Consider the following 51054-nt stretch of genomic DNA (forward strand, 5'->3'; position numbering starts at 1 on the left):
CGCAGCACCCGCGACGCCAACCTCGGCGCGCTGATCCTTGGATCCGGCAGCCCCCTCACGCCCGCGCAGAACAGCGTGGTGTCCTCTGTCGTCGGACTCCTGGAACTGCTGGTGCGGCAGCGGACCAGCGGTTCACTCGCGCCGAGCCAGCTGGCGACGGCGCTGCTGCTGCACCCGGACAGCATGGCGTCCGGCGGGACCAGGCATGTCAACGGGCTCAAGGACCTCCTGGCGCAGAGCATTTCGTCCACGCGTTCGGCACCGCTGCGGGTCGTCCAGGGACTCAAAGCCGACGCCGACTGGCCGGCTGGCGACAGCCCCGTCCGGGAACTGCTGCAGTGGCGCCGGATGTTCGACACCAAGCTGGTGGAGATCACTGACTACGGCTTCGCTGCCATCACACGCCTCAAGGTGGACGACGCACTGCTGGCCGAGACGGAGAAGCTCGGCTGGCGGCTGGTGATCGGGGATGCCACGGAGTTCCAGGGGCTGGCTTCCGCATACCAGAGGGCCACTTCGCTGCGCGCACGGGTGCAGGCAACCGGGAGGAGTGCCCGGGTGGACGAGGTGACGTGGTCGGTCGCCGGGCTGCTCGGCCGCGAGGCAGGGACCATGCTGGCCGCCCGGCTGCTGGAGCCCGTGCTCAGTCAGGAAGACCCTGAGCGACGGTCCGCCCAGCTGGCGGTGCTGCGGACTTGGCTCGGCGAAAACGGGAGCTGGGACGCCACAGCGAAGGCCCTTGGCCTCCACCGCAACAGCGTCCGCCGGCAGATCAATGCCCTCGCTGAGCTGCTGGACACCGACTTCAACCAGGCCCAGGTGCGCGCGGAGCTCTGGTTCGCCCTTCAGTACGTGGACGAATCCCAGTCACGGTAGAGGTCCGGCCGGCGCTCCCGGAGGTACGGCACGGCGTCCCGCGCTTCCCGGGAGGCAGCTGCGGAGACTTCGGCGAACAGCAGATCCGGCGACGCTCCGGCCGCGGCCAGTAGCGTTCCGTCGGGACCGGCGATCACACTGCCGCCCAGGAACTCGCAGCCGTCCTCCGTGCCCGAGTGATTGGCGTAGGCCACGGTCAGCTGACTCTCCAGTGCCCGTGCGCGCAGCAGGACCTGCGGGACGGAATCGAAGCCCTGCGACAGGGCCGTGGGAACCAGGAGCAGCTCGGCGCCGCGGACGGCGGCAGCACGCACGGCCTCCGGAAATTCGACGTCATAGCAGATCACCATGGAGGTCCTGATCCCGTGGAAGTCCACGACGGCGGGAGGTTCGGCTGCTGGGCTGAAGGCCTTGCGCTCCTCCGCGCCGAACAGGTGCACCTTGGCGTAGTTCAGCAGCTCTGCACCCTCCTGGTCCACGAGGGTGGAGGTGATCTGCCACCGCCCGTCCGCGGTCACGGCCGGCAGGCTGTAGACCAGGGCGATGCCGTTCCGCCGGGCGATGCCGGCCAGCTGCCGGCGGATGGACGGCAGCCTGGCAGGGTCCAGATCCGCCCGGATCCGAAGGGGCGCGTAACCCACGGGGAACAATTCCGGCGTGACCAGCACCCGGGCCCCGGCCGCGGCGGCTCTTTGGGCGGCGTCATTGACTGCGCCGCAGTTGGCTTCCACATCGAGCACGGCGGAGTTCGCCTGCATCAGCGCCAGCAGCACCATTACCACCTCTAGAAGTCTCCGGGATGCCCGCGGGAACCCGCGGACTCTCTGTATCTACCAGCCTAGCCACGGGTGCCTGCGGTGGCCCAGGTGCATTTCCACCCGGAATCCGCGGCCGGCGGTGCGGAACGTCCGTGGGCACCGGTCCGGCAACGTGATTGCATGTTGCGTTAACTTCTTGACTGCAACGGTGGAGATGGTGCACGCTTCATTGCATGCCCTCAACACCGCGCTCAACGAGGAGCCGAACCAAGAATCCTGGTTCACAGTCCGCATTGAGGCACCTGAACCAGCAACGGATCATCGAGTGCCTTCTGAACGGTCCGTCAACCCAGGCTGAACTCGCCCGGCAGACCGGCCTGTCCACGGCCACGGTCTCCAACATCGTCAAGATCATGCAGGACGCCGGGCTGGCGTCCACGGAACCGATCACCAGTTCCGGCCGGCGCGCACTTAACGTCCGGCTCAACAGCAACGGGGCCGTCGCCGTGGGCATCGACTTCGGCCGCCGCCACCTCCGGGTGGTTCTCGCCACGCTGAGCTACCACATCATCGCCGAAGAGTCGGTGCTGCTGCCGCTGGGCCACCACTCCGACGAAGGCATCCGGGCCGCCGTCGACCTCCTGGCCAAACTGCTGGACGAAAGCGGCGTGGAACGCAGCGCCGTGGTGGGTGCCGGCGTCGGAATTCCCGGTCCCATCGACCGCCGCACGGGCACCGTTGCCCAAGGCGCCATCCTCCCTGAGTGGGTGGGAATCAACATCCTCCAGCACCTTGAGGACACCCTGAATTTCCCCGTCTTTGTTGACAACGACGCCAATCTTGGTGCACTCTCCGAGGTCACCTGGGGACCCCACAGTGGCATCAGTAACCTGATGTTCCTGAAGATAGGTTCGGGCATCGGCGCAGGCCTGATCCTCAACAGTGCCCCGTACTACGGCAACGTGGGCATCACCGGCGAAATCGGCCACGCCACCATCCATGAGCACGGCCTCATCTGCCGCTGCGGAAACAGGGGATGCCTTGAAACCATTGCCTCCACAACCACCATGATCGAGCTACTCAGCCGCGGCGAGGAGAAGCCGCTCAGCGCCGAAGACATCGTCCGCAAGGCGCTGGAGCGGGACTCCGCAACCCTGCGGGTAGTGGACGACGCAGGCCTGGCCGTGGGCCGGGCCCTGGGCAACGTGGCCAACCTCATCAACCCGGAAGTCATTGTGGTGGGCGGTCCGCTGGCCGGGTTGGGAGACCTGCTCCTGGACCCCATCCGACGGGGGCTTGTCCGCCATGCGGTGCCCGTGATCGGCGAGACCACCACTCTGACGATGTCGTCGCTGGGCGACCGGGCGGAGGCGCTCGGGGCTGCCGCACTCGTCTTCCAGCATGCGGGAATACGCCGCTCCTGATCGTTTCGTTATCTGGCTGTTGCGTTAAAGACTTGACGACAAGGGCTGTGATCCAGTTTACTTTTTCATCAGACGGCCCTGCGGTTTGCGGGGCGGACAACGAAGTCATGCATTGGAGGCGTAAGGGCATATGACGTCCCAGACCACGCACAGCGATCCGATACTTCTCGAGATGCGCTCCATCACCAAGGAATTCCCCGGCGTTAAAGCTTTGTCCGAGGTAAGCCTGCGGGTGAAGGCCGGCGAGATCCACGCAATCTGTGGTGAGAACGGCGCCGGCAAGTCCACCCTCATGAAAGTCCTGTCCGGCGTGTACCCGTACGGCAGCTACGACGGCGACATCGTCTACCAAAACGAGGTTCAGCAGTTCAAGGACATCCGCGCCAGCGAGCATGCCGGCATCGTGATCATCCACCAGGAACTGGCGCTCATTCCCGAGCTGTCCATCATGGAGAACATCTTCCTGGGCAACGAACCCACCAAGCGCGGCGTGATCGACTGGGCCGAGGCCAGGACCCGGTCCACGGAGCTACTGGCCAGGGTGGGGCTGCGCGAAGATCCCGATACCGCCATCAAGGAAATCGGCGTCGGCAAGCAGCAGCTGGTGGAAATCGCCAAGGCCCTGAGCAAGTCGGTAAAACTGCTGATTCTGGACGAGCCGACGGCAGCGCTGAACGAATCCGATTCCCAGCACCTGCTGGATCTCATGCTGGGGCTCAAGGGCCGCGGCATCACGTCCATCATCATTTCCCACAAGCTCAACGAGATCGAACAGATCGCCGACTCCATCACCATCATCCGTGACGGCAAGTCCATCGAGACCCTCGATGTGAAGGCCGACGGCGTTGACGAGGACCGCATCATCAAGGGCATGGTGGGCCGGACGCTGGAATCCCGATTCCCGGACCACGAACCCAAGATCGGCGAGGTGTTCTTTGAGGTCAAGGACTGGAATGTGGGCCACCCGCAGATCCAGGACCGGATGGTCTGCAAGAACTCCAACTTCTTCGTCCGCCGCGGCGAGATCGTCGGTTTCGCCGGGCTGATGGGCGCCGGCCGCACCGAGCTGGCACGCTCGGTGTTCGGCCGCTCATACGGGCGGTTCATCTCGGGCCAGATCTACAAGGACGGCAAGGAGGTCACGCTCCGCACCGTACGCCAGGCGATCGACAGCGGACTTGGCTACGTCACGGAGGACCGCAAGTCCCTCGGCCTGAACCTCCTCGATGACATCAAAACCACCACCGTCGCGGCCAACCTCAAGAAGATCAGCAAGCACAACGTGGTGGATCCCAACAAGGAGTTCACCGTTGCGGAGCAGTACCGCAAGTCGCTGCGGACCAAGACGCCCTCGGTGGAAGAAGGCGTCGCCAAGCTCTCGGGCGGCAACCAGCAGAAAGTGGTGCTCGCGAAATGGATGTTCACCGACCCGGACCTGCTGATTCTTGACGAGCCCACCCGCGGCATCGACGTCGGCGCCAAGTACGAGATCTACGGCATCATCCAGCAGCTGGCCAACCAGGGCAAGGGAGTGATCGTGATTTCCTCCGAGCTGCCGGAGCTGCTTGGCCTCTCCGACCGCATCTACACCATCTTCGAAGGCGCCATCACAGGTGTCCTGGACAAGGATGACGCCAGCCAGGAAAGCCTGATGAAGCTCATGACATCCGCCCGCAAGACCGCCGCCTGACCCTGTGGATACCTCCAGAACCTTCCAGACACAAGGACCGAAACAATGAACGCGCTCAAGAAGCTCTTTGGCGGAAACACCCGCCAATTCGGCATGATCTTCGCCCTGGTTGCACTGATCGTCTTTTTCCAGATTTTCACTGAGGGCCGCACGCTCACCCCGGGCAACGTCATCAACCTCTTCAACGGCAACTCCTACATCCTGATCCTGGCCATCGGCATGGTCCTGGTGATCATTGCCGGCCACATCGACCTCTCTGTCGGCTCCGTGGCCGCCTTCGTCGGCGTCGCCGTGGCCCTGGCGATCCGTGACTGGGGCATCCCCTGGTACGCCGGTGTCCTGCTGGGCCTGGCACTCGGGGCGCTGATCGGGGCCTGGCAAGGGTTCTGGACCGCCTATGTGGGCATCCCGGCCTTCATCGTCACCCTTGCCGGCATGCTGCTGTTCCGCGGCTTCAACCAGTTCGTCGGCAAGTCCAACACCATCCCGGTCCCCAACGACTTCCAGTACCTCGGATCGGGCTACCTCCCCGAGGTGGGACCCAGCACCGGGTACAACAACCTCACCCTGCTCCTGGGCCTGCTGGCCGTGGCCTGGGTGGTCTTCAGCGAAGTCCGTTCACGCCGCCGGGCCATCGCGCTGGGTGCCGAAGTCCCCGAATCCTGGGTGATGATCCTCAAGCTGGTCCTGATCTGCGGCGCCATCCTGTACGCCACGTACCTGTTCGCCACCGGCCGCCCGGGCACGTCCTTCCCCATCCCCGGCCTGATCCTCGCCGTCCTGGTCATCATCTACGGCTTCATCTCGTCCAAGACCATCGTCGGCCGCCACATCTACGCTGTGGGCGGCAACCGGCACGCCGCCGAACTCTCAGGCGTCCAGTCCAAGAAGGTCAACTTCCTGGTGATGATGAACATGTCCATCCTGGCCGGCCTGGCCGGCATGATCTTCGTTGGCCGCTCCACCGCCTCCGGCCCGTTCGACGGCGTCGGCTGGGAACTGGACGCCATCGCTGCCGTGTTCATCGGCGGCGCCGCCGTGACCGGCGGCGTGGGCACCGTGATCGGCTCGATCGTCGGCGGCCTGGTCATGGCTGTACTGAACAACGGCCTGCAGCTCCTGGGCGTCGGCGCCGACCTCACCCAGATCATCAAGGGCCTGGTGCTCCTGATCGCCGTCGCCTTCGACGTCTACAACAAGACACAGGGCAAGAAGTCCATCATCGGCATGATGATGAAGAACTTCGGCCGCACCAGCACCGAGCTGCAGCCGGACGAGACCACGGCCACCAAGGACGTCATCCGCAAGGAAGCCTGAGCGCTTCCCCACGATTCTCCGCACACCATCTAAAGAAAGTGAACCAAGCAATGCAAATGATTGGTAAAGCAGGAAAGGCAGCAGCGATCGCTGCTATTGCGGCACTGGCGCTGACAGCCTGCGGCCGCGCCGAAACCGGCACCACAGGTGGTACCAGCGGCGGCGAGGCATTCCCCCAGAACTCCTCGATCGGCGTCGCGCTCCCCCAGAAGACCAGTGAAAACTGGGTGCTGGCCGAAAAGCTGTTCAACGACGGCCTGAACGGAGCCGGCTTCAAGGCTGACGTCCAGTTCGCCAACGGCGGCGTCTCCGAGCAGCAGAACCAGATCAGCGCCATGGTCACCAAGGGTGCAAAGGTCATCATCGTGGGTGCCATCGACGGGGCCCAACTGGGTACCCAGCTCAAGCAGGCCAAGGACTCCGGCGCCACCATCATCGCCTACGACCGTCTGCTCCTGAACACCGAGAACGTGGACTACTACGTGGCCTACGACAACTTCAAGGTGGGTGAGCTCCAGGGCCAGGCGCTGCTGGACGGCATGAAGGCCAAGAAGCCTTCCGGCCCGTACAACATCGAGCTGTTCGCCGGTTCCCCGGATGACGCCAACGCGAAGGTCTTCTTCGACGGCGCCATGAGCATCCTCCAGCCGAAGATCGACGACGGAACGCTGAAGGTGCTGTCCGGCCAGAAGTCCTTCGAGCAGGCCGTTACCCAGGGCTGGAAGGCTGAGAACGCCCAGCGTCGGGCCGACACCCTGCTGACCGGCAGCTACGGCACCGCTTCCCTTGACGGCGTCCTGTCCCCGAACGACACCCTGGCGCGTGCAGTCCTGACGTCCGTCAAGGCTGCCGGCAAGCCGCTTCCGATCATCACCGGCCAGGACTCAGAGGTTGAGTCCGTCAAGTCCATCATGGCCGGCGAGCAGTACTCCACCATCAACAAGGACACCCGCAAGCTCGTTGAGCACGCGATCACCATGGTCAAGGACATCCAGGCCGGCAAGACGCCTGAGATCAACGATGACAAGTCCTACAACAACACGGTCAAGACGGTTCCGGCATACCTGCTGGATCCGGTCATCGTGACCAAGGAGAACGTCAAGACGGCCTACGTCGACGATCCGGTACTCGGCCCGATCACCAAGTAGTCCGCGCTTCGGCGCCTGCAAGTCAAAGGCCCCGGCCCGCCCGACAGGGTGGGACCGGGGCTCTTGCGTTCCCCGGACCGCACAGCCGCCCGGTCTTCACAGCGCAAACACAGCTTCGGCCCGACCTCCGCACAGCCGCGCGCAGCACTGTGGGATCAGCACGCCGGCCATCCCGTCCGGCCAGAGATCTAGGAGTACCGTGAGCGTCCTCGCCCGAAGTGTAGGCAATGCCTTCAGAAACAAGGTCCGAACCGGGGCCGTGGTGGCGGTGCTGGCAGTGGCAATCGGCCTGGCCCTGTCCATGCTGGTGGCCAACCAGGCAGTTGCCGCCAAAGTCACCGAACTGAACGCATCGGTGGGCACCGTGCTGACCGTCAACCCGGCGGGCGGCCAGGGCTTCGAAGGCGGCGGCGAACCGCTCACGGCTGAACAGGCCGCCACTGCGGCAGCGGTGCCCAACGTGACCGGCGTGGTCGGCACCAAGGCGCTGCGCCTGCGCAACGCAACCGAAGCCGCAGCACAGTCCGCCGCCGGAACCCAAGGAGCCGGAACACAGGCGGCCGGCCCCGGCGGAGGCCAGGGCGGACCCGGCGGGCAGACCACCACCACGCTGACCACCAGCCTCACCGCCGCCGTCGACGCCGGAACGCTCGGCAACCGCAACCAGGCCGGCGAGGGAACCACCGGATCAACCGGAACCACCCAGCCGGCGCGGACCATGTCGCTGCCCATCACCGCCACCGGAACCGGCGCCGAGGTGGACAGCACGGGCAGGGCCCTCGAGATCACCGAAGGTTCCGGCCTGGGCGACTACACCGCCGAGTCAACCAACGCGCTCCTGGGCACCACCCTCGCCGAAAAGAACGGCCTCAAGGTGGGCTCCACGTTCACCATCAATGACCAGACCTACACCGTTGCCGGCCTATTCGATGCAGGCACCTCGTTCGGCAACAACGCCCTCTACGTCACCCTCCCGTCCGCCCAGACACTGGCTGAACTTCCCGGCGAGCTGTCCACCATGATCGTCACGGTGAACAGCATGGAGAACGTGGACGCCGCCAAGACCGCGCTCCAGGACGCCCTCGGTACCGGCAAGGCCGATGTCACCCAGGGCCAGCGCAACCTGGAAACCGCCGTCAGCTCCCTGGGCAGCGTCAAGAACATCTCCTTCATCGCGTTCGTCGCCGCACTGGGCACGGCCGGCCTGATCATCCTCCTGATCATGGTGATGCTGGTCCGCGAGCGCCGTCGTGAAATCGGTGTGCTCAAGGCGATCGGCGCCCCCAACCGCACCATCGGACTCCAGTTCGTCCTTGAGGCGCTGGTCCTGGTGGCGCTCGGCAGCGTGGTGGGTGCCGCCGTCGCGTCCTTCGCCAGCGGAGGCATTGCCTCCGCCCTGATCAGCTCCAATTCGACGACGGCGGCGGCCACCACCACCGGCCGCGGCATGCCCGGCGGGGCGGCTGGCTTCCCCGGCGGCGGCGCTGGTCTTCCCTCTGGGGGGCCGTTCGGCGGCGCGTCCCAGCTCCTGACGACAGTCACCGCTAGCGCCTCCCCCGGCGTGATCGCGGCGGGCATAGCCGCAGTGTTCGGCGTCGCCATCATCGGCGCCCTGGTTCCCGCACTCCTGACCGCCCGCATCCGCCCCATCGAAGTCCTCCGAGGAGAGTAGCCATGATCGAAGTCAAGAATCTCGTCCGCACCTTCAAGTCCGGCGACCGCACCATCAAACCCGTCAACGACGTCAGCTTCGAACTCGAACAGGGCACGCTCGCCTCCATCGTGGGCAAGAGCGGCAGCGGCAAGAGCACGCTGCTGTCCCTGCTGGGTGCGCTGGACAAGCCCACCAGCGGAGACGTCGTCGTCAACGGCGTCAGCCTGGCCAGCATGCCGGACGGCAAGCTGACCGAATACCGGCGCCGCGACATCGGCTTCGTCTTCCAGCAGTTCAACCTGATCCCCAACCTGTCCGCCGTGGACAACGTGATGCTGCCCATGGAGTTCGCGGGGGTCCGCAAGGCCGCGCGGCTTGCGCGGGCAAAGGACCTGCTGGAGCAGGTGCAGCTGGATCCGGAGAAGCACGTGCGCCGCATCAACCGCCTGTCGGGCGGCGAGCAGCAGCGTGTGGCGATTGCCCGCGCGCTTGCCAACGAGCCCAAGCTCATCCTGGCCGACGAGCCGACCGGAAACCTGGACGAGCAGACCGGTGACCACATCATCGAGCTCCTCAGCTCGCTCAGCCGCGACCACAACACCACCATCCTGGTGGTCACGCACGACAGGGCACTGGCCAACAAGACGGACCGCCGATTCCGGCTCCAGCAGGGGCGCCTCTCCGAAGAGCCCGCACGCACCCGGGTGGGAGCGGCCGCCCCGGCGTAGGCGGGGGCGCCCGGGAGCGTCGGTGGGAGCGCCCGGGAGCGTCGGTGGGAGCTGAGGGCGGGCCGATTTGGACCCTCTCTCAGCTCCTGCAGTCTTTAAGGCAACCCTCTCTCACTTTTCGCACGAAATATTCGGACGCTCTCTCAGTACTTGCGCGTATTTCCTGAACGCTCTCTCAGCTGAGTGAGAGGATGGCACAATGAGTGCCCCTATCGCGCAGCCGTGGCTGTTCAGCCAGTCCGACCAGGATCCCCGTTCCGCCACAGGACGCACTCTGAGGTGGGGCGTAGTGGCAACAGGCGGCATTGCCCAGTCGGTGGTGCAGGACCTCGTCCAACTCGCCGATGCGGACCTCTACGCAGTTAGCTCCCGCACGCAGGCTACGGCTGATGCGTTCGCGGCCAAGTACGGTTTTGCCAAAACGTACGGTGACGATGCCAGCGGCACAGGCTACCAGCGGCTGTTGGCGGACAGCGCCGTGGATGTGGTCTATGTGGCCACTCCGCACGCCCAGCACTACGAAGTGGCCCTGGCCGCACTCAATGCAGGCAAGCACGTGCTGTGCGAAAAGGCCCTGACCATCAACGCGCGGGAAGCTGCCGAACTCGTGGCCCTTGCACGGTCCAGGAAGCTCTTCCTGATGGAAGCCATGTGGAGCCGGTTCCTGCCCAGCATGCAGCGAGCGTTCGACATCGCGGCGTCCGGAGAACTCGGAGCCGTCCAGTGGGTCACCGCGGATCTCGGATTCCCGGCGGTCTACTCCCCCACCGCACGTATCTGGGCCCTCGAGGACGGCGGCGGCGCGCTCCTCGACCTGACTGTTTACCCCCTGTTGTGGGCATTGGGAACCTTGGGCCTGCCCCAGTCCGTCAGTGCCACAGGCACAGTAAACGACGACGGCGTGGATGCACAGAACGCGTTGACGCTCGGATACCACCACGGAGCGCAGGCCCAACTGACATCGTCCCTCACGGCCTACGGTCCGCGAACAGCCACCGTCGCTGGAAGCCTGGGGTATTTGCAGTCCATCGGTTCAATCAATAACCCCAGGGAACTGCTGGTAAGAATCGGCATGGAGGAACCGCGGATTGAACGCTTCGACGTCGTCGGCCGGGGCTACACCTACGAGCTCCGCGAGGTCACCCGATGCATCCAGCAGGAACTCACGGAGAGCCCGGTCATGCCGCTTGAGGATTCGCTGAATGTCATGCGGCTGTTCGACGGCGTCCGTGCGCAGCTCGGCGTGGCCTACCCGAATGATGCGCGCTAACCCGGCCCGACGGGCATCGGAAAATAATCAATTCGCCGGACTACTAACCGAAAACTCTGGACTCCTGCTCTTTGTCGTGCCTAGGCTGTAGGCAATCGTCGATTTTTCGAGGAGCATCGGGGGGGTGTCGCGGATGGAATCAGCACGTTCGCCATGGCGCACGCTCCGTACCTTGATCCTTGCAGGCGCGGCAGCGACGGCGTGGCTGGCACTTTCAGCCCCTGCTGCCAACGCCGAGTCGACACCCGATTCCGGTTCGCTGTTGGGCACCATCAGCTCGTCTGTTTCGTCGGTGGCTGGCACAGCCGCTACCCCGGTCAACGACACCCTGGCCTCCGTCAGGCAAACTGTCGCCGAACCTCCAGCCCAACTGGCAGCTCCCGAACCGGCCGGCAGGCTTCAGCCTCTTACCGGCGCGGCAACCGGAACCGTGGACTACTTCATCGACGCGGTTCCGGTGGTGAACCAGATAGTGCCCAGCGGGACCAGCGGCACAGTCACGTCACCCGTAATCGCGGCAGCTGACACGTTTGCGGCCGATGCCGCTCACGCCGTTTTGCCCGCCGCGGGCGATGCCCTGCCCGTTCTTGAACCGGTCCTTGAGCCGGTGGACGAGCTGCTGACGGGCACGGATACGCTGCCACTCCCTCTTCCGGGTAGTGAAGCCCTGGCCCCGGGACTTGCGGCTGTTACGGATTCTTCCGCTTTCGACGGCGGTTTCGGCACCGAAGTCGGGCCAGCCCCGGGCGTGCAGTTGGGCGCCATCCCCCTCAGTTACCGGTTGTCGCTGACGCCGGAGTCCACGTTATCGTTGCCGGTCGCCAACCTTGGCTCGGCGCGTTCTTCCGCTGCGCCTGCCTGGAGCCCTGAATCCCCCGGCAACGGCGACGGCACTGCAGGCCCTTATGAGCTTCCGGCTGTTCCGGGCTCCGGTTCGGGGACCAGCCAGTCGTCCGGCGCTGGCCCCGGCGGCCCTGCTTGGCTTTCAACTTTCCACCTGGACGTTCCACTGACCGGTGTATTCCCCGTCAGCGGCCCCCTGCAGAATTCCCCCGCGCCGGTGTCTTTCGACCCCGGTTCATCTCCTGACTAGTTGGGCCTCCCCTGCGCCTATGCGCGGAAAACGGCCACTTGGGCTGCCTTGGGCGCCCAACAACAACTTTCAGGAGAAATCACAATGCACGCACATATTCGCAGAGGGCTGCTCAGCACCCTCTTTGCCGGAGGGTTACTAGCCCTCGGCACCACCGCTGCCAGCGCAGCGGATACAACGAGCGGGTCGGATGGTCTCACATCCGGCACTACCGCCACGGTCTCAGCGGCGGTTGCCGCAAACTCGTCGTTGGGCCTACTGGGTGACTCAACGCCGGAAAACACCACCGCTGATCTGGGCGCAGTCGTGGACGTCAACCTTGGTACCGGCAACGGCACCACGGGTACCGACGCCACGACGGCTGACGTCGCGGCAGTTGCCGACATCAACCTCGGCACCGGCAACGTCGGGACAGCAGGAACCGACAACACCACCGCCGACCTCGCCGCCGCTGTGGACATCAACCTCGGCACCGGCAGCGGCACCACGGGTACCGACGCCACGACGGCTGACGTCGCGGCAGTTGTAGATCTCGGCCTCGGCACCACGGGTACCGACACGACGCCAGCCGACCTCGCCGCCGCTGTGGACGTCAACCTCGGCGCTGGCACCACGGGTACCGACACGACCACGGCTGACGTCGCGGCAGTTGTAGATCTCGGCCTCGGCACCGGTACCACGGGTACCACGGGTACCGACACCACCGCCGACATCGCCGCCGTCGTAGACCTTGGCCTCGGCACCGGCACCGGCAGCGCCGGAACGGCAGGATCTGACACGACTACAGCTGACCTCGGCGCAGTTGTCGACGTCAACCTTGGCGCCGGCAACGGCAACGGCAACACCGGTACCGACACGACCACGGCTGACCTCGGCGCAGTTGTCGACGTCAACCTCGGTACCGGTGACGTCGGGACAGCAGAAACCGACAACACCACCGCCGACCTCGGCGCAGTTGTGGACCTCGGGCTCGGCGCAGGCACCACCGGAAGTGATACTGCTGTGGATCTGGGTGTCGACCTCGGTGTGGGCGGCTCAACCGATACGGGCACCGGCACCACAGGCGACCTTGGGGTCGACCTCGGCATTGATCTGGGCATCGGCGGACCCGCCACCGGCGGCACCGTCCCCGGCGGCACTGCCCCCGGCGGTACCGTCCCGGGTGCAACCAACCCCGGCGCTCCTGCTACGGGCGTCGAGCCGGGCGGCAACGTCCCAGGCACCAACGCCCCGGGCATCAACCCCGGCGGTGCAGCTACCGGAACCGGCATGAATCCCTCGGCTGCAACGGTGACCGGCACGAGAGCCAATGCAACCGCAGGCACTGGTGCACCGATGCTCGCCAACACGGGGGCCAACGTTGAACTGTTGACTGCGGCGCTGCTTCTCCTCGCGGCCGGCATGATCATCATGCTCGTGCTGTACCGGCGGAAGAAGGCCTAGTCCGGCTGCTGACAGGATGACGGGCGCCGCCCGTATCCTGTCCGGCCAGGCTCTAGGAATATTCAAGGGAATGGCCCGGGAAGCCCGCAAGGCCTCCCGGGCCAGGCCGCTGCCCGCTGTGATTCCGGCACACGCACGAGAACTACCAAGCACCCTTATGAAAATGATGGCAGTCCCCGTATCATTCTTGGAGTGCGTTCCGCCGGAACGCTGAAAAGGATGGCACATCGTGGAGAGTTCGCCCAGTGATACGGCAGAGGTCCTAGGCGGCCGCTATCGTCTCGGCGAGGTCATCGGACGCGGTGGCATGGCATCGGTCTACGCGGCCAGGGACGAGAACCTCGGCCGGGACGTTGCACTGAAGCTCTTTGCCCCGCAATCCACCGACGCCGACGAACTCAAGCGGCAAGAAGCGGAGATCGAGCTCCTCGCCACGCTGAACCACCCGAGCCTCGTGACTCTGTTCGATGCGGGCATCGATTCCCGTGTGCCGGAGGAACCCCGCCCGTTCCTCACCATGGAGCTGATTGAGGGGCAGGACCTCCGGACCCGGATCCGGCACAGCCCCGTGCCTCTGGATGAACTGGCGGTGATCGGAGCCGGCGTGGCCGATGCCCTGGCCTACATCCATAACCTGGGCATCATTCATCGCGACATCAAGCCGGCCAATATCCTGCTGATACAGGTCCGGCCGGGTGAACCCCTGCGTCCCAAGCTGACGGATTTCGGCATCGCCAGGATCATCGACGGCACACGGCTGACCGCGACCGGGACCATGGTGGGGACAGCCGCCTACCTGAGCCCGGAACAGGCACGGGGCGCGGACCTGGGTCCCGCCAGCGACATCTATTCGCTTGGCCTGGTATTGCTCGAATGCATCAAGGGCGCGGTGGAGTATCCGGGAGGCGCCATTGAATCCGCCGTGGCGCGCCTGCACCGGTCCCCGGAGATCCCCGGCAATGTTCCCGCCGAGTGGTCCAGGCTCATCAGCTCCATGACGGCCCTGAACCCGCTGGACCGTCCGTCGGCCGCCGATCTTGAGACCGCCCTCCGGCAGGCCCTTGTCTCGCCGGACTCCGCGCCCGGCGCCATGGCTGAGGAGCCCACGCGGGTACTTCCCGCACCCCCGTCGCGTCCGCCGCTCGCCGTCCCGGAAAGCATTAGGACAGCGGATTGGGAGACCGGCCCGCGCACCACCGCTCCCAGAAAGACCACGGGACGCAGCCCGGTGCGCGCCAGCATCACCCAGCGCCTTCGAACGCTGGGCAGACGAGGCAAGCTGGCTGCCGCATTGGCCGTGCTGGGAGCACTGGCAGTGGCCGCCGTGATCGTCCTCTCCGTCAATACACCCGAAACACCGGCTCCTGTTCAATACCCGGCGGTCACCGGCACCCTGGGTGAACACCTCGACCAGCTACAGAAAAGCGTGGAACCGTGAGTTCATCGTCGATGCGCCGCCCCCGGCAGTTGTCACACAAGCCTTGGCGGACAGTCCTGGCTGCGGGTCTGATGTCGGCTGTTCTCGCTGGCTGCGGCACAGCAGCCCCCGACCTTCAAAAGGATGCCGCCCAGCAATTGCAGGCCAAGGTCCTGACTGTTTCCGAAGCCGCCGCCGGCAGCGATCGGGCTGCAGCCCTGAAATCCCTGGACGAGCTCGTTGCGCAGCTCGACGCCTCGGCGGCCGACGGAAGCGTATCCTTCAAACGCCACCAGGCCATCATGAAGGCCATCGAAGCAGTCCGCGCCGACTTGGTAGCAGCGCAGGCTCAAGCCGAAGCGGCCGCGGCGGAAGCTGCAGCGGCAGCAGAAGCCGCAGCCACCGCGGCCGCCCAGGCCTCGCAGGCCGCCGCGCAGCCGCCGGCGCAGGTCCAGGCTCCCGCGCCCGCCCAAGGAAATTCCGGGCCGGGCAAAGGCGAAAAAGGCAAAGACAAGGACGACTGAAAACCGGCTCTCACGCCACCGGACTTCAACCGTCCCTGCCTTGATCTGCCAGCGCGGAACCGCGCCCACATTCTGTTGGGAATCAGGACCCGGACGCCGGGAACCGCTCCCATGCCCGGTGCGCCGCCAGCAGCTCCTGAAGCAGCGGAACAACGTCAGCCGGGCCGTCACCAAAGGCCAAACCGGGAGCATCCTGCGGAATGCTCGCGGCGTCCACGGCGGCGGCACCTGCGCCCCAGCCGCCGATCGCCTTCGCGTGGCGGAAGGCCTCAGAAAGCAAGAGGATCACCCTCGGATCAAGGGTTGCCCCGGGTTCGCCGGCCTTGGCATCCAACCCCTGGTCGGCGTCCGGGGCCGGGTCAGCGGACCCGGCGACCAGCACGGCGTCAAACTCCGTGGAGCGAGCGGTGAGGTACGTGCGCTGGACGGGGATCCCGCCGTCGGACTCCGCTCCCAGGAACCCTCCGGACGGTGCGACCACCAACGGCACGATGCCCGCGGCGTCCAAAGCCGTGCGCGCGGCACGCACAGCGGCCAGGTCGCTGGATGCGTCGGCCACAATACCCACCACGCGGCCCTTCACTGGCCAGGTTCCGCCGATCTGGGATAGCGCGGGGCTCGGGTCAGCGTCGGCCACATCGACCGAAGCTGCGGGCGCCGGCATGCCCAGGCCAGCGGCGACGGCAGCGCAAAGTCCGGCGTCGACATTGGCCAGGTTCCGCAGCTGGCGTTCCCGAATGGCTTCCTCCCGGCATTTGCCGAGTTCGAAGGTGTAGGCCTGGATCACATGGTCCTGCTCCACCGGTCTCAGGCTCCTGAAGAAGAGCCGCACCTGGCTGAAGTGATCGTCGAACGACGCCGGCGACTTCCGTTCCTTGACGGCCGCCGCCAGCTGCTCGGGAACGTCGATGAACGCGCTGAGGTCCGCCCCGGCGAGGAAGGGGCAGCCGCCGTCGAGCGAATTCGGGTGGTACGGCGCCGCTCCGCCATGGACCGCCTGCTGGTGCATTCCGTCCCGGAGCATGTCGTTGACGGGCGCCTGCGGCCGGTTGATCGGGATCTGTCCGAAGTTCGGGCCGCCCAGCCTTGAGATCTGCGTGTCGATGTAGGAGAAGAGCCGTACCTGCAGCAGCGGATCATTAGTGACGTCGATGCCCGGCACCAGGTGGCCGGGGTGGAAGGCAACCTGCTCGGTTTCGGCGAAGTAGTTCACCGGGTTGGCGTTGAGCGTCATCAGTCCGATCGGCTGCACCGGGGCGAGCTCTTCAGGCACGAACTTGGTGGGGTCCAGCAGGTCGATTCCCTCGAAGAATTCCTCTTCGAGGTCCGGGAACACCTGCACTCCCAACTCCCATTCCGGGTAGGCTCCGGACTCGATCGCGTCGGCAAGGTCGCGCCGGTGGAAGTCCGGGTCCATGCCGTTGATGAGCTGGGCTTCTTCCCAGACCAGCGAGTGCACGCCCTGCTTGGGCTTCCAGTGGAATTTGACGAGCACCGTTTCACCGGCGGCATTCACGAAGCGGAAAGTATGGACGCCGAAGCCTTCCATGGTGCGGTAGGAGCGGGGCAGGGCGCGGTCGGACATGTTCCACATGGTGTGGGCCTGCGCCTCGGTGTGGAGCGAAACGAAATCCCAGAACGTGTCGTGGGCGCTCTGGGCCTGCGGGATCTCGCGGTCCGGGTGCGGCTTGGCGGCATGAATGATGTCCGGGAACTTGATGCCGTCCTGGATGAAGAACACCGGGATGTTGTTGCCCACCAGGTCGAACGTCCCCTCGTCCGTGTAGAACTTGGTCGCGAACCCGCGGGTGTCCCGGACGGTGTCGGCGGAACCGCGGGAGCCCAAGACGGTGGAGAACCGGACGAAGACCGGGGTTTCGACGTCCTTGGCCAGGAACCCCGCCCGGGTGATGTTCGCTGCCGACCCATAGGCGCGGAAAGTGCCGTGGGCTCCGGCGCCGCGGGCGTGCACCACGCGCTCCGGGATGCGCTCGTGATCGAAGTGGGTGATCTTTTCGCGCAGGTGGTGGTCCTGGAGCAGCACGGGACCGCGCCGGCCCGCCTTCAGCGAGTGGTCCGTGTCCTGGAGCCTCAGGCCCTGCGCCGTGGTGAGGTAGGCGCCGGACTGCGCGCGGGAGTGGACCGGGGCGCCGCTCGGGGTTCCCGTCGGTGAAACGGCTTCGGGGCCCTGCTGGTCCGGCTTGGGCGGGAGCGGTTCACGTGGTTCGGTCGGTTCGGCGACACTGGGCGGTTCGCTCGAGACGGCACCAGGAATCTGGATGTTGCGGTCTTCTGGCATGGACATTTCTCCTCGGTATCGACAATCCACCGCTGCAACCGGCCTCAGGTCGGAAGCTAAGCTTGCTTAGTACTCTAGGGAAGATGCTCCGCGACCACAATGGAACGGCAGAATATTCATCAGCAAACTTACTATTTGGCGCGAATGTCGCTAGGTTTGATTAAGCGCGCCAACAAAGCCCGCAACGAGATCAGAACCGCGGGCCACCGGCCCGCCAGCTGAAGGAGTGATGTACGCATGGCAACTGTCCAGGAATCAATCAACGTAAACGTCCCGCTGAGCCAGGCCTACAACCAGTGGACCCAGTTCGAGGACTTTCCGCACTTCATGAGCGGCGTGGACTCTGTCCGGCAGCTCGACGACACCACCGTTCACTTCAAAACCAGCATCGCCGGCGTCAAGCGCGAATACGACGCCCGGATCACCGTCCAGCAGCCGGACCAGCGCGTGACCTGGGAAAGCCTGGACGAGCCGCACAACGCCGGAACTGTATGGTTCGAAGCACTCAACCCGACCGAAACCAGGGTCAGCGTTGAACTGGCCTGGGAGCCGGACTCCGCAGTGGAGAAGGTCGGAGCCGCCGTCGGGCTTGATTCGCACCAGGTGGCCTCCGACCTCAAACGGTTCAAGAAGTTCATTGAAGAACGCGAAGTGGAGACCGGCGCCTGGCGGGAACGCGTCAGCGACAGCGAGGTCGGCGGCGCCGCCGGGACCGGCACGAAGGAAATTCCGCTTACTGCCACCACCGCGGTCCCCCTCGAGGAGGAAGTGGGCTACGACTCGGAGCCCACGGAGCGTCCCGTGAACACGGACCCCGACATGGCCACCGAACCGCCGTTCGGCAAGCACGTTCAGCGCTGAGGCCGCGGCGCAGCCCACGGCGGCGCCGCGTGACAGCGCCGCCGAGCACCGCGGCGCAGCCCACGAAAAACGCCCCGACTCCCGTGATGGGAGGCGGGGCGTTTCGCGCTCTGCGGGTCTGGCTACTTGGCCAGTCCTGACAGCACTTCCGTGAATGTCGCGGACGGACGCATCACCGCGGCAACCTTGGCCACGTCCGGGCGGTAGTACCCGCCGATGTCCACCGGGGAGCCCTGGACTGCGAGCAGCTCGGCAATGATGGCGTCCTCGTTCGAGGTCAGGGCTTCGGAGACAGCTGCGAAGTCGGCGGCCAGTTCGGCGTCGTCGGTCTGCTGGGCCAGTTCCTGGGCCCAGTACTTGGCCAGGTAGAAGTGGCTTCCGCGGTTGTCCAGCTCCCCCACCTTGCGGCGCGGGGACTTGTTCTCGAGCAGGAACGTGCCGGTGGCGCGGTCCAGGGTGTCGGCGAGGACCTGGGCACGCTTGTTGCCCGTGGTGGTGGCAAGGTGCTCGAAGCTGACTGCGAGGGCCAGGAACTCACCCAGGCTGTCCCAGCGGAGGTGGTTTTCGTTCAGCAGCTGCTGGACGTGCTTCGGGGCGGACCCGCCTGCACCGGTTTCGAAGAGGCCGCCGCCGTTGATCAGCGGGACCACGGAGAGCATCTTGGCGCTGGTGCCCAGTTCCAGGATGGGGAAGAGGTCCGTGAGGTAATCGCGGAGCACGTTGCCGGTCACCGAGATGGTGTCCTCGCCCTTGCGGATGCGCTCCAGCGTGAACGCGGTGGCCTTCACCGGGGACATGATTTCGATCTGGAGGCCCTCGGTGTCGTATTCCTTGAGGTATTCCTTGACCTTGGCGATCAGGTTGGCGTCGTGGGCGCGCTCCTCGTCCAGCCAGAACACGGCGGGGGTTTCGGAGGCGCGGGCGCGGGTGACGGCCAGCTTGACCCAGTCACGGATCGGCACGTCCTTGGCCTGGCAGGCGCGCCAGATGTCGCCCGGGGCCACCTGGTGTTCAATCAGGACGGCACCCTTGCTGTCCACAAGCTGCACCGTACCGGCGGACTGGATCTCGAAGGTCTTGTCGTGGCTGCCGTATTCCTCGGCGGCCTGCGCCATGAGGCCCACGTTCGGGACGGTGCCCATGGTGGTGGGGTCGAAGGCGCCGTTGGCGCGGCAGTCGTCGATGACAACCTGGTAAATGCCGGCGTAGCTGCTGTCCGGGAGGACGGCGAGTGTGTCGGCTTCCTTGCCGTCCGCGCCCCACATGTGGCCGGAGGAGCGGATCATGGCGGGCATCGAGGCGTCAACGATGACGTCGCTGGGAACGTGCAGGTTGGTGATGCCCTTGTCGGAGTCCACCATCGCCAGTGCGGGGCCTTCTTCCAGGCCCTTCTTGATGGCAGCCTTGACGCCTTCGCGGACATCTTCGGGAAGCTCTTCGAGGCCGCCCAGGATGGAGGCCAGGCCGTTGTTCGGGCTCAGGCCGGCCGCGGCGAGCTGTACGCCGTACGTGTCGAACAGTTCGGTGAAGTAGGCCTTGACCACGTGGCCGAAGATGATGGGGTCGGAGACCTTCATCATGGTGGCCTTCAGGTGTGCGGAGAAGAGCACGCCTTCTTCCTTGGCACGGGCAACCTGGGCAGCCAGGAATTCATCCAGGGCGGCGGCGCGCATCACGGTGCCGTCAACCACTTCGCCGGCCAGGACGGGGAAGCCGCGCTTGAGGACCTTGACGGTGCCGTCTTCCTTGACCAGCTGGATCTTGATCGTGTCGTCAGCTTCGATGACCACGGACTTCTCGTTGGCGCGGAAGTCTTCGGCACCCATGGTGGCCACGTTGGTCTTCGACTCCGGGCTCCACGCACCCATGGAGTGCGGGTTCTGGCGGGCGTAGTTCTTCACGGACAGCGGCGCGCGGCGGTCCGAGTTGCCTTCGCGCAGGACCGGGTTGACGGCCGAGCCCTTGATCTTGTCATAGCGGGAGCGGATGTCCGTCTCGGTGTCGGAGGACGGGTTGTCCGGGTAGTCCGGAAGGTCGTAGCCCTTGGCCTGGAGCTCGGCGATGGCCGCCTTCAGCTGCGGAATGGACGCGCTGACGTTGGGGAGCTTGATGATGTTGGCTTCCGGCTTCTTCGCCAGGTCGCCCAGTTCGGCCAGGGCATCGCTGATCCGCTGTTCTTCGGTGAGGTAGTCACCGAACACGGAGATGATGCGGCCAGAGAGGGAGATGTCGCGCGTCTCCACTTCCACACCGGCAGTCGACGCGTAGGCTTCGACGATCGGCAAGAACGAATAGGTGGCCAGCATGGGCGCTTCGTCAGTGTGGGTATAGATAATCTTGGCCATTGCTTGGGCGTCTCCTGAAGGTATATACATCTGGAACTCTCGCGTTATTTCAACATGCTTAACTTACCCGAGTAGGGCGGGTCGACGCCCATCGGGACCCGTAGAGGGCCGTAGCATGACCCCGCCAGCTGCCGTGAGGGGACCGGAGAGAACGCCGTAAAATCCGCAATACAAGAGTTGTGTATCTCTTTACAAAGTTGTCACGGCTGGGTAGGTTCATCTCCACTAGCGGCGGCCACCATCTGAGGCCGCCGCATCACGACTGGTTAGGACAACCATGACGAAATCGAAGACTCTGGCTACCAGCCTCTTGAGCCTCACCGCCGCGGCACTGCTTGCGGTCTGCGCAGCCGGCGGGGCAACGGCCTCACCCACATCAACCCAGGACGGCGGGCAGGTCGCCAGCCAGCCGGTGGACAGCGCGAATGTCGCCAGCTACTGGACAGCCGACCGCATGCGCACGGCGGTTCCCGGCGATGTGTTGGCCAGCAAAGCGCTCCAGCGCGGCAACGCTTCATCCGCCGCTGCAGTGGAAAAGGGCTCAAGCACCAGGATTGCCGGCAAGGCGGGCAAGGGCAAGACGTCGCTGCACGCCGACGAGAATCCGGTGTCCCACATTGGCAAAGTCTTCTTCACCATGGCCGGCGGCAACTACGTCTGCTCCGGCAACTCAGTGGTTTCCAACAACGAGAACACCGTGTCCACCGCAGGCCACTGCCTCAACGAGGGACCGGGCGCGTTTGCCACCAACTTCATCTTCGTCCCCGCGTACCTGGACGGTGCCGCACCGTACGGCAAGTGGGCCGCCAAGGGCCTGTACACCCCCACCCAGTGGAGCTCGGCCGGGGACATGCAGTACGACACAGGCTTCGCCGTGGTGTCCCAGCTCAACGGCCAGAACCTGGCCGACGTCGTGGGCGCATCGGGCGTCCAGTTCAACGCTGCCCGCGGCCTGGCCTACAAGTCCTACGGCTACCCCGCCGCTGCCCCGTTCGACGGCGCATCCCTGGTGAGCTGCACCGGACCGGCGAGCAATGATCCGTACAGCCCGCAGTTCCAGACCCAGGGCATCCCGTGCGACATGACCGGCGGCTCCTCGGGCGGTCCGTGGTTCATCGGCACCAGCTCCAGCGGCTACCAGAACTCCGTCAACAGCTACGGCTACGGCAGCCGGTCCGAGGTTATGTACGGACCGTACTGGGGCTCAGTCATCCAGCAGGCGTACTCGAGTGCATCGTCAGCGAACTGACAACCCGGAGCCTGCTGACCAGGGCGTGAGCCACAGCAGCGCCAGCCAGACCCCGGAGGAGATCCTCGCCTACTGGACGCCGGAACGAATGGCCGAAGCAAAACCCCGGGAGGTCCGGCTCGCAGAGCCGGCGGCAAGCCCCGACGGTGACGCGGACGCTGACGCTGCAGAAAACTAACTGAATGAACGACGACGGCGACCGTCCCTTTTCGGGGGCGGTCGCCGTCGTGCGTGGAGGTGGGGACTAGTGGAAGAAGTGGCGGGCGCCCGTGAAGTACATGGTGATGCCGGCGGCGTTGGCCGCGGCGATGACCTCGTCGTCCCGGACGGAACCGCCGGGCTGGACCACGGCGCGGACGCCGGCGTCGATCAGGATCTGCAGTCCGTCAGCGAACGGGAAGAACGCATCGGAGGCTGCCACGGCACCGCGGGCGCGCTGCGGGGCGGTGCTGGCGCCTGTTGCTGTCGTCCCGACGTTAGTGGCACCGCCGGCGCCCTCGACGTCGGATTCCACCTTCACGCCCAGCGTGTTGGCGCGTTCCACGGCCAGCTTGCAGGAATCGAGCCGGTTGACCTGGCCCATGCCGATGCCGACGGCGGCACCGTGATCGGCCAGCAGGATGGCGTTGGACTTGGCGGCGCGGCAGGCGGTCCAGGCGAACGCGAGGTCGGCCAGCGTGGCGGCGTCAGCGGCTTCGCCGGCGGCGAGGGTCCAGTTGGCGGGGTTGTCGCCGTCGGCGTCCACCTTGTCGGAAATCTGGACCAGCACGCCGCCCGAGACCTGGCGGATTTCAGCCGGGTAGCGGCCGTATCCCTCCGGCAGGGACAGGAGGCGGATGTTCTTCTTCTTGGAGAGGATCTCCACGGCCTCCGGCTCGAAACCGGGCGCGATGACCACTTCGGTGAAGATTCCGGCCACGGTTCTGGCCATGCCGGCGGTGACCGTGCGGTTGGCAGCGATGACGCCGCCGAACGCGGAGACAGGATCGCAGGCGTGAGCCTGGGCGTGGGCGTCGGCGATCGGGTCGGCGGCATCCGCGGATCCGACGGCCACGCCGCAGGGGTTGGCGTGCTTGATGATGGCCACGGCGGGCTCGGCGAAGTCGAACGCGGCGCGGAGGGCGGCGTCGGCGTCAACGAAGTTGTTGTAGCTCATGGCCTTGCCGTGGATCTGGTCTGCCTGGGCGATGCCTGCGGGAGCTGCCTTGTCGACGTACAGTGCTGCCTGCTGGTGCGGGTTTTCGCCGTAGCGGAGGACCTCGGAGCGCTCCAGGGCGAGGCCGGCGTAGGCGGGCCAGTCGATCACGCCGTCGCCGTCTTCATCGAGGAACTGGCTGGCGGTCCAGGTGGCCACGGCGTTGTCGTAGCTGGCGGTGTGTGCGAAGGCCTTGGCAGCCAGGCGCTGGCGGGTCTTCAGGTCGAAGCCGCCTTCAGCGGCGGCGCGGACAACGTTGCCGTAGAACGTGGGATCCACCACAATGGCGACGGCGGCGTGGTTCTTCGCGGCGGAGCGCACCATGGCGGGGCCCCCGATGTCGATCTGCTCCACGACGTCGTCCTGGGCCGCTCCGGACTTCACGGTCTCGACGAACGGGTACAGGTTCACGACGACGAGGTCGAATGCCTCGATCTCCATGCCGGCCAGCGTTTCCATGTGGGCCGGGACGCGGCGGTCGGCCAGGATCCCGCCGTGCACGCGCGGGTGCAGGGTCTTGACGCGGCCGTCCAGCATCTCGGGCGAACCGGTGACTTCCTCGACTTCCTGCACCGGGATGCCGGCGGCGGCGATCTTTTTGGCGGTGGAGCCGGTGGAGACGATCTTGACGCCTGCTTCGTGCAGGCCCTTCGCGAGCTCCTCCAGACCGGTCTTGTCGTAGACCGAGATCAGGGCTCGGCGGATGGGAACACGGTCTAGCTGCGTAAAGCTCACAAAGGTCTCCGTCTTTTGACACGGTGGGTGCCGCGGTTGGTGGGGATGTGGCCAGTTTATCGTGTCCCGCAGGCTGCCCTCCCTGCGCGCCCGAGTGTGAAGGCTGCGCGCGGACGCTGAAGGGCGGCGCACGGACCCTGCCGTGCAACGTAAAGTTTTCTCAGGAGGCCGAGATGAATACTTACACCACTGTGCCCAGCGGCGAACAGGTGGTCCAGGAACTGCCGTGGCGATGGAAAGTCCAGGGGCGGATCTTCCTGATCGGCGGCCTGGGCTTTATGTTCGATGCGTGGGACGTGACGCTCAACGGGATCCTCATTCCGCTGCTGTCCACACACTGGGCGCTCGCCCCCGGTGATGCCGCGTGGATCGGCACGGCGAACCTCATCGGCATGGCCCTCGGCGCGTTCGCGTGGGGCACCATCGCGGACACCATCGGGCGCAAGAAGGCCTTCACGGCCACCCTGCTGATCTTTTCCCTGTTCACGGTCCTGGGCGCATTCTCCCCCGATTTCATCTGGTTCTGCGTGTTCCGCTTCATGGCCGGATTCGGCCTGGGCGGGTGCATCCCGGTGGACTATGCCCTGGTGGGTGAGTTCACACCCCGGAAGCAGCGCGGAAAGGTCCTCACGGCGATGGACGGCTGGTGGCCGGTGGGTGCCGCGCTGTGCGGCTTTGTCTCCGCCTGGCTGGTTGCGGCGTTCGCGGACTGGCGGCTGACCATGCTGGTGATGGTGCTGCCGGCGCTGCTGGTGTTCTGGGTGCGGCGCAGCGTGCCGGAGTCGCCACTGTTCCTCATCCGCAAGGGCCGGCGTGACGAGGCCGCCAAGGTCATTGACGATCTGGTCAAGGCCACGGGCGCCGAGCCCCGCGCCTACAGCCTCCCGGACGCGCAGGATGCGCCGCGGCTCTCTGCCGGCAGCGCCTGGCTCCAGCTGGCCCGTGTCTGGCGGTTCAACTGGAAGATCACCGCGGCTGCCTGGTCCCTGTTCTTCAGCATCCTGCTGGTCTATTACCTGTCCCTGACGTGGATGCCGCGGATTCTGATCGGCGCCGGCTTCGAGGATTACAAGGCGTTCCTCACCACGGCGTCCATGGCCGCCGTCGGGCTCCTGGGCGTGGTGGTGGCAGCGGTGCTTGTGGAGCGGGTGGGCCGCAAGTGGATCCTGGCGATCACCGGGCCGCTATCCGCGCTGACGCTGGTGATCGTGGCGTTCGTGGTGGACATCCCGTCCGCCGCCGTGTTCTGGCTGCTGGTATTCGGGTTCATCGTGCAGGTGGCCATTCCGGTGCTGTACACCTACGTCTCCGAGCTGTATCCCACGGACCTGCGCGGCACGGGCTTCGGCTGGGCGTCCACGTTCTCCCGGCTCGGGGCAGGATTCGGACCGCTGATATTCGCCTCGGTCCTGTGGCCGCAGCTGGGACTGGCGACGTCCTTCGCGCTTGCCGGCGGGCTGGTCCTGCTGTCGGTGCTGTGGATGGCGTTCTTCTCCCCCGAGACGAAGCAGCGCACGCTGACGTAAGCGCTCCCCTCCCCTCCCCCAACTGACTGGCAGTTAACGTCGCGAAACGCGCTTTTCACGACGTTAAGTGCCAGTCAGTTGGGTAACCATCCGCGGCTGAGGAGCGCCGTGCGGACCTTCGCCACCGCGGAGCGTGCGCCGTTGACCATATGCCGCTTGGAGATCCGCACGAGGGTCCACCCTGCCCGGGCGAAGTCCTCCTCGCGGGCGATGTCCCGGACGATCTGCGCAACCTCGGAATGGGGCTCGCCGTCGTACTCCACCGCCACTTTGTTTTGCGGATAGCTCAGATCCGGTTGACGCACGACGCCGGTATTCAGCTCTGTGGGCACGTTCAGTTTCGGTTCGGGCAGACCGGCGTTTTCCAGTGCCAACCGAAGACGGGTCTCCGGTGCCGAATCGGCTCCTACCCGGGCCTGTTCCAGGGCAAGGCGGGCCTTCCGGATGCCGGGGGTTCCTCTGTGCCTGTCCAGCATGTCCTCGAGTTGTTCACGCGTGGCGTGTGGCTCCGTTCTGCCCTCGAATTCGGGGCGCGGAATCCTCAGCAGGTGGTCTGCCACAACCGTCAGTTCATCGATGCTCATTTTCCGGGAGCAATCCAGCCAGGTCCGTGCAGGGGTGGTAATCAACAGCCCTCCGAGGCTGACAACCTCGTCGGAAAAGAACTGCCCGACATGCCCCACCACGCCTCGTCGACGCGGGATAGCCATAGTGTCAGGACGCGAGATGTGTATCCGCTCATCGTCCCGATTTGGGAGATACCCCGGAAGCCCCCACAATACAAAAGCCGTGGTGTGCGAGGCTGCCGAGAACGGGGTCACCACCGTGTACGGTCTGACCACCTTGAGACGGTCAAGAGGCTCGGAGGTGCTGGGGATGCGAACGCCGCGGCTTGGGACGCGCAGTTCACGGAACCTGAGGCGGCCGGGGCTCACGCCGGCGTCGACCGCTTCATAGACCGTGAACGGTGCTTCGCCCAGCGGGGCGGGCAGTGGGTTCGGATCTCGCATTCCTCATGATTTCAAATCCGGGCGTCGGCGAGGAAGTTATCCACAGGTCCGCTCGACTTCACCCAACTGACTCGCACTTAACGTCGTCAAAACCGCGTTTCACGACGTTAAATGCCAGTCAGTTGGGAAGGGAGGGCGGGATGGGGAGGGAAGGGCCGGAACGAAGGGACGGGTGCGCCTACGCGGCGGCGAGCTGCGCCAGGGTCGAGACCAGGAGCCTGCGCTCCACCACCTTGATGCGTTCGTGCAGGGTGTCCTCGGTGTCGTCGTCGCGGATGGCAACGGCTTCCTGGGCGATGATGGGGCCGGTGTCCACGCCGGCGTCGGCCCAGTGCACCGTGCAGCCGGTGACCTTGACGCCGTAGGCCATGGCATCGCGGACGCCGTGCGCGCCGGGGAAGGCCGGCAGCAGGGCGGGGTGGGTGTTGAGGTATTTGCCGTCGAACGCGTCGATGAAGTCCGGGCTGACGATCCGCATGAAGCCGGAGGACACCACCACATCCGGCTCATACGCGGCCACGGCTTCCGTCAGCGCCGCGTTCCAGTCCGCGCGGTCGGCGTAGGCCTTGAAATCCACCACGAACGTCGGAATTCCGGCGGCCGCCGAGCGTTCCACACCGTACGTCCCCGGCCGGTCAGCGCCGACGGCGGCGATCTCGACGTCCAGCTCGCCCGCCTTGACGGCGTCAATGACAGCCTGGAGGTTGGAGCCGGTACCGGACACGAGGACTACGATGCGCATGGCTCTAGCTTATGGGGCCGCTCGCGTAGGCTGGAAAACATGAACCCCCCGAAGGACCCCGCAAGTACCCAGCCGGCACGGCAACCCCTCAGCGATGCTGCGAAGGCGTCACTGCTGAAGACTCACAACCTGTTCCGCACTTTCATTGTTACCGTCCTGGGCTCCTTCTTCGTCTACCAGGTGGACGTCACCTACCTGTGGCTGACGGCCATCCTCACGACGGCAAGCATCGTGCTCGGCATCGTGGTGCTGGTCCGCGCCATCAAGCTCAAGGAATCCAAGCTGGTGCTGTTCGGGACCATCTCGGGACTGGTGGTCTCTGCAGTGATGGTGCTGCTGATCCTGGCCTCGGCTGTGTTCTTCAACCAGGTCCGGGACTTCCAGCAGTGCTCCCGCAGTGCGCTCACCCAGCAGGCCATGACCCAGTGCCAGACGCAGCTGGAGAAGTCACTCCCCACCCAGCTCCGCTGAGCCGCCGGCAGATCAGCCGGCTAATCATCCGCAGGTAGCGCCCGACGGCGGGACCTCCTACGGCTGCGACGCTTCCAGGTCCGCTTCGCGCAGCTTCTGCTGGCGTTCCAGCCAGGGTCCCGCCGCGTAACCGATGACGACGCCGATCCCCACCTCCGCGGCCAGCCACAGCGAGGTGCTCAGCGGGTCCGGGCCGATGTCCGTGAGGCGGCCCAGCCCGGCCGATCCACGCGCCACCCAGGCCATGCCACCGGCCATCAGTCCCGCCGCAGCGCCGATGATCGCACCGAGGGCCAGCGTTGAGGCCGATGCCGTGAACCAGCGGGCCCGGACCTTGATGGACAGCCATTCGTCGAAGTGGTTTTCGCCTTCGCGCAGGAACCACCAGCCGGCCAGTGCACCGGCGAGGACCGGCACCACCAGCGCCACGAAGCCGTAATCCAGCGGTCCGGCGGGCAGCGCGGCGAACACCGGGATGGACGGCAGCGGGCCAACCGCTGTTCCGAGCGGTCCCGCCTGCGAGCCGACGCCCAGGGCGAAGCCGGAGCCGGACGTCCAGGCGAGCGCAAAGACGGCCAGGTTGGGGAGGAAACCGAGCTGCGCGATGGTGAGCACGGCACCTCCCATGGCACCGGCGTCGAGTCCTTCGTAGACCGCGATCACAAGGTCCCAGTGGATGAACAGGTCCACGGCGAGTAGCGCCGTGGACATGGTGAACGCAGCCATCAGCGCCACGAATCCGGCTTTGATCGAGGACCCAAGGTAGGACCCGGCCCAGCGGGAATGCTGGCTGGTCCGGGCGATCCAGTTCGCGGCGTCGACGCCGATGAGCCGGCTCCAGGACCCTGCCTCGCGCCGGGCGCCCACCACCATGCCCAGGCCGAACGGAATGAGCGGCACAAGGCCGGCGAACCACAGGAAGATGGCGACGTCGTCCGTGCGGCACACGAAACCCGTGGCCATGCCGAACCCGCCGTAGACCAGCCACGAACCCAGCAGCGCCTGCCACAGCTGGTCCGTATAGGAAGCCCGGGCCAGACGCCGGCCGGCGCGCCACGCGAGCAGGAACGGGATGAGGGTGAGGCCCAGCGGGATCAGCGAAAGCGTGCCCGACTCGGTCTGTGCCGCGGCCTCCCCCGCCACCATCGTCAGGTGCAGCGGCACGCCGTGGATCAGGAGCCAGGCCTGCCCGCCAAGCCGTGCCAGGGCATCGAAATTATTGTTCTGGAATCCGGCCGTGGCCCACACGGCCACGATGGGTGCCAGCACCACCAGCGCGGAGATGACCGCCGCCTGCGCCGATTCAAGCGCTCCCTGCAGCCACAAGGGCATGGGAATGCCACGGTCTCCGGTCTGATCAGCGCGCAGTTTCATCGTGTTCCATGGTGTCACGGGAGGCGCCCGTGGCCGGTCCACGACAGGCTCAAACCGCGGAGTTACCAGAGCTCGTAGTCATCCTTGCTGATCATGAAGCCGTGCCCGGTCCGAAGATGTGCGCAGGTCATGGCGCCCGGCGCCCGTTCGCACACCATATTGCCCAGCCGCACCGTCTGGCCGTCCTGGATCCACGGCCCCGGGAATGCCGGCCCGGCCACGTCCTCCGCCTCCATGGGGGACATTCCGTTGCCGCACAGCCCGTACTGGGCGCCGCCGTCGAGCGTCACCACCGCATAACCGCCGTAGTACTCGCTGAGTCCGGTGCACTGGCCCCTGATATCACCGGGCCGGGGTGCGACGTCAGTGAGCAGGTGGCACGCCGCGCCGTCCGCGTCGATGGAGCACTGCATGTCCTTGCTGGCCGACTGGACCACAACGGGAAGCGGCGCCGCCCACGGCTGCGCGTTCACCTTGGGCAGGAGCTGCTCGGCCCTGTTCAGCGGACGGGCATTGGCCTTGGGAGCAGCCGGCGGCACTGCCTGGGAAGCAGCCCCGTCCGACGGCGGCTCCCCCGCCGCCGCTCCGTCCTCCAACGTTTGCTCGCTCATTCTCAACGCACCGACGGCGGGGGCGTTGCCGGCAGGGACGGCCACCCTGCAGCCGGCGGCGGACAGCAGCACGACGGCGGCCACAAGGGTTCGGAGAATCACGGTTACAGGGCGCATGGTCCTGCCAGTTCAGCAGAACAGGGCGGTTCTGTCGCTGGGCAGAAGTCCCCATGCCCCGAGCGCTTTTTTCATTACTCAGCCGTAAAATTGGTATGTCCGCAAACAGTGGTTGGAGGCAGAAAAATGACTACCGCATCCCCGCATGCACATGGCGTTCACTTTGGTCGTACGGATGTCCAGAACGTTGGCATGGGTGTAGGAATAGTCCTGATGTTGGTGGGTGTCCTGGCGTTCATCCCGGGTATTACCCAGCAGTACAGCGAACTGAGGTTCCTTGGACCTGATTCGCACGCCATGTTCCTTAGCCTGTTCCAGGTATCCATGCTGCTGAACATTGTGCAGCTGGTCATCGGTGCAACGGGCTGGGCGATGTCCCGCAGTGGAATGGGCGCCCGGAACTTCCTCATGGGCTTTGGTGCGCTGTACGTCGTCCTCAGCATCTTCGGGCTCAGTGTCGGAGTGGGATCGGCAGCCAATTTCCTGTCGCTGAACACTATGGATAACTGGACCCACATGGTGCTGGGCGTGCTCATGATTGGCGTCGGCTGGATCCTCTCGAGGCATCTGGCCGAGGACCGCAGGTAGCCCGGATCGCGTAAGCCGGGACATAAGGAGCCGCTAATGAGGAACGATTCATAGCAATCTGAAATGTTTTAACCACCGGTTGGTGCAGTTGCCCTGCGTAGACGCAGGCGGCTGCACCAGCTTTTTGCGTTTAAGGGCCTTGTTGCGCGGAGCGGCCGACGGCGGGTGGTCGGGGCCGGACCTGGAGCTCTCGGGCGGCCCAGAATCTTCATTCCTGTGAATATTTTCACTTTAATCAATGGAAAAACATTGACTCGCTAAAAATCTTCACTATAGTTATGTGAGTCAGGTCACCCAATGAAGGAATCCCAATGACCACCGAGACTACGAACGGTGCACCGGCCGCCACAAGCGCGCTGCTTGCCACTGTCGGCAACAAGGTCCGCGCCATGCGCAAGGAAAAAGGCATGACGCTGGCCAAGCTCTCGGAGATCACCGGCCTCAGCCAGGCGATCGTCAGCCAGATCGAACGCGGCATGGCCAATCCTTCCTTCACCACCCTGGCGCAACTGGCCCACGGCCTGGACATTCCGGTGGGGAAATTCTTCATCGGACAGGAAGCCTCCAAGTCCCCCGTGGTCCGCAAATCCGAACGGCGCAACCTCAAGGGCGTCACCCGCGAATCCGTCGGCGAAGCAGTGCACGAGCTGCTCACCCCCGGCCTCAACGGCGGCATCGAAGCCCAGTGGATCATGACGCCGCCCGGACACGACACCAGCTCGAACCCCTTCAGCCACAGCGGCGAGGAGTTCTGCTACATCGTCTCAGGCCGGAAGGACGTCTACCTTGACGGCGTCTGCCACAGCCTGAGCGAGGGCGATTCGATCACATATTCCTCGGAGATCCCTCACTGGTACAAAAACAGCTACGAAGAGGTATGCGTAGCGATCTGGGTTAACGCACCGCACGCGTGGTAAATCCGCCGACCCCAACCGGCCGTTACCGTCTTACACCCACTGTCCGGGCCTGAACCGTGCCCGCCGACAGTCCTTGCATCCTTCGCATCTTCCGTCCTGCCCCCAAGACATCGATGCGTCATACCCTCCCACGCCCTTTGTGGCGTAAGCGTAAGGACACTTCCATGCTCGAAACACAAACGACAGACCCCAGAGGGATAGACAAAGTAGTCGCGTCCCCCTCCTCCACCCGCTCATCCGAAAAATTCTCCCCCGAGGTCCGCAAGGGCCTGCTGGGACTGGGCCTGGGCAACGCCCTCGAGTGGTACGACTGGATGGTCTTCGGCCTCCTCTCGGCCTTCATCGGCCCCAACTTCTTCCCCAACACCGATCCGCTCTCCGCCACGCTGAACGCCCTGGCCGTGTTCGCCGTCGGCTTCGCTTTCCGTCCGCTGGGCGGCATCCTGCTGGGCACCCTGGCGGACCGCGTCGGCCGCCGCCGCGTGATGCTGCTGTCCATCATGCTGATGGCCGGCACCACGCTGATCATCGCCGTTACGCCGAGCTACCAGCAGATCGGCGCCTGGGCCGGCATCATCCTCCTGGTCTGCCGCGTCCTGCAGGGCATCTCCACGGGCATCGAAGCACCGCTCTCCACCTCCCACGCCGTTGAACTGGTTCCGGAAGGCCGCGAAGGCTACGTGGCCGGCATCATGTCCTTCTACGTCAACATCGGCATCCTGCTGGCCTCACTGGTCAGCTTCCTCTGCAGCCTCACCCTCGGCGGGGCCGTGATGGCCGACTGGGGCTGGCGCGTGCCGTTCATCATCGGCGCCCTCTTCGGCTTCGTGGTGCTCTACCTCCGCCGTGCCCTGCCGGAAACCCTCAAGCCCGAGGAAATGGCCACCAACACCCCCGGCGCCGTCTGGACCGGAGTCCGCAAGCACTGGCTCTCCGTCCTGGCCATCATCTTTGTGGTGGGCGCCGCCCAGGCCTACAACTACGCCTGGAACGTCGGCCTGCCCAGCGCAGCACGCAGCGGGTTCAAGGAAGATCCCACTGCTGTGTTCGCCCTGACCACCATCCTCGGCCTCATCCTGGTGGCGGGCAGCTGGATCATCGGCAAGCTGGCCGACGGCCGGTCCATGTCCCGCTGGTTCCTGATCACCCGCATCCTGGCCATCCCCTCCGTGTTCCTCATGCTCATGTACGTCCAGCCCGGCATCGGCGGTTTCGCAGCAGTCCTCCTCGGCGGCTCCCTGGTCCTGGTCCTGAACATGACCCTCTACAACGTGGTCAGCTCGTCCCTGATGCCCAAGAACTGCCGCGGCGCCGGAGTGGCCCTCGGCTACGGCATCGGCGTCGCCCTGTTCGGCGGGACCGCCTCCTACCTGCTGGTCTGGCTCCAGTCCATGAACCTGAGCTGGGTCTTCCCGGTCTACGTGGCCGTCCTGTCCATCCTCAGCATCGTCCTCTACCTCGCCGCCCGCCGCACCAACGGCCTCTTCGTCGGAAACTAAGGATCCCTCCCATGAACTCCCCCGCAACATTCAGCTCGCTGGAACTCGCCACCACGACGGCGGACCTCACCGCCCCCGTCATCTCCCGCTCCAACGTCCTCGTGGTGGGTGGTGGCCCCGCAGGCGTGGCCGCTGCCGTCACCGCGGCCCGCTCGGGTGCCACGGTCACCCTGCTGGAACGCTACTCATCGCTCGGCGGCCTGGCCTCCGGCGGCATGGTCCTGGTGCTGGACGACATGATCAACGGCCAGGAAATCACGGTCACCGGCATTGTGTCCGAATACGTGGAGCGCCTGCAGAAGCTGGGCCTCGCCGTCGTCCCGCCGGCCGATGACCGCAAGACCTCCGAGGAACTCTGGAACAAGTGGGGCCGCTACGGCACCTTCGACTTCCACTCCCACACCAACCCCAAGCCCATCTGCTACGCCGCGGCATTCGATCCGGACGGCTGGAAGCGCGTCTCCAACGACCTGGTCCGCGAGGCCGGCGTGGACCTGCGCCTGCACTCCTGGTTCTCCCGCCCCATCGTGGACAACGGCGTGATCAAGGGCGTGATCTGCGAGACCAAGCTGGGCCCGCAGGCCTTCATGGCGGACATCGTCATCGACACCACCGGTGACATCGACGTCGCCTCCCGGGCCGGCGCCAGCTACGCCAAGGACAACTACCTCACCACGCTCGTCTTCCGTCTGGGAAACGTAAACACGGATGCAGCCGAGGCGTTCGAACAGGCCAACCCGAAGGAAGCCCGCGCCATCAACCGCAAGATCAAGCGCCTCCTCGGCGGCGCCTGGGAACTGTGGTGGCTCAAGACGCCCATTGACGGCGTGGTCTGGTGCAACGCCCCGCACATGACCGGCTTCGACGGCGTGGACCCGGCCGACATGACCGCAGCCGAATTCGCCGCCCGCGACCGGATCTCCGAGGCCGTGGACTACGTCCGCGCCAACCTGCCCGGCTTCGAGAACTGCTACATGCTGGACGTGGCCTCCCAGATGGGCGTCCGCCAGACCCGCCTGCTGCAGGGCGAATACGTCATGACCAAGGACGACGTCACACAGCGCCGGCACTTCGCCGACACCGTGGCCCGCGGCCGCGACTACTACTACCCGTACCGCTCGCTGCTGCCCAAGGAAGTGGACCAGCTCCTGGTGGCCGGCCGCCACTACTCCGCCACCCCCGAGGCGCAGAAGATGTCCCGCGAGATCCCCCCCTGCATGGCCATGGGCCAGGCCGTCGGCGTCGCCGCAGCCCTCGCCGTCGAGAACGGCGTCCTGGTCCGCGACGTGTCCGCACTCGACATCCAGCAGGGCATGCGCCGGCACGGCGCGGACCCGGGCGACGTCCCGTCGTCGAACGCCACCGTGGACACCGACGCGGCGGTGGCAGTATGAGCACCGCAACCGCCGAGCTGACAGTCACTGCAGAGGAACGCACGACGGCGGCGCCCGCCGCCGCTGCTGCCGGGACGGCCGCTGAGGCGGCAACCACCCCGCTCCCCGCTGGCACCCCGCTCCCGCTCGATGGAATCAAGATCGTGGACTTCACCCAGGTGTTCATGGGCCCGTCCTGCACCCAGCTCCTGGGCGACTACGGCGCGGACATCATCAAGGTGGAACGCCCCGGCGCCGGAGACATCTCGCGCAACTCGTTCCCGGACAAGGACGGCCAGGACAACCCCATCTTCCTGTCCATCAACCGGAACAAGCGCAGCGTCTCGATCGATACGCGCACGGAGGAAGGCCGGAACGTGCTGCACGCCATCATGGCGGACGCAGACGTGGTGGTCAGCAACTTCCGCTCCGGCGTGATGGAACGGATGGGCTTCGGCTACGAGGACCTCAAGGCGGAGAACCCGGGCATCATCTGGGCCTCCGGAACAGGCTTCGGCCCGGTGGGCCCGTACTCGCACAAGGGCGGCCAGGACGCGATCGCGCAGGCCTACTCCGGTGTGATGTGGCGGCGGGAATCGGACGACCAGAAGCCCTCCATCTACCCCACCACCCTGTGCGACTACATCACCGGCATGCACCTCATGCAGGGCATCCTGCTGGCGCTGCGCACCCGGGAGACCTCCGGCGTCGGCCAGAAGGTGGAAGTGACCATGTACGACTCCATGCTGCACCTGCAGATGCAGGAGGCGTGCATGCAGCTCAACCGCGGCTACGAGGTCAACTGGGGCGCCATGCCCCTGAGCGGCGTCTTCGAAACCACCGACGGCGCCGTGTGCATGGTGGGCGGTTTCACCCCGGACCCGCTGGCCCGCATCTCCGAGGCGCTGGGCCTGGACGAGGACCTCACGCTCCGGCCCGAGTTCGCCAACCTGGAGCAGCAGTTCCAGCACAAGCCGGCGCTGCAGGCCATCTTCCGCGAGCGCATCGCCACCAACACCACCGAGTACTGGACCGGCAAGCTGGAGGACCAGGGGCTGCTCAACGCCCCGGTCCACACCCTGGAGCAGGCCCTGGCCGACGCCCAGACCGAGGCCAACGGCATGATCGTCGAGGCCGAACACCCCGGCGTGGGCACCGTGCGCATGCTCAACGCGCCCATCCGGCTCTCCGCCACCCCTCCCACGGTCCGGCGCGCCGCGCCGCGGCTGGGCGAGCACAACGTGGAGGTCCTGCTGGAGAACGGCTTCGATGCGGAGACCATCGAGCGCCTGCAGCAGCTGGGGGTCCTGCGGTGACGGCAGTTGTGGAACAGACAGTGGACCAGGTCACCCTGACCATCGAAAACCACGTGGCCACGGTGGTGATCGACCGGCAGCACGTGCTCAACGCCGTCGACGGCGCCGCCCAGGCCCGGCTCAACGAAATCTGGGAACAGCTGGAGCAGGACCCCGACGTCCGCGCCGTCGTCATCACCGGAGCCGGCACCCGCGCCTTCTGCGTCGGGGCGGACATGTCCGCCGCCGCCGTGGACAAGACGGGCCTCGAGTACTGGGCCGGCCTGGACCCCAACGGGTTCGGCGGGCTGAGCCTGCGCACCAGCCTGGACATCCCGGTCATCGCCCGGGTCAACGGCTATGCGCTGGGCGGCGGCATGGAAATCGTGCTTGGCGCGGACATCGTGGTGGCGTCGGAGAACGCGAAGTTCGGGCTGACGGAACCGCGGGTGGGGCGTTTGGCGCTCGACGGCGGCATCCACCAGCTGGTGCGGCGCATCCCCCACACCCAGGCGATGGGCATGCTGCTCACCGGCCGGAAAGCGGACGCCGTCGAAATGCAGTCCATGGGCCTCGTCAACGAGGTGGTCCCCGCCGACGAGCTCGACGCCGCGGTGCAGCGCTGGGTGGCCCAGATCCTGGCCTGCGCCCCCACCTCCGTCCGCGCCGTGAAGCAGATGGTCACGCAGACGGACCATCTGACCGCCAAGGAGGCCCGCGGGCTCCGACTGCCGGCGCTCATGGCGGCTCTGGACAGCGAGGACTCCGCAGAGGGCGTGCGCGCCTTCCAGGAAAAGCGGCCGCCGGTCTGGCCAGGCCGCTGATGCCCAACAACTTCGAGGAGGATTCAATGACTGGATCACTGAACGACGGCACCGGGAAGGACACCCGTGAGTCCCTCACCCGCGAACCACAGGCCCGTGAGGCCCTGGCGCCCGGTGTCTGGGGCGTCGTGGCCACACCGTTCCAGGGCAGCACGCTGGACGTGGACCTGGACAGCCTGTCCGAGCTGGTGGAGCACTACGAGGCAATCGGCGCCACGGGACTGACCGTCCTGGGCGTGTTCGGCGAGGCCGCAGCACTGACCGCGGAGGAACGCCGGCAGGTCCTCGAAATCACGGTCGAATGCACGGACCTCCCGCTGGTCGTGGGCATCACCGCGCTGGCCACCCGACCTGCCATCGACGAAATCAAGGCGGCGCAGGCGGCGACCGGCGAGCGCCTGGCGGCCGTTATGGTGCAGGCCAACTCCGCCCGGCCCGAGGTGGTGATCGCACACCTGGATGCCATCCACCGGGCCACCGGCGCGAAGGTGGTGCTGCAGGATTACCCCCTGGCCAGCGGCGTCAGCATCAGCACCCCTGCACTCATTTCCGTGGTGAAGTGGTGCAGCTTCGTGGTCGCGGTGAAGGCGGAAGCGCCGCCCACCAGCGTGGCCATCGCGGAGCTGACGGCCGCCGTCGGGGTTTCCGTCTTCGGCGGGCTCGGCGGGCAGGGACTGCTGGACGAGCTCATGGCCGGCGCGGCCGGCGCCATGACCGGTTTCTCCTACCCGGAGGCGCTGATCGCGTGTGTCCGGGCCTGGCAGCGCGACGGCTATGAGGCCGCCCGCGACCAGCTGCTGCCGTACCTGCCGCTGATCAACTTCGAGCAGCAGGCAAAGATCGCCCTGGCCGTCCGCAAGGAATGCCTGCGGAAGCGCGGCCTTATCAAGGACTCGGGCGTCCGGGCTCCGGCCGCGGCGTTCCCGGAGAAGCTGCGGTACAGCATGCTCACGCACCTGCGGGAAGCTGCGGCCGCACTGGAAGCACGCGCGGACTCACCCGCCGCCAACAACCACACTTCTGTAGGGAGTTTCTGATGGACCTGGGAATCGCAGGCAAGACCGCCCTGGTGGCAGCCTCCACCGGAGGCCTGGGCCTGGCCGTGGCCCGCGCGTTGTCCGCCGAGGGCGTGCGCGTGGCCGTTACCGGCCGCCGCCGCGACCGCGCCAAGGAGATCGCCGCGGACCTGCACACCGCTTATGGCACCGGTGCCATCGCCATCGAGGCGGACCTGACCACCCCTGAAGGAATCGGGTCCGCCGTCGAACAGACCGTGGCGGACCTCGGTCCCGTCGACATCCTGGTGCTCAACGGCCCCGGCCCCAGGCCCGGCGCCGCCGCGACGCTCAGCTCCGAGGACATCGCCGCGGCCTTCGAGCTGCTGGTCAAGCCGCACCACGCACTGATCTCCCGGGTCCTTCCGGGCATGCGGGAACGGCGCTGGGGCCGCATCCTCGCCGTCGGCTCCAGCGGAGTGGTGGCACCGCTGCCCAACCTGGCCGTGTCCAACACCGGCCGCGCCGCACTGGCCGGCTACCTCAAGACCCTCGCGGCCGAAGTGGCCCTGGATGCGGTGACCGTCAACATGCTCCTCCCCGGCCGGATCGCCACGGACCGGGTGGCCGAACTCGACCACGCCGCCGCCAAGCGCCGCGGCACCACGCTGGAGGAGATCCAGCTGGAATCCCGCAAGACCATCCCCGCCCGCCGCTACGGCGAACCCGAGGAATTCGGCGCCGCCGCCGCCTTCCTGTGCAGCGCCCCGGCGTCGTACATCACCGGCGTTGCGCTGCGGTGCGACGGCGGCCTGATCCGCAGCCTGTAGCTCCCCCCACTCTTCAGAAGGAACCCCATGACCTCCACCGCACTTTTGCCCGAGAACGCGACAGACCGCGAACTCATCACCGCCCGGCACCTCATCAACGGCGAATGGCTCGGCGAGGCCGGCACCAAACGGATGAACCCGGCCCGCCCCGGCGAACTCGCAGCCCTCTCCCCCAGCGGCACCGCAGCGGACGTGGACGCCGCCATCACCGCCGCCTCGGCAGCTCAGCCCGGTTGGGCAACCATGCCCGCACCGTCCCGCGGCGCCATCCTCATCACCGCCGGCAACCTGCTGATCGAACGCCAGACCGCCATCGCCGAAGACCTGGTCCGGGAAGAAGGCAAGACCCTCGCCGAAGCCAAGGGCGAGGTCAAGCGCGCCTCGGACGTGCTGCGCTTCTTCGGCTCCCTCGGCTGGGCCGCCACCGGCGAGGTCCTGCCCAGCGGCCTGCCGGACACCACCATCACCACCCGGCGCGAATCGCTCGGCGTCGTCGGGCTCATCACGCCGTGGAACTTCCCCATCGCCATCCCGGCCTGGAAGACTGCCCCCGCCCTGATCAGCGGCAACGCCGTGGTGATCAAGCCGGCCGAGCTCACCCCGCTCTCCGCCACCCACCTTGCCCGTGCGCTGCAGGACGCCGGACTCCCCGCCGGTGTGTTCAACGTGGTGCACGGCAAGGGCCGCGTGGTGGGCGACGCCCTGGCCCGCGACCCGCGCATCGCCGGGCTGTCCTTCACCGGTTCCACGAACGTGGGGCTGGGCCTGCAGGAGATCCTGAACGCCCGCCGCGCCCGCGTCCAGCTGGAAATGGGCGGCAAGAACGGCGTCCTGGTCCTCGACGATGCCGATGCACGCAAGGCCGCCAAGGTAGTGGCTGCCGGCGCGTTCGGCCTCACCGGCCAGGCCTGCACCGCGACGTCCCGCGTCTACGTCACCCCGGGCATCCGCTCCGCCTTCCTTGACGCCCTCACCGAGGAAGCCGCCGCCTACACTCCCGGCGACGGCATGGACACTGACGGTCCGGACGCTGTCCGGATGGGGGCCGTGGTGAGCAGCCAGCAGCACGCACAGAACACCGCGGCGGTGCGGTCCGCCGTCGAACGCGGCGCCACGCTGCTGTCCGGTTCCGCGATCCTGGACGAAACGCACGACGGCGACGCGGACCGCCCGCTGTTCTTCCCCGCCGCCGTGCTCACCGAGTTGCCGTTCGACGACGCCGCCGTGACCGAGGAGATCTTCGGTCCGGTGGTGGCTGTCCTCGAAGTGGCCGACTACGAGGCCGGGCTCGCCGCGATCAACGATTCCCGTTACGGCCTCACCGCGGGCATCTGCACGGATTCGCTGGCGCGCGCCACGGACTTCGCCGCACGGGCCCAGGCCGGTGTGGTCAAGGTCAACCGGCCGACGGCGGGACTGGACCTGAACGTGCCGTTCGGCGGCGTGAAGGACTCCTCCACCAACACGTTCCGCGAACAGGGCAAGTCCGCACTGGACTTCTTCACCTGGGGCAAAACCGTTTACACCGGTGTGTAGCGCGCCATGACCTACGTGATCGCGCAGCCGTGCGTGGATGTGAAGGACAAGGCCTGCATCGAGGAATGTCCGGTGGACTGCATCTACGAAGGCGAACGCTCGCTCTACATCCACCCGTCCGAATGCGTGGACTGCGGCGCGTGCGATCCGGTGTGCCCGGTGGAGGCCATTTACTACTCCGACGACGTCCCGGACGAGTGGGCCGACTATGTCCGGGCCAACGTGGAGTTCTTCGAGGAACTCGGGTCGCCGCAGGGCGCCTCGCCCCTCGGTAACCTGGGCCGCGACCACCCGGTGATCGCGGCCCACCCCGTGGCCGACCCCGCCCGGTAGTCAAGCGCGAACGGACACTTGAGGCCCAACCGAATGGACCGCCGCTCCCTCAGACCCCAACTGAGGGAGCGGCTTTTTCGTGCGCCGGGCTCCAGTGACCAACGCGGCCCGACGACGTGAGCCAAGTGCCGCCGTCGTGCGTCAATGCCGTTGCCGCAGGCAAATATCGCCAAGACTCTGGACTCTTGGGCGGGGGCCAATCAGACTGTCTACAACAGCTGGCCCGGCAGGCCGGAATTACCCGTATCCAAGCCGGCAGGGAATGTGCTGCTGCATCAATTGGGGCTTTACTGCGATGCCTGTTCCATAACCCTGAAAGGACCTGGTCATGCCGGACTTGTCAGCTTTTTTCCCGCTAATTGCCGCCCTCATTGGGGCGATTGCCGTCATTGGCTTTATTTGGGTGGCAATAAAACTGATGTGGAAAGTGGCTGAACCCAACGAGGCCCTCATCATCTCCGGCCTGACCCGCGGAACCCTTGAAACCCGGGCCGGAATGGACTTCAAGATCGTCACCGGCAAGGGTGCACTGGTATTTCCGGGGCTTCAGACGGTGCGCACTTTGTCGCTCACCCTGAATGAAACTGAGCTCAAAGTTTCCTGCGTTACTTCGCAGGGCATCCAGGTGATTGTTGAAGGTGTGGTCATTTACAAAATCGGCGACGCCCCGCCGTTCATTGCAAATGCGGCCAGGCGTTTCCTGGGCCAGCAGCCCAAAATGGAAAGCCAGGTGTACAACGTCTTTGAGGGCCACCTGCGGTCGATCATCGGCAGCATGACAATGGAGGAAATCATCCGCGAGCGGGACAAGCTCGGCTCGCAGGTCCGCAGCGCCAGCGGAGTGGAAATGGAGAAGCTGGGCCTGGTGGTGGATTCGCTCCAGATCAAGGACCTGCAGGACCCCACCGGGTACATCCAGAACATCGCCAAGCCGCACATTGCCCAAGTGAAGATGGAAGCCCGCATCGCCGAGGCCACCAGGAACCGCGAGGCCGCCGAGAAGGAAGCGGAGGCGGCGGCGCTCATCGCCGACGCCCAGAGCATTTCGGCCATCCGGCAGTCGGTGGCGCAGGCCAACGCCGAGCGGGCCAAGGCCAATGCCGCCCAGGCCGGCCCGTTGGCGGACGCAACGGCCCGCCAGCAGGTGGTGGTCCAGGAAACCGAAGTGGCCAAGCTTGAGGCGGACCGCGAGGAGCAAAAGCTTCAGACCACCATCCGCAAGCCCGCCGACGCCAAGGCCTATGCCAAGCGTACGGACGCCGAAGGCCAGAAGGCTGCCGACATCAGTGCCGCTGAGGCGCTGGCCCGCCGCACCGAACTCGAAGCCCAGGTCAACGCCCGGCGGACGGAACTCCAGGCCCAGGCCAATGCCACGGCTGCCGCGGCTGCTGCCGGCGCCACGAAGGTCACCGGCGAGGCGGAAGCCGCAGCCACCAGGGCGCGCGGTGATGCTGCCGCGTCGGCCATCAAGGCCAAGGCACTGGCGGAAGCCGAGGGTATCAAGGCCCGCGCCGAGGCACTCGGGACCAACCAGGACGCCGTCATTTCGCAGCAGCTGGCCGAGAACATGCCGGCCATCATCGCCGCAGCAGCTGAGCCGTTCTCGCATGTGGGCCAGATGACGGTGCTGAACGGCGGCGAAGGGGTCAACAAGATGCTTGGCGGGATCCTCGCCCAGGTGGGCGACTACCTTCCTGCCCTCTCCTCCGCGCTGAAAAACTCGCGGAAGGGCCCTGCCCAGGGCGACGGCAGGCCAGCGAAAGCCCCCGATGCATAAAAACGTTGACCGCAGCCTTACCGGAAAGATCGGACGGGTGACCGGGCGCATCGGCCCGGGCACCATCGGCGAAGTCATGCTGCCGTATCTCGGCGGTACCATGGCCTTCCACGCCCACCCGTTCGACAAGGCCAGTGTGTTTGCGGTGGGCGAGGAAGTGCTGGTCATCTACTTTGATCCGCCGCAGACGGTCTACGTGGACGAGCTGCCGGAGGTGTTGAGGCACGACGGCGGGCGGTGAGTGAGGGCGGCCGTGGGCTACTGCGATCATGCCTGTTGCGGTCAGAACCGCCACACCGAGTACGGAACGCTGGGCAGGTTTCCGGCCATCCAGGGGCGGTCGGACTGCTCCCGCGGGAGCTGTCCGCGGCCGTCACGAATGACCACCACCACCGTTCCGATAACCCCTACGAGGGAAACAACGGCAAGGAAAAGAAGGACGACGACGATTGGCCCGGACATTTCTGGAACACCTCTTGTTACCAATTTTACGGCGATCTGATCCGGCTGCCGATGGACCCGCGCCCAGGTCCGCTGCACCCTGATTCCCTGACGGTTTAAGCCAGTAAGCCGGGAAGTCTAGACGGCTGACTACGCCGGGCGTATCCTGATTTTCCATCGCCACTGGGGGGTGATCTGGATGGGCGGCACTTTGCGTGATCGTTGCCTGGGTGCCTCGCGCCCATTCCTGCTCGCCGTCCTGCTGACCGTTGCCTGGTTGGCGTGGGCCGCTGGCTCCGCGAATGCCGCATCCGAAGATCCGAACCCGCTGGGCGCGGTCGAGCAGGCAACCGTTTCACTGCTACAGGACGCCGGCAGCACGCCCGTTCCGGCACCCCAGGATTCTCCAGCCCATGCCGCCGCCGTGCCGTTTCCGGTCTCCGGCACGGCGGCGGCGGTGGCCGACGTCACGGATCCCGTGCCCGGCGAGGCAACAGAAGCTGTGACCGTTGTGGTGAACAGGGCCGCCCCGCCACCTGTCGACACGATTACCGACGCTGTGCTCACCGACACGGTGACCGGCAGTGTCGACACAGTGAGCGACACAGTCGTCTCAGGGGTGGATTCGTTGGCGCCGGCCTTGCCCGGCGTTCAGGTCCCTGCGCTGCCAGTTCCCACGGTGCCAGTACCCACGCTGCCACTTCCCACCGTGCCTGTTCCAACCGTGCCTGTTCCAACCGTTCCGGTACCGCAGGTTCCGTTGCCGGAACTGCCGGTGCATTTGCCGGAAGTGACTGTCCCCGGGCGTTCACCCGTTACCACCGTGCCGCCGTCGGGCTTTGACGCGGTGACGGCGGCACCTGCCGGCGTCGGCCTTGAGGCAACTGCCCGTGCCGGTTCGCAGGCGGCCAAGGACACAGCTCCTCAGCAGGTCCGGCGCGCGGTTTCGCCGTTGGAGTTCCTGGCGAATACGCAGGCCTTACGGGCGTTGGCGGCAACCATTGGCTACGTCGTTTCGGCAGCGCCCTCGCCGGCAAACGCGCCGGAGCCCGAGCCGGGGTTCCGCTTCGCTGCCCTGCAGAACCAGTCCGGTCCCGCATCGGCTGGTGCGGGCAGCGCCGGCGCCGAGGCTTCGGCCGACGTCGCGGCGTTCTGGAACATCCTGCACGATGCCCGCAGCGGCCTCATGCGGGACACGGCTCTGGTCCCTGCCGCAGGCCCGTCATTTGATCCGGGGTCTTCCCCCGACTGAGAAGGCCACCTCTGCGCTCTTTCAGGCAGAGCATGGCCACCCACGCCGTCGTCGGCGTAAGGAATCAACACTCAGTCAGGAGAAAAGTCATGTCCAGCTACGCCCAGCTCTTCAGCGCCACCCCGATCGTCCGTTCCGCGCCCGCCCGTGCCCGCATCGGCAACTGGCCCGACCCGATGAAGGGATCCATCGGCAACTGGCCCGACCCGATGACCGCGAGCATCGGTTGGTGGCCCAACACCATGAAAGCTCGCATCGGCAACTGGCCCGACCCCATGAACCCGATGGTCCGGGCAGGTTCGGCGGCCGGCCGCTGACCCAGGCTGGTCCGGATGTTGTCCCGCGCCCGTCTGGGGGTGGTACGGGGCAGCATCCGGGCCCTGCAATACATCGGGTCCGCCCCTTGAGGACGAGCCACCCGGCCACCCGCGGCGGCGAGCGCCGCCGTCGTCGTGCTTCAACTCAGCCCGGCTGTTAACCCAACCTTCTACTCCCCGTCATTCCCGCTCCCCCGTTAGGCAACACGCCCCGCGCACCGTGGAGGGGTGAGGATCGCAATCGTTGCTGAATCATTCCTGCCACTGATGAACGGGGTTACGCACTCCATCCTTCGGGTGCTAGAGCATCTGCAGGAACGGGGCGATGACGTTATGGTGATCGCCCCGTCGACGCAGGACACAGAGGTCCTGGATGTGGTGCACGGCGCGTTCGTGCACCGGCTTCCATCGGTGCCGCTGGCCGGGTACACGAACGTGCGGGTGGCGTTGGGCGGTGTGAACCGGGTCAAGAGAATCCTTGCCGATTACGCGCCGGACGTTGTCCACCTCGCGTCACCGTTCGTGCTCGGCTGGCGGGCGGTGCAGGCGGCACACCAGTTGGGGATCCCCACTGTGGCCATCTACCAGACCGAGGTTCCCAGTTACGCGGCGCGCTACGGGGTGCCGTTCATGGAGAACTGGGCCTGGAACCGGGTGGAGAACATCCACCTGCTGGCTTCCCGGACGCTGGTGCCGTCCACTTTCGCGCTGAACCAGTTGCGCGGCCGCGGTGTACTGCGGGTGGACATGTGGCGGCGCGGTGTGGATACCGCGCGCTTTGCGCCGGGAAAGCGCGACGACGCGTGGCGGGCCTCCGTGGCCCCCGGCGGCGAGCGGATCATCGGCTACGTGGGCCGGCTTGCCGTTGAAAAGCAGGTGGAGGACCTGGCCGTGCTGGCCGATGTGCCGGGCACCAGGCTGGTGATCGTCGGCGACGGACCGCAGCGGGAGTCGCTGCAGGAAGCCCTGCCCAACGCCGTGTTTGCGGGGTTCCTCGGCGGCGACCAGCTGGCCAGGGCGGTGGCATCCTTCGACCTGTTCGTGCATCCCGGCGAGTTCGAGACCTTCTGCCAGACCATCCAGGAGGCCATGGCATCGGGCGTGCCGGTGGTGGCCACAGGGCGTGGAGGCCCGCTGGACCTGGTGGAGAATTCCCGCACGGGCTGGCTGTACAAGCCCGGCGACCTGGCCGGGCTGCGTGCGCATGTCATGGACCTGATGGGCGACGACGCCAAGCGCCGCGCGTTCGCGGCGGCAGCGCACGCCTCGGTCCAGGGGCGGACGTGGCCGGCATTGAGCGCGGAGTTGGTGCGCCATTACCGGGCGGTGATGGCAGGCGAGCCGGTGGTTGAGCCTGCGCTTGCACCCGTGCACGCAGAAAGCCGCCGCGTTCCGGTGGTCGCGCCCGTCCAAATCAAAAGAGGAGTGTCCCTGTGAGAATTTCCGTGATCGGCTGCGGCTACCTCGGTGCCGTGCACGCAGCAACCCTGGCGTCGATGGGCCACATTGTGGTGGGCATCGACGTCGACGCGGCCAAGGTGGACCAGCTGGCCCGCGGCTTCGCCCCGTTCTTCGAACCGGGACTGGACGAGCTCCTGCAGGACGGCCGCGCCACCGGCCGCCTCACGTTCTCCACGGATTTCGCTGCCGCGGCCGGCGCGCAGGTGCACTTCCTCTGCGTGGGTACGCCACAGTCCAAAACGTCCGACGGCGCCGACCTCAGCTACCTGGTGTCCGCCACCGAAAGGCTCCTTCCGCACCTGGCCCCGCGCTCCGCCGTCGTGGGTAAGTCCACGGTCCCGGTGGGGACGGTCGAGATGCTGGCCGGCATCCTGTCCGGGCGCCCGGACGTGCTGCTCGGCTGGAACCCTGAGTTCCTGCGGCAGGGCACCGCGGTGAAGGACTCCCTGGTGCCGGATCGCCTGGTCTACGGCGTGCCGGGAGGAAAGGCCGCGGCGTTTGAGCACACAAGCGGGGCGGGCCGTGGCGTGACGGCTGCGATGGATGCCGTCTACGAGCCGCTGCTGCGCGCCGGGATTCCGCGGCTGGTGTGCAACTTCGCCACAGCGGAACTGATCAAATCGGCCTCGAACGCGTACCTCGCCACGAAAGTCAGCTTCATCAATGCGATGGCCGAGCTGTGCGACGCGTCCGGCGCGGACGTCACCGAACTGGGTGAGGCGATGGGCCTGGATCCGCGGATCGGCAGCCGGTACCTGCATGCCGGGCTGGGGTTCGGCGGCGGCTGCCTGCCCAAGGACATCCGCAGTTTCCGGGCACAGGCCGCGGCTCTCGGAGTGGCTTCGGTGGACGAGTGGATGGGGGTGGTGGACGCCATCAACCTGGGCCAGCGGCACCGGACGGTGGAGATCGCCGCGGAGCTGTGCGGCGGCTATCTGGCCGGCCGGACGGTGACGGTGCTGGGCGCTGCGTTCAAGCCGGCAACGGACGACATCCGCGACTCCCCCGCCCTGGACGTCGCCCTGCAACTGGCCGCGGCCGGCGCCCACGTGACGGTGACGGATCCGAAGGCCATCAACAATGCGTGGATGCGGTACCCGCAGCTGCGGTTCGAGAAGTGCACGGACCGCGCCCTCGAGGGCGCCGAGCTGGTGCTGCTGCTGACTGAATGGGACGAATACCGTTCGCTGTCGCCGCTGGTTGCGGGTGCGCTGGTACGACGCCGGACGGTGCTGGACGCACGCAATGTGCTGGACGCTGTGGAGTGGCGGGCATCGGGCTGGACCGTGCGCGGGCTGGGGACAGGGGCTGACGCGGTCGTCGACCTCGAGCCGAACCGCGCAGGAACGAAGCCCGCGGATTCTGCCCATGCCACCGGTGCGCCTGCCGGATCCGGACGCCCGGGAGTCCAGATTCCCTAGCGTTGAGATTCACAATGAGGGCGTGAAGGGCCGCCCCAATTTCCTCGGCCAAAGTTCTTTTGCCGTGAATTCTTTGGTGCTTTTTGCCGGCGTTTTTTCATGTGACAAGCGGTCCTGATCTTCGCACTCTATGATGTGCGGAGGGAGGACATTCTATGAAGAAATGGCGGTCTCACGTGTTCTTTAGGGTGCTGTGATGGCGGTGCACGAAAGCCAGGAACCCGGAGCATTTTCGGGCACTGATTATCAGGCCATCATCGGCTCACTTCCTGACGCCCTTTTGGTGCTTGCCCAGAATGGCACCATCGTCCTCGTGAATGCCGCGGCCGAGCATTTGTTCGGGTACTCCAGGCAGGAACTTGTCGGCCGGGACCACCGGGGCATTCTTGCCGAGGGATATCGCCAGGGTTTCCAGCGCCTGTTCAAGGTCCTCGGCAGGGATCAGGAATCCGGACACAGCTCGCCGTTCGAGGCGTACGGTGTCAGGAAAGACGGTACGGAATTCAGGGGCGAGATCGCATGCGCTCTCCTGGATACGGCTGCGGGCCTTTGCATGTCTGTGTCGGTCCGGGCCATGCACCATCGTCAGGAACCCGACGACGGGCTGCGCGAGGCCATGTCCCTGCTCAGCGCCACGCTCGAGTCCACGGCTGACGGCATCCTTGTGGTCGGCACTGACGGCCAGATCGCCGGTGTCAACGAGCAGTTCGTGTCCATGTGGGGCATTCCGCGGGAATTGCTGGCCACGCACGACGATGAAGCGGTGATCAGCTACGTGCTCGGGCTCCTGGAGGATCCTCAAGGCTTCCTGGACAAGGTCCACGAGCTCTACTCCCACCCGCTGGCGGAGAGCAATGACGTTCTGAAATTCATCGACGGGCGGACCTTCGAACGGTACTCGCGCCCGCAGAAAGTGGCGGACAAGGTGGTGGGCCGCGTCTGGAGCTTCCGCGACGTCACGCCCCGGCTGGCTGCCCAGGACCAGGCGAAGCGGGCCATGGCCGATCTCGCCGAGCAGGCAGCACAGCTCAAGGCGCTGGCGTTCCAGGACCCACTGACCGGTCTTGCCAACCGCAAGCTGTTCAATGACCAGCTCGCCGAAGCACTCCGCGGCGACCGGGCCATCTCGGTGGACGTCCTGCTGCTGGATCTGGATGACTTCAAAGAGGTCAACGACATCCTTGGCCACCACGCCGGCGACGAAATGCTGACGGAGGTGGCGCGCAGGCTCCGTTCGTGTGTCCGTCCCGACGACACCGTCGCCCGTCTGGGCGGAGACGAATTCGTGGTGCTGTTGACAGCTTCGCCGGAACCGGATGCCGTCGCAGAACGCATCGTGGCGTCGCTGAATGTTCCGATGTGGATTGACAGAACCATGCTGCGACCCAGCCTCAGCCTGGGCCTGGCCTCGGTGGGCAGCGATACTGTGGCGGGCTCCGAGCTGCTCCGCCAGGCCGACGTCGCGATGTACGCCGCCAAGGCCGCCGGCAAGAACCGGTACATGCGGTTCGAGCCGGACATGATGACGGCGCTGGTGCAACGCACGGATATGGACGCCGGGCTGCGCACGGCTGTAGACGGCGGCCAAATCTTCGTGCACTACCAGCCGGTCATTTCGCCACGGCACGGTGAGGTTGTCCAGTTTGAGGCACTGGCCCGCTGGAAACGGGACGGGGAGCTGATTCCGCCCGGACAGTTCATTCCGACGGCGGAGCGAAGCGGGTTGATCTCCGCCATTGGCCTGCAGGTCTTGCGGCACAGTTTCACCGAGCTGCAACCGTGGCTGGCTGCGGACGCCACACGCTCCGTAGCCGTCAACGTTTCGGGTGTGCAGCTGAAGGAATGCAAGTTCGCCGACAGCGTTTTGCAGCTGGCGGCCTCTTGCGGCGCGGATCCCCGGCAGCTGGTACTGGAAGTGACGGAGAGCGTCTTCTTTGATCCGGATGCGCACGTGATCCTGCAGTTGGACCTGCTCCGTGACGCCGGCGTGCGCGTGGCGCTGGACGACTTCGGCACCGGCTACTCCTCACTGGGGCGGCTGCAGGATCTTCCCGTGGACGCCGTGAAGATCGACCGATCATTTGTCTCCATGGTCCGCACCGGCGCAGAGAAACTACCCATCCTAAACTCCATGATCAACATGGCCCACAGCTTGGGCCTGACGGTTACAGCGGAAGGCATCGAGACCACGGCGCAGGCGACCTACCTGACCAACCTGGACTGCGATTCCCTGCAGGGTTATCTGTTCTCCCACCCTGAACCCGAGTCCGGGCTGGAACTCGCGCTGCTCCGCTCAGCCGACGCCATCGACGAGATGCGGGGCGTCCGCCTCGAAGGCTGACGGACGGGGGGCTTGACGGCTGACTGGGGCGACGGATCGACGGCTGACCGGGGCGTCGCTACCCGTCGAGTCCCTCGACCACATCGATTCCGGTCAGGTCGTAACAGACCTGGCGCAGGGCTGCCAAGTATCCCATGGTCTCTGCCGATGCCGGCTGATTGCTGGGATCCAGGATCTGGCCCCACAGGATCCGGGTCGCGATGCCGGATTGGACCCGGATTTCCGGAGGGGCCGCTGCGGTGACCTTCTCCAAGGTCGCCATAGCTTCCTTCGGGGGAACGGTTCCCTCGTTGAGAACCTTGAAACCTTGTTTCCACACACTGCAGACTTCGTCGACGCTCATTGTGGGAACCGGCTGGGACTGCTGAGCATCCGGGACCGGTCTTTGAACGATGATGGACGGCGGATCTGAAGGCCCTGCCGCTGTGGACGCCGCGGGCCCTGCCACAGGCAGCGAGCACCCAACCACCCCCAGTGCGAGAGCAATGACCAGCGCAGCGATGAACTTCTTCATGGTTCCCCCTCATAGCGAATGTCACCACGCTATGAGGGCACGGGGGCAAGCGGAACGGAGGCCAAGCGCTATGTGGATAACCGGGCATAGGAATCCAGCACTCGGCCCCTGAGCCTGGGGCGCGGCTAACCCTGAGTCAGCTTCGCTGGTCGATCTTGTCCGTGCTGACCAGAGCTTGACTTCGATCCCACAGCTGCCGCGCCAGCTGGGCGTCGTAGGCCTGCCTGTTGGCTTTGGCCAGCGCCCGTTTGGCATAGTAGGCGCCGGGAACCCAGTCCTGCCCGGGCGTAGTGGTGGCGAGCCACACGAGCGTGTCTGCCCCCTGCTCCGGGGTCAGCATGAACCGTTTGATGAATGTCTTATAGGCGAACCGGAACCAGCTGGTCGACTCCGCCGCGAAGTTGGTGGCCACGCCGCCCGGGTGGAACGCGGCCGTGGAAATGCCGACTGCGTTGTACCGGTGGTGCAGCTCGGTGGTGAACAGGATGTTTTCGAGCTTGGAGGTCCCGTAGGCCTTGCTGGTGGAGTATTTGCCAGCGGCGTCAAGGTCATCGATATCCACGTACCCGAACGCGTTCGCCGCGCTCGACGTGTTGATCACCGTCGCATTGCTCGCCGTCAACACGTCCATCAGTTCGTTGGTCAGCAGGAACGGCGCCAGGTGGTTCACCTGGAACGTCTTCTCGTGGCCGTCCACGGTCAGCTCGCGCTTGCCCATGATCCCGCCGGCGTTGTTCGCCAGGACGTCGATCCGCGGGTACTTTTCCCTCAGCTGTGCAGCAAGCGTGCGCACCTGGGACAGCTCAGCGAAGTCGCTGACGAAATAGTCAGCGCCGAGCTCTACCGCCACCGCCCGGGTCTTTTCCGCCGAACGCCCGACGAGGACCACCCGCTCCCCTGCCTTCGCCAGCGTCCGCGCCGCGGAGGCTCCGATGCCGTCGCTCGCTCCGGTAATAACGATGGTCCGTGCAGCCATGAAGTGTCTCCCAATCGATGGTGGAGCGTGCCGTTAGCGGGCGTCCCGAGCCCAGACAGTACAACGATGGTGGCGCCGCTGGTGTTCCGAGCACGCTCTCTCACTTTTCGCGGGAAATTCCCGGACGCTCTCTCACTTTTTGGGGGAAATTCCCGGACGCTCTCTCAGTTTCCGGTGAATTTACGACGGCGGTGTGTGGCTTGGGTGCTGGCCGGCCTCTGCAGGGAGTGCGAGAGGGTTGCCCTGGAGGGTGCAGGATGTGAGAGAGGGTTGCCCGAAAGGGTGCAGGAAGTGAGAGAGCGTCCTGGCTGTTCGGGTTTTTGGTGGTGTTGAGTGGTTGAAGTGTGTGGGGGTGGTTAACGTGGGAGAGCCCCAACCAGTTCCCTGGTTGGGGCTCTCGACCTAATGGTTGTCCGGCGGTGACCTACTCTCCCACACCCTCCCGGGTGCAGTACCATCGGCGCTGTGGGTCTTAGCTTCCGGGTTC

At 66.0% G+C, this 51054-nt stretch carries 45 protein-coding genes (1 of these 45 cut by a window edge); 34 read left to right on the forward strand and 11 right to left on the reverse strand.

Annotated elements, in window-relative coordinates:
- Positions 1-876, forward strand: the 3' portion of a protein-coding gene (locus tag CXQ91_RS04920) for a PucR family transcriptional regulator (RefSeq protein WP_104172864.1). The gene continues 789 nt to the left of window position 1, outside the view; only the last 876 of its 1665 coding nucleotides appear in the window; the start codon falls outside the window, past its left edge; its stop codon occupies positions 874-876.
- On the opposite strand, the gene CXQ91_RS04925 is transcribed toward CXQ91_RS04920, so the two are convergent.
- Positions 846-1652: a nitrilase-related carbon-nitrogen hydrolase gene (locus tag CXQ91_RS04925; RefSeq protein WP_104172784.1), complete on the reverse strand. Its 807-nt coding sequence runs from the start codon at positions 1650-1652 to the stop codon at positions 846-848. The genes CXQ91_RS04920 and CXQ91_RS04925 overlap by 31 nt on opposite strands.
- Positions 1653-1867: 215 nt before the next feature.
- On the opposite strand from CXQ91_RS04925, the gene CXQ91_RS04930 reads away from it, so the two are divergent.
- The 11 genes from CXQ91_RS04930 to CXQ91_RS04980 all read left to right on the forward strand — a co-directional run bounded on the left by CXQ91_RS04930 (position 1868) and on the right by CXQ91_RS04980 (position 15342).
- On the forward strand, positions 1868-3058 hold the full coding sequence (locus CXQ91_RS04930; RefSeq protein WP_104172785.1) for an ROK family transcriptional regulator: 1191 nt from the start codon (positions 1868-1870) through the stop codon (positions 3056-3058).
- Positions 3059-3188: 130 nt separating this feature from the next.
- On the forward strand, positions 3189-4748 hold the full coding sequence (mmsA, locus tag CXQ91_RS04935) for a multiple monosaccharide ABC transporter ATP-binding protein (protein ID WP_104172786.1): 1560 nt from the start codon (positions 3189-3191) through the stop codon (positions 4746-4748).
- Positions 4749-4793: 45 nt separating this feature from the next.
- Complete coding sequence (gene mmsB, locus CXQ91_RS04940) at positions 4794-6065, forward strand: multiple monosaccharide ABC transporter permease (protein WP_104172787.1); 1272 nt, start codon at positions 4794-4796, stop codon at positions 6063-6065.
- Positions 6066-6115: 50 nt separating this feature from the next.
- A complete protein-coding gene (locus CXQ91_RS04945; protein ID WP_104172788.1) occupies positions 6116-7213 on the forward strand; it encodes a sugar-binding protein in 1098 nt (365 codons plus the stop codon).
- A 199-nt stretch (positions 7214-7412) separates the two neighbouring features.
- Positions 7413-8885, forward strand: coding sequence for an ABC transporter permease (locus CXQ91_RS04950; RefSeq protein ID WP_104172789.1), 1473 nt, complete (start codon positions 7413-7415; stop codon positions 8883-8885).
- 2 nt (positions 8886-8887) lie between these two features.
- On the forward strand, positions 8888-9595 hold the full coding sequence (locus CXQ91_RS04955; protein WP_104172790.1) for an ABC transporter ATP-binding protein: 708 nt from the start codon (positions 8888-8890) through the stop codon (positions 9593-9595).
- 199 nt (positions 9596-9794) lie between these two features.
- Positions 9795-10865: a Gfo/Idh/MocA family protein gene (locus CXQ91_RS04960; RefSeq protein ID WP_104172791.1), complete on the forward strand. Its 1071-nt coding sequence runs from the start codon at positions 9795-9797 to the stop codon at positions 10863-10865.
- Positions 10866-10998: 133 nt separating this feature from the next.
- Complete coding sequence (locus CXQ91_RS04965) at positions 10999-11958, forward strand: hypothetical protein (RefSeq protein ID WP_146072299.1); 960 nt, start codon at positions 10999-11001, stop codon at positions 11956-11958.
- Positions 11959-12042: 84 nt separating this feature from the next.
- Positions 12043-13401 carry a hypothetical protein gene (locus CXQ91_RS04970; RefSeq protein ID WP_146072300.1) on the forward strand — a complete coding sequence of 453 codons (1359 nt, stop codon included), beginning with the start codon at positions 12043-12045 and terminating at the stop codon, positions 13399-13401.
- Between the two features lie 229 nt (positions 13402-13630).
- A complete protein-coding gene (locus CXQ91_RS04975) occupies positions 13631-14839 on the forward strand; it encodes a serine/threonine-protein kinase (RefSeq protein WP_104172794.1) in 1209 nt (402 codons plus the stop codon).
- Positions 14836-15342 carry a mucin-associated surface protein gene (locus tag CXQ91_RS04980; RefSeq protein WP_258073827.1) on the forward strand — a complete coding sequence of 169 codons (507 nt, stop codon included), beginning with the start codon at positions 14836-14838 and terminating at the stop codon, positions 15340-15342. Before CXQ91_RS04975 ends, CXQ91_RS04980 begins: the two co-directional genes overlap by 4 nt.
- A gap of 82 nt (positions 15343-15424) precedes the next feature.
- Here CXQ91_RS04980 and CXQ91_RS04985 read toward each other — a convergent pair whose 3' ends face one another.
- Complete coding sequence (locus tag CXQ91_RS04985) at positions 15425-17641, reverse strand: catalase (protein WP_104172865.1); 2217 nt, start codon at positions 17639-17641, stop codon at positions 15425-15427.
- 237 nt (positions 17642-17878) lie between these two features.
- Here CXQ91_RS04985 and CXQ91_RS04990 point away from each other — a divergent pair, with 237 nt between their 5' ends.
- On the forward strand, positions 17879-18502 hold the full coding sequence (locus CXQ91_RS04990) for an SRPBCC family protein (protein WP_104172796.1): 624 nt from the start codon (positions 17879-17881) through the stop codon (positions 18500-18502).
- Between the two features lie 122 nt (positions 18503-18624).
- On the opposite strand, the gene CXQ91_RS04995 is transcribed toward CXQ91_RS04990, so the two are convergent.
- Complete coding sequence (locus tag CXQ91_RS04995) at positions 18625-20847, reverse strand: NADP-dependent isocitrate dehydrogenase (RefSeq protein ID WP_104172797.1); 2223 nt, start codon at positions 20845-20847, stop codon at positions 18625-18627.
- A gap of 277 nt (positions 20848-21124) precedes the next feature.
- Here CXQ91_RS04995 and CXQ91_RS05000 point away from each other — a divergent pair, with 277 nt between their 5' ends.
- Positions 21125-22096 (forward strand): serine protease, encoded by a 972-nt coding sequence (locus tag CXQ91_RS05000; RefSeq protein WP_104172798.1) that lies wholly within the window; start codon positions 21125-21127, stop codon positions 22094-22096.
- Positions 22097-22121: 25 nt separating this feature from the next.
- Positions 22122-22274, forward strand: a complete 153-nt coding sequence (locus tag CXQ91_RS05005; RefSeq protein WP_258073828.1) for a hypothetical protein — start codon at positions 22122-22124, stop codon at positions 22272-22274.
- Between the two features lie 66 nt (positions 22275-22340).
- On the opposite strand, the gene purH is transcribed toward CXQ91_RS05005, so the two are convergent.
- On the reverse strand, positions 22341-24026 hold the full coding sequence (gene purH, locus CXQ91_RS05010) for a bifunctional phosphoribosylaminoimidazolecarboxamide formyltransferase/IMP cyclohydrolase (protein WP_104172800.1): 1686 nt from the start codon (positions 24024-24026) through the stop codon (positions 22341-22343).
- A gap of 173 nt (positions 24027-24199) precedes the next feature.
- Here purH and CXQ91_RS05015 point away from each other — a divergent pair, with 173 nt between their 5' ends.
- Positions 24200-25552 (forward strand): MFS transporter, encoded by a 1353-nt coding sequence (locus CXQ91_RS05015; protein WP_104172801.1) that lies wholly within the window; start codon positions 24200-24202, stop codon positions 25550-25552.
- 74 nt (positions 25553-25626) lie between these two features.
- On the opposite strand, the gene CXQ91_RS05020 is transcribed toward CXQ91_RS05015, so the two are convergent.
- Both CXQ91_RS05020 and purN read right to left on the reverse strand, forming a co-directional pair.
- Entirely contained in the window at positions 25627-26562 is a 936-nt protein-coding gene (locus CXQ91_RS05020) for a hypothetical protein (protein ID WP_104172802.1), read from the reverse strand.
- Positions 26563-26740: 178 nt separating this feature from the next.
- The gene (gene purN / locus CXQ91_RS05025) at positions 26741-27304 is read right to left on the reverse strand and encodes a phosphoribosylglycinamide formyltransferase (protein WP_104172803.1); all 564 of its coding nucleotides are present in this window, start codon (positions 27302-27304) and stop codon (positions 26741-26743) included.
- Positions 27305-27343: 39 nt separating this feature from the next.
- Between purN and CXQ91_RS05030 the strand changes: the two genes are divergently transcribed.
- Positions 27344-27775 (forward strand): hypothetical protein, encoded by a 432-nt coding sequence (locus tag CXQ91_RS05030; protein WP_104172804.1) that lies wholly within the window; start codon positions 27344-27346, stop codon positions 27773-27775.
- 57 nt (positions 27776-27832) lie between these two features.
- On the opposite strand, the gene CXQ91_RS05035 is transcribed toward CXQ91_RS05030, so the two are convergent.
- Together CXQ91_RS05035 and CXQ91_RS05040 are read right to left on the reverse strand one after the other, a co-directional pair.
- Positions 27833-29149 carry a DUF6350 family protein gene (locus CXQ91_RS05035; RefSeq protein ID WP_104172805.1) on the reverse strand — a complete coding sequence of 439 codons (1317 nt, stop codon included), beginning with the start codon at positions 29147-29149 and terminating at the stop codon, positions 27833-27835.
- Positions 29150-29211: 62 nt separating this feature from the next.
- The gene (locus CXQ91_RS05040) at positions 29212-29862 is read right to left on the reverse strand and encodes a hypothetical protein (protein WP_219816490.1); all 651 of its coding nucleotides are present in this window, start codon (positions 29860-29862) and stop codon (positions 29212-29214) included.
- 141 nt (positions 29863-30003) lie between these two features.
- Between CXQ91_RS05040 and CXQ91_RS05045 the strand changes: the two genes are divergently transcribed.
- The 12 genes from CXQ91_RS05045 (at position 30004) to CXQ91_RS05100 (ending at position 42085) form a co-directional block, all read left to right on the forward strand.
- Positions 30004-30465 carry a DUF4383 domain-containing protein gene (locus CXQ91_RS05045; RefSeq protein WP_104172807.1) on the forward strand — a complete coding sequence of 154 codons (462 nt, stop codon included), beginning with the start codon at positions 30004-30006 and terminating at the stop codon, positions 30463-30465.
- Positions 30466-30776: 311 nt separating this feature from the next.
- Complete coding sequence (locus CXQ91_RS05050; protein ID WP_104172808.1) at positions 30777-31382, forward strand: helix-turn-helix domain-containing protein; 606 nt, start codon at positions 30777-30779, stop codon at positions 31380-31382.
- Between the two features lie 164 nt (positions 31383-31546).
- A complete protein-coding gene (locus tag CXQ91_RS05055) occupies positions 31547-32881 on the forward strand; it encodes an MFS transporter (protein WP_104172809.1) in 1335 nt (444 codons plus the stop codon).
- An 11-nt stretch (positions 32882-32892) separates the two neighbouring features.
- Positions 32893-34275: an FAD-dependent oxidoreductase gene (locus CXQ91_RS05060; RefSeq protein WP_104172810.1), complete on the forward strand. Its 1383-nt coding sequence runs from the start codon at positions 32893-32895 to the stop codon at positions 34273-34275.
- On the forward strand, positions 34272-35570 hold the full coding sequence (locus CXQ91_RS05065) for a CaiB/BaiF CoA-transferase family protein (RefSeq protein ID WP_181038773.1): 1299 nt from the start codon (positions 34272-34274) through the stop codon (positions 35568-35570). The genes CXQ91_RS05060 and CXQ91_RS05065 overlap by 4 nt, the downstream gene beginning before the upstream one ends.
- Positions 35567-36373 (forward strand): enoyl-CoA hydratase-related protein, encoded by an 807-nt coding sequence (locus tag CXQ91_RS05070; protein ID WP_104172811.1) that lies wholly within the window; start codon positions 35567-35569, stop codon positions 36371-36373. The genes CXQ91_RS05065 and CXQ91_RS05070 overlap by 4 nt, the downstream gene beginning before the upstream one ends.
- 26 nt (positions 36374-36399) lie before the next feature.
- Positions 36400-37410, forward strand: coding sequence for a dihydrodipicolinate synthase family protein (locus CXQ91_RS05075; protein ID WP_104172867.1), 1011 nt, complete (start codon positions 36400-36402; stop codon positions 37408-37410).
- On the forward strand, positions 37410-38198 hold the full coding sequence (locus CXQ91_RS05080; RefSeq protein WP_104172812.1) for an SDR family oxidoreductase: 789 nt from the start codon (positions 37410-37412) through the stop codon (positions 38196-38198). Before CXQ91_RS05075 ends, CXQ91_RS05080 begins: the two co-directional genes overlap by 1 nt.
- A gap of 27 nt (positions 38199-38225) precedes the next feature.
- The gene (locus CXQ91_RS05085) at positions 38226-39734 is read left to right on the forward strand and encodes an aldehyde dehydrogenase family protein (protein WP_104172813.1); all 1509 of its coding nucleotides are present in this window, start codon (positions 38226-38228) and stop codon (positions 39732-39734) included.
- Positions 39735-39740: 6 nt separating this feature from the next.
- Entirely contained in the window at positions 39741-40067 is a 327-nt protein-coding gene (gene fdxA / locus CXQ91_RS05090; protein WP_104172814.1) for a ferredoxin, read from the forward strand.
- Between the two features lie 328 nt (positions 40068-40395).
- Positions 40396-41844, forward strand: a complete 1449-nt coding sequence (locus CXQ91_RS05095; protein ID WP_104172815.1) for a flotillin family protein — start codon at positions 40396-40398, stop codon at positions 41842-41844.
- On the forward strand, positions 41837-42085 hold the full coding sequence (locus CXQ91_RS05100; protein WP_104172816.1) for a hypothetical protein: 249 nt from the start codon (positions 41837-41839) through the stop codon (positions 42083-42085). Before CXQ91_RS05095 ends, CXQ91_RS05100 begins: the two co-directional genes overlap by 8 nt.
- A gap of 41 nt (positions 42086-42126) precedes the next feature.
- Here the strand turns inward: CXQ91_RS05100 and CXQ91_RS05105 are convergent, their stop codons facing one another.
- Entirely contained in the window at positions 42127-42306 is a 180-nt protein-coding gene (locus CXQ91_RS05105; RefSeq protein WP_104172817.1) for a hypothetical protein, read from the reverse strand.
- A 178-nt stretch (positions 42307-42484) separates the two neighbouring features.
- Between CXQ91_RS05105 and CXQ91_RS24710 the strand changes: the two genes are divergently transcribed.
- The 5 genes from CXQ91_RS24710 to CXQ91_RS05135 all read left to right on the forward strand — a co-directional run bounded on the left by CXQ91_RS24710 (position 42485) and on the right by CXQ91_RS05135 (position 49077).
- Positions 42485-43537 carry a hypothetical protein gene (locus tag CXQ91_RS24710; RefSeq protein ID WP_181038774.1) on the forward strand — a complete coding sequence of 351 codons (1053 nt, stop codon included), beginning with the start codon at positions 42485-42487 and terminating at the stop codon, positions 43535-43537.
- An 89-nt stretch (positions 43538-43626) separates the two neighbouring features.
- Positions 43627-43854 (forward strand): hypothetical protein, encoded by a 228-nt coding sequence (locus CXQ91_RS05120; protein WP_104172819.1) that lies wholly within the window; start codon positions 43627-43629, stop codon positions 43852-43854.
- Between the two features lie 228 nt (positions 43855-44082).
- Entirely contained in the window at positions 44083-45291 is a 1209-nt protein-coding gene (locus tag CXQ91_RS05125) for a glycosyltransferase family 1 protein (protein WP_258073830.1), read from the forward strand.
- Entirely contained in the window at positions 45288-46736 is a 1449-nt protein-coding gene (locus CXQ91_RS05130; protein WP_104172820.1) for a UDP-glucose/GDP-mannose dehydrogenase family protein, read from the forward strand. The genes CXQ91_RS05125 and CXQ91_RS05130 overlap by 4 nt, the downstream gene beginning before the upstream one ends.
- Before the next feature lie 196 nt (positions 46737-46932).
- Positions 46933-49077, forward strand: a complete 2145-nt coding sequence (locus CXQ91_RS05135; protein WP_104172821.1) for a bifunctional diguanylate cyclase/phosphodiesterase — start codon at positions 46933-46935, stop codon at positions 49075-49077.
- 58 nt (positions 49078-49135) lie between these two features.
- Here the strand turns inward: CXQ91_RS05135 and CXQ91_RS05140 are convergent, their stop codons facing one another.
- Positions 49136-49591 (reverse strand): hypothetical protein, encoded by a 456-nt coding sequence (locus CXQ91_RS05140; RefSeq protein ID WP_104172822.1) that lies wholly within the window; start codon positions 49589-49591, stop codon positions 49136-49138.
- Between the two features lie 136 nt (positions 49592-49727).
- Complete coding sequence (locus CXQ91_RS05145; protein WP_104172823.1) at positions 49728-50567, reverse strand: SDR family NAD(P)-dependent oxidoreductase; 840 nt, start codon at positions 50565-50567, stop codon at positions 49728-49730.
- Between the last annotated feature and the right edge of the window lie 487 nt (positions 50568-51054).

The organism is Arthrobacter sp. Y81 (genome assembly GCF_002929335.1).
Lineage (GTDB): Bacteria > Actinomycetota > Actinomycetes > Actinomycetales > Micrococcaceae > Arthrobacter.

Excerpts from the sequence above, each read along its gene's own strand:
- CXQ91_RS04925 (WP_104172784.1), bottom strand. The coding sequence starts at position 1,652 with ATGGTGCTGCTGGCGCTGATGCAGGCGAACTCCGCCGTGCTCGATGTG.
- CXQ91_RS04930 (WP_104172785.1), top strand. The coding sequence starts at position 1,868 with ATGCCCTCAACACCGCGCTCAACGAGGAGCCGAACCAAGAATCCTGGT.
- mmsA (WP_104172786.1), top strand. The coding sequence starts at position 3,189 with ATGACGTCCCAGACCACGCACAGCGATCCGATACTTCTCGAGATGCGC.
- mmsB (WP_104172787.1), top strand. The coding sequence starts at position 4,794 with ATGAACGCGCTCAAGAAGCTCTTTGGCGGAAACACCCGCCAATTCGGC.
- CXQ91_RS04945 (WP_104172788.1), top strand. The coding sequence starts at position 6,116 with ATGCAAATGATTGGTAAAGCAGGAAAGGCAGCAGCGATCGCTGCTATT.
- CXQ91_RS04955 (WP_104172790.1), top strand. The coding sequence starts at position 8,888 with ATGATCGAAGTCAAGAATCTCGTCCGCACCTTCAAGTCCGGCGACCGC.
- CXQ91_RS04960 (WP_104172791.1), top strand. The coding sequence starts at position 9,795 with ATGAGTGCCCCTATCGCGCAGCCGTGGCTGTTCAGCCAGTCCGACCAG.
- CXQ91_RS04965 (WP_146072299.1), top strand. The coding sequence starts at position 10,999 with ATGGAATCAGCACGTTCGCCATGGCGCACGCTCCGTACCTTGATCCTT.
- CXQ91_RS04970 (WP_146072300.1), top strand. The coding sequence starts at position 12,043 with ATGCACGCACATATTCGCAGAGGGCTGCTCAGCACCCTCTTTGCCGGA.
- CXQ91_RS04985 (WP_104172865.1), bottom strand. The coding sequence starts at position 17,641 with ATGCCAGAAGACCGCAACATCCAGATTCCTGGTGCCGTCTCGAGCGAA.
- CXQ91_RS04990 (WP_104172796.1), top strand. The coding sequence starts at position 17,879 with ATGGCAACTGTCCAGGAATCAATCAACGTAAACGTCCCGCTGAGCCAG.
- CXQ91_RS04995 (WP_104172797.1), bottom strand. The coding sequence starts at position 20,847 with ATGGCCAAGATTATCTATACCCACACTGACGAAGCGCCCATGCTGGCC.
- CXQ91_RS05000 (WP_104172798.1), top strand. The coding sequence starts at position 21,125 with ATGACGAAATCGAAGACTCTGGCTACCAGCCTCTTGAGCCTCACCGCC.
- CXQ91_RS05015 (WP_104172801.1), top strand. The coding sequence starts at position 24,200 with ATGAATACTTACACCACTGTGCCCAGCGGCGAACAGGTGGTCCAGGAA.
- CXQ91_RS05020 (WP_104172802.1), bottom strand. The coding sequence starts at position 26,562 with ATGCGAGATCCGAACCCACTGCCCGCCCCGCTGGGCGAAGCACCGTTC.
- purN (WP_104172803.1), bottom strand. The coding sequence starts at position 27,304 with ATGCGCATCGTAGTCCTCGTGTCCGGTACCGGCTCCAACCTCCAGGCT.
- CXQ91_RS05030 (WP_104172804.1), top strand. The coding sequence starts at position 27,344 with ATGAACCCCCCGAAGGACCCCGCAAGTACCCAGCCGGCACGGCAACCC.
- CXQ91_RS05035 (WP_104172805.1), bottom strand. The coding sequence starts at position 29,149 with ATGAAACTGCGCGCTGATCAGACCGGAGACCGTGGCATTCCCATGCCC.
- CXQ91_RS05045 (WP_104172807.1), top strand. The coding sequence starts at position 30,004 with ATGACTACCGCATCCCCGCATGCACATGGCGTTCACTTTGGTCGTACG.
- CXQ91_RS05050 (WP_104172808.1), top strand. The coding sequence starts at position 30,777 with ATGACCACCGAGACTACGAACGGTGCACCGGCCGCCACAAGCGCGCTG.
- CXQ91_RS05055 (WP_104172809.1), top strand. The coding sequence starts at position 31,547 with ATGCTCGAAACACAAACGACAGACCCCAGAGGGATAGACAAAGTAGTC.
- CXQ91_RS05060 (WP_104172810.1), top strand. The coding sequence starts at position 32,893 with ATGAACTCCCCCGCAACATTCAGCTCGCTGGAACTCGCCACCACGACG.
- CXQ91_RS05065 (WP_181038773.1), top strand. The coding sequence starts at position 34,272 with ATGAGCACCGCAACCGCCGAGCTGACAGTCACTGCAGAGGAACGCACG.
- CXQ91_RS05075 (WP_104172867.1), top strand. The coding sequence starts at position 36,400 with ATGACTGGATCACTGAACGACGGCACCGGGAAGGACACCCGTGAGTCC.
- CXQ91_RS05080 (WP_104172812.1), top strand. The coding sequence starts at position 37,410 with ATGGACCTGGGAATCGCAGGCAAGACCGCCCTGGTGGCAGCCTCCACC.
- CXQ91_RS05085 (WP_104172813.1), top strand. The coding sequence starts at position 38,226 with ATGACCTCCACCGCACTTTTGCCCGAGAACGCGACAGACCGCGAACTC.
- fdxA (WP_104172814.1), top strand. The coding sequence starts at position 39,741 with ATGACCTACGTGATCGCGCAGCCGTGCGTGGATGTGAAGGACAAGGCC.
- CXQ91_RS05095 (WP_104172815.1), top strand. The coding sequence starts at position 40,396 with ATGCCGGACTTGTCAGCTTTTTTCCCGCTAATTGCCGCCCTCATTGGG.
- CXQ91_RS05100 (WP_104172816.1), top strand. The coding sequence starts at position 41,837 with ATGCATAAAAACGTTGACCGCAGCCTTACCGGAAAGATCGGACGGGTG.
- CXQ91_RS05105 (WP_104172817.1), bottom strand. The coding sequence starts at position 42,306 with ATGTCCGGGCCAATCGTCGTCGTCCTTCTTTTCCTTGCCGTTGTTTCC.
- CXQ91_RS24710 (WP_181038774.1), top strand. The coding sequence starts at position 42,485 with ATGGGCGGCACTTTGCGTGATCGTTGCCTGGGTGCCTCGCGCCCATTC.
- CXQ91_RS05120 (WP_104172819.1), top strand. The coding sequence starts at position 43,627 with ATGTCCAGCTACGCCCAGCTCTTCAGCGCCACCCCGATCGTCCGTTCC.
- CXQ91_RS05135 (WP_104172821.1), top strand. The coding sequence starts at position 46,933 with ATGGCGGTGCACGAAAGCCAGGAACCCGGAGCATTTTCGGGCACTGAT.
- CXQ91_RS05140 (WP_104172822.1), bottom strand. The coding sequence starts at position 49,591 with ATGAAGAAGTTCATCGCTGCGCTGGTCATTGCTCTCGCACTGGGGGTG.
- CXQ91_RS05145 (WP_104172823.1), bottom strand. The coding sequence starts at position 50,567 with ATGGCTGCACGGACCATCGTTATTACCGGAGCGAGCGACGGCATCGGA.